The organism is Kitasatospora sp. NPDC004669 (genome assembly GCF_040609455.1).
Classification (GTDB): Bacteria; Actinomycetota; Actinomycetes; order Streptomycetales; family Streptomycetaceae; genus Kitasatospora.
This window is the reverse complement of the sequence record NZ_JBEXKB010000023.1, coordinates 1-55633: the sequence shown is the minus strand read 5'-3', so window position 1 is coordinate 55633 and position 55633 is coordinate 1. Positions and strand designations below refer to the sequence as shown.

Below are 55633 nucleotides of genomic sequence, written 5' to 3'. Positions count from 1 at the left end.
TCCTCCCCGCCGTCAGCGGCTTCGCCGCCGTCGCCGCCGTCCTCTGCGCCGCCCTCGCGGTGGCCGTCGCCCGCAAGCCCAAGCAGGCCTGACCGCACACCGAAACGGCCGCTGCCCGGGACTCCTTCGGAAGTCCCGGGCAGCGGCGTTTCACCCCGGCGCTATGCGTCCCAGGGCTTCCACTTCTCGGTGCCGATTCTCAACATCGAACGGCTTCGGAAGTCGGACCGTTTCGCCGAACTTCCACTCGCCCAGCACCTCGTACGTGCCCTCGACCTTGTTCGGACACTCGCGTTCGACACCTGCTCGCCAGCACTACGTGGGGGGCCGAGGTCTACAACCTCACGGCCACCTTCATGCAGCAGGGGCCGGTCATCGCCCTGGTACTGGAGGGCTACGACGCCATCGCCACCGTCCGGAAGAGCGTGGGCAGCACCTACCCGAACCAGGCTCCGGCCGGCACGATCCGCGGCGACCTCTCGCACATGAGCTCCGCAGGCAGCGTGGCAGTCGGAAAGGCCGTGGCCAACCTGGTCCACGCCTCCGGCAACAAGGAGGAGGCCGCGCAGGAAGTCGAGCTGTGGTTCGACAAGGACGAGCTGCACGAGTACCGCACGCTGGCCGAGATCTTCACCAACTGACGGCAGGTTGCGGCGTCACCACGAGGACGCCGCAGGCCGCACGGGGCAGGCCAAGGAACGTGGGCAACCTGCCGAAGCTACCGGCCTGATCTCCGACCCCCTGCTGATCGACAGGGCGCTGGTTGGCCTGCGTGAGCTGTAGCACCTGAGGCGAAAATGCTGCCCGCCGGAATTCGCCACTCGCGCGCTATCCGCTTTCCGGGTGAATGGCGCGCAACTTTGCGACGGCACAGCTCTACCCTTCCGGCAGGACCTGGACAGGGAGAACCATGCCTCGCAAGATTCACACCTCCCAGCCTGTACGAGACGCATTCAAAGGCGTGAATCTGCAGGCAATTTTGCGGCGCCTCTCAACGAAGCTGGAGAGTTGCCGGAGCTGCGGTGAGCCCATTGGTCGCAATAGCCCTGCCAATCTCGTCAGCATCCTCAATCACGAGAAGAGGATCAAGTGGCCAGCCCTGATCCATCCAAGGTGTGGCGACTCGGCCGTGTACGAGACCTCGACCGCCCCCGACCCCAACGAAATCTTCTTCGAGGTCGAGTGCGCCTTGCTGGCGGGCAAGCGAGGCCCCGTACCGGCACTGATCATTGACGCCTATGGCGGGCTCGCCACTACGGAGAGCGGAGAAGTCCATGACCGTCTGCTCGCCGGCTTCGCAACACTGGGATTCGAGTTTCCGGACTGGGTCTGCCACGAGGGCGACGGGGACGCGGACCCGGTGGACGAACAGAATTGCACCCCCGGCCTCACAGCCCTCCTTGAGGGCTGCGAGGTGAGACTGCTCCACGATGGACGCGAGCTGCACCAGCTCGGCGGGCTCCGATATTTCCCACGCTGGTATCGGGCCACGAACTGCGGCGCCCTGGTCGTGATGATCGGTCGAAATCTCCAGGGGATAACGTTCGACTCCCTCGAATACATTCAGCAGGCCGCGAGGAACAAAGAACTGGTTCAGGCAGTCGCGGCAGTCACTCGAATTCCAACCACGCCAGCAGATCGCTGCTATTGCATCAATGGGAAGGCCCGGAAATTTGGCTCGTGCTGCGGCAGCACCGACGGCCCAGAGGAATAGCCCGAAGACCCGGAGGCCAACGGCGCACATGCCGGTGGTCGACACCTCCGCGAAGACCGTCGCCGAGACACGCATGACCAGGATGTTCCACTCGGTGTCAACGAGCAGCCGCGCTGCCGCTCTTTCCGGTGATCACACCCTGATCGACATCACAAAGGCCGGCTGCATCGCAACACTCGTCGAGTGGCCGCTACAACAACCCAGACACTGGGCGAACCTGGCCCGCCCCAAGAAGACCGTCCTGGGCCAGCAGGAAAGACGGTCGCTGGCGCCTCCCGTATGCAGTTCTCACTCGCGCGCTGGAATCTCGCGCCTCGGACGACGCGGCAGGCCCGCCGCCTGACCGCCGACTTCGGGCCTGGGATAGATGCCCGCACCGCCTGGGTGATAGCCCGGCTGGCGCGGCACCCGGAGGAGCACGGCTACGCAATGGCGCACCTGGACGGCGAGGAGAAGACCGACTGAACCCGGACATCGCCGGAGAACCCTGACACTCCTCGGAGACCGTCGCTGGTCGGGGACAGCGCCATCGCCCTGTCGATCTCGCACTGACTGTCGCGAACGTCTCACACTACGTCAAGTGCCGTGATACGTTCCGTAATCCAATAGAAAACAGGCGACCCCGGCAGCGCGCCAACGCTCCGGGGTCCGGCAACAGGAGCCCTAACTCCCGATGCGAGTCCATCGTAGCGCCCACGTGCGCAACTTCACCGTGCTACCCAACGCCGTTCTGCAGTACCGGCGGCTAAGCTACACCGCCCGAGGCCTGCTCGCAGACCTGCTCTCCCGCCCTGACGGCTGGCGCGAGGACGGTCGGCACATGGCCGACACCAGCCCCCAAGGGCGCGGCGCCGTCCGCAAGGCGCTGAAGGAGCTGACCGAGGCCGGCTTCTACCGGGTCGAGAAGATCCGCCTTCCCGACGGCACGATCATCACCGAGACCCACGTCTACGACACCCCGCAGCTCGCGGCGCCGGGTACCACCCGTCCGGCGCCCGGTGAAGCGGCAACCGGCCGTGCTGGCAGCCCTGTTGTAAAGAACCAGCAGCAAGAACCCTCCCTCCCCGCGAGTCCGGCCGACGAAAGCGACCCAGAGGGAGGGGAGGTGCCACCCGAGACTGAACTGATCCGCGAAACGGTGGCCACCCTGTTCCGCGTGATCCGACCCGAGCCCCGCCTGCGCCTGGGCGAGGCCGAAGCGCAGGAGCTGGCGCCCCTGGTCGCCGAATGGCTGGGGCGCGGCAGCACCCCGGCCGATCTGGCCCAAGCTCTGCTACCGGGGCTGCCAGTCCCGGTGCACTCGGCGGCGGCAGTGCTCCGCTACCGGTTGCAGCACAAGATGCCGCCCTCCCGCCCCCGGGAACAGCCCCCGGCAGCCCGCTACTTCGAGTGCGCCAGGTGCCACGATCCGGTACCCCAACCGGGCATCTGCGGTGCCTGCGCAGGCCTCGGGAAGCGAACTGCGGCAGTCGGAAGCGAGGCTTCCGTGGCAGCCAGAGGTGCAGCGCGCGCACGCGCCGCCCTGCTGGCGGCGAGAGTGCCCCTTACTCCCGGAACGGCCATTGCCCGCTGAGGCGCGGAAACACCGCTGCCGCGCAAACCTCTCGGTTTGCGCGGCAGCAGGTTGACGATCGAAAGACCTCAGACGTTGAAGCCGAGCGTGCGGAGCTGCTCGCGGCTGTCGTCGGTGATCCTGTCCGGGCCCCACGGCGGCATCCAGACCCAGTTGATCCGCAGGTCCTGTACCAGGCCGTCGGTGGCGGTCTTGGCCTGGTCGTCGATGACGTCGGTCAGCGGGCAGGCCGCCGAGGTGAGCGTCATGTCGATAGTGGCCACGCCGGACTCGTCGATGTGGATGCCAAGGACGCGCGCGGCACCGAGTTGACGCCACTGCCCTCGCGGCCCGACTACCCCGCGCCGGCGACCAGCTGCCGCAACCGCGCCGGAGCCGGCAACCCCAGCTCCGCCCGCAGGCGCCGCTCGTAGCGTTCGACGTCCTGCAGGGCCTCGCCGGGGTTGCCCTCGGCGAGGTGGGCCCGGATCAGCGAGGCCTGACTGCTCTCGCGCAACGGGTCGGCGCGGACGGCGGCGCCGGCGGCGGCCACCGCCTCGGGGAAACGACGGGCGCCGACGAAGGCGCGGGCCAGGGCCTCAAGGGCGTGGACCCGCAGGCGCCGCCAGTTGTCGGCCTCCAGCAGCGTCCAGTCCTCGTACCAGCCCGGCAGCAGGTCCGCCGAGAGGTCCTCGACGGCCGCCAGCCCGAGCCCTGCCCGGGCGGGGCCCGCACCGGGCGCCAGGATCCGGTGGGCCAGCGTCCTCGCCTCGCGGATGTCCACGCCGACGCCGTCGGCCAGCCTCAGCTCGGTCGGGCCGACCTCCAGTGCCTCCCGGCCCGCCGCCGGGAGCCGGGACAGCGCCGAGCGCAGGCTCGCATACGCGCAGCGCTCCGCGGCGTCCGGCCAGAGAGTTCCGGCCACCAGCGCGCGCGGCACCTTCCCGTTGCAACACAGCGCCACGAAGGCGAGTAAGCGCTCCGCCCCCGCGGACAGGGCCACCGACGCGTCACCGACCGAGAGGTCGAAGCCACCGAGCAGAGCGAGCCGCACGCCTGGCCCGGGAGCCGGGGAGCGCCGATCGTCGCTGGCCATCGCATCGCCGTCTCTTCGTGTACAAGATCCGCCCCTTTTCCATGCTGCGCCGCCCGCTCTGCACTGTCGACCGCAAACGCCACGTGCTCGGCGGCCCGGTCCAGCCCGTTGATCCCCGTCGGCGGCGCGGGCGGCGTCACCCGTTCGTGAGCGTGGTGCTGATCGCCGGACCCACCGGGCCCGGACCTTCCGGGCACAGCGGCGTCACGGCTGCGTCACGCCCCCATCGGAAAGATCGCAGGTATGAGGGCGGACGGGCGGACGGATCCGCTGGGCGCACGACTCATCGCAGTGGAGCAGACGGTGCCGAGAGCGCCCGCACCCCCGCCACGGGTGGCGGCACGAGGGGCATGCCTGCGCCCTCCACAGTCCCGAGCAAGCCCGAGAAAGGGACCACGATGCATATCAACATCCGCACCGCGCGGCGCCTGTCAGCAGTCCTCGCCGTCCCCGTGCTGGTACTCACCGGGGGACCGGTCGCTGTGGCGGTTCCCGGCACGGCGACCGTCGCACCCGCCCTCGCCCCCACCCAGGGAGACACGGGCAGCATGCTGACCCTGGTCAACCAGGCACGGGCCACCGCGGGCTGTCCGGCCCTCACCGTGAACTCCCAGCTCGTCCAGGCGGCCCAGACCCACAGCAACGACATGGCGAAGACCGGGAAGCTGTCCCACACCGGCTCCGACGGATCCAGCGCCTCTGACCGCATCACCAAAGCCGGTTACAAGTGGAGCGCCTCGGCCGAGAACATAGCCCAGGGCTACGGCAGTGCGCAGGCCACCTTCGACGGCTGGATGAACAGCTCGGGCCACAAGGGCAACATCCTCAACTGCGGCTACAAGGACACCGGCATCGCCGACACGAGCGGCTACTGGACCCAGGTCTTCGGCACACCCCAGTGACCACTCGGAACCTCCCCCGCCGCCTCCGCCACGTCTCCTACGAAACGGAGAACGCCGCTGCCCGGAACGGAGAACCCGTCCCGGGCAGCGACGTTCGTACAGAACTCGGTACAGAAAAGACCTCAGACGTTGAAGCCGAGCGCGCGGAGCTGCTCGCGGCCGTCGTCGGTGATCTTGTCCGGGCCCCACGGCGGCATCCAGACCCAGTTGATGCGCAGGTCCTTCACCAGACCGTCGGTGGCGGTCTTGGCCTGGTCCTCGATGACGTCGGTCAGCGGGCAGGCCGCCGAGGTGAGCGTCATGTCGATGGTGGCCACGTCGGACTCGTCGATGTGGATGCCGTAGATCAGGCCCAGGTTGACGACGTCGATGCCCAGTTCGGGGTCGACGACGTCCATCAGGGCCTCGGTCAGGTCCTCGACCGACACGGTGCCGGCGGTGGTGCCGACGATGACGCCGTTCGGCTGCTCCTCCGCAGCGGAGGCCGTGGCTTCGGTGGTGGTTTCGTCACTCATGGTCTTGTCCTCCTTCGCGGGGTCAGTCGTTCACGGCGGGGTGCTGGGCGAGGGCCTGGGCGGTGGCGTCCTTCCAGGCCATCCAGCTGAGCAGGGCGCACTTGACCCGGGCCGGGTACTTGGAGACGCCGGCGAACGCGACCGCGTCCTCCAGCACCTCCTCGTCGCCCTCGCCCTGTCCCTTGCTCTGCATCAGCTCCAGGAAGGCCTCCTGGACCGCCTGTGCCTCGCCGACGGTCTTGCCGACCACCAGGTCGTTCAGCACCGAGGCGCTGGCCTGGCTGATCGAACAGCCCTGGGACTCGTACGAGACGTCGGCGACCGTCGCGCCGTCGAGCTTCACCCGCAGGGTGATCTCGTCGCCGCACGTCGGGTTGACGTGGTGCACTTCGGCGTCGCCGTCCCGCAGCCCCTTGCCGTGGGGATTGCGGTAGTGGTCCAGGATGATGTCCTGGTACATCGAGTCGAGCTTCATGTCCTGCGGGTCCCGTCAGCCGAAGAAGTTCCGGACGTGGTGCAGGCCGTCGATCAGCGCGTCGACCTCGCCCGGCGTCGAGTACAGGTAGAACGACGCCCGCGTGGTCGCCGGAATTCCGTACCGCAGGCAGACCGGCCGCGCGCAGTGGTGCCCGACGCGCACGGCGATGCCCTGCTCGTCCAGCACCTGACCCACGTCGTGCGGGTGGATGTCGCCGAGGGTGAAGGAGATCGCGGCGCCGCGGTCCACGGCCGTGCGCGGGCCGATGATCCGCAGCTCCGGCACCTCCAGCAGGCGCTCCACCGCGTACTCGGTGATCGCGTGCTCGTGCGCCGCGATCTTCTCCATGCCGATGCCCTGGAGGTAGTCGATCGCCGCGCCCAGCCCGACCGCCTGGGCGATCGGCGGGGTACCGGCCTCGAACTTGTGCGGCGCCGGGGCGTAGGTGGACGAGCCCATGGTGACGGTCTCGATCATCTCGCCGCCGCCGAGGAACGGCGGGAGGTCCTCCAGCAGCTCCTGGCGGCCCCACAGCACGCCGATGCCCGTCGGGGCCAGCATCTTGTGGCCGGTGAAGGCGACGAAGTCGGCCTCCAGCGCCTGCACGTCCAGCACCATGTGCGGCGCGGCCTGCGAGGCGTCGATGACGACCAGCGCGCCGACCGACTGGGCCTTGCGGACGATCGTCTCGACCGGGTTGACGGTGCCCAGCAGGTTGGAGACCAGGGTGAAGGAGACCACCTTGGTCTTCTCGGTGATCAGCTCGTCGATGTTCGACAGGTCGAGCCGGCCCTCGTCGGTCAGCCCGAACCACTTGAGCTTCGCACCGGTGCGCTGCGACAGCAGCTGCCACGGGACGATGTTGGAGTGGTGCTCCATCTCCGTGATCACGATCTCGGAGTCGGCGTCCACCCGGTACGGCTCATCGGCCCAACCGAGCATGTTGGCCACGAGGTTGAGCGACTCCGAGGCGTTCTTGGTGAAGATCACCTCGTTGCGGCTCGGCGCGTTGATGAACGCCGCGACCTTGTCGCGGGCGCCCTCGTACAGCGCCGTGGCCTCCTCGGCGAGCACGTGCACGCCGCGGTGGACGTTGGCGTTGTGCCGCTCGTAGTAGGCGGTCAGGGCCTCCAGCACCTGACGCGGCTTCTGCGAGGTGGCCGCGTTGTCCAGGTAGACCAGCGGCTTCCCGTCGTGCAGCACGCGCTGCAGGACCGGGAAGTCCTTGCGGATCGCGTCGGTGTCGAGCAGACCGGTAAACGGATGCGTCACTCGGATGCGCCGCCCTTCACATACGCCTCGTAGCCCTCGTTCTCCAGCTTGTCGGCCAGCTCGGCACCGCCGGACTCGACGATGCGGCCGCCCGCGAAGACGTGGACGTAGTCGGGCTTGATGTACCGCAGGATGCGGGTGTAGTGGGTCACCAGCAGGGTGCCGACCTCGCCGGTCGAGCGGACCCGGTTGATGCCCTCGGAGACGATCCGCAGCGCGTCGACGTCCAGGCCGGAGTCGGTCTCGTCGAGGATCGCGATCTTCGGCTTGAGCAGCTCCAGCTGGAGGATCTCGTGGCGCTTCTTCTCACCGCCGGAGAAGCCCTCGTTGACGTTGCGCTCGGCGAAGGCCGGGTCCATCTGGAGGGCGGCCATCGCCTCCTTGACCTCCTTCACCCACAGCCGCAGCTTCGGGGCCTCGCCGCGGACGGCGGTGGCGGCGGTGCGCAGGAAGTTGCTGACCGAGACACCCGGGACCTCGACCGGGTACTGCATGGCCAGGAACACACCGGCCTTGGCGCGCTCGTCGACGGACATCTCCAGGACGTCCTCGCCGTCCAGCAGCACCGAGCCGCCGGTGACGGTGTACTTGGGGTGGCCGGCCAGCGAGTAGGCCAGGGTGGACTTGCCGGAGCCGTTCGGACCCATGATGGCGTGGGTCTCGCCCTGCTTCACGGTCAGGTCGACGCCCTTCAGGATCTCGCGCGGGCCGCTCTCGGCCTCGACGGAGACGTGCAGGTCGCGGATTTCAAGGGTTGCCATGTGTACTCAGGACTCCTGGTTGACGGAGACGAGCACATCGTCCCCTTCGATCTTTACGGGGTAGACAGCGACCGGCTTGGTGGCGGGCAGGCCGGAGGGCTTGCCGGTGCGCAGGTCGAAGCTGGAGCCGTGCAGCCAGCACTCGATCATGCAGTCCTCGACCTCGCCCTCGGAGAGCGAGACGTTCGCGTGCGAGCAGATGTCGTTGATCGCGAACACCCCCTCGTCGGTGCGGACGACGGAGACCGGCACGCCGTTGAGGTCCACGCGCTTGGGCACGTCCTCCTGGAGGTCGCTCAGCGCGCAGGCACGGAGGAAGGTCATCGTGGTCAGACCGCCGCTTCCAGCTCGGCCTCGATCTTCTCCATGAGCTGCTCCTGCACCTCGGCCACGCCGATCTGCTGCAGCAGCTCGGCGAAGAAGCCGCGGACCACCAGGCGGCGGGCCTCGTCGGCCGGGATGCCGCGGGCCATCAGGTAGAACAGCTGCTCGTCGTCGAAGCGGCCGGTCGCGGAGGCGTGGCCGGCGCCGACGATCTCGCCGGTCTCGATCTCCAGGTTCGGGATCGAGTCGACCCGGGCGCCGTCGGTGAGCACCAGGTTGCGGTTGAGCTCGTAGGTGTCGGTGCCGAGCGCGGCGGCGCGGATCAGCACGTCGCCGACCCAGACCGCGTGGGCGTCCTGGCCCTGCAGCGCGCCCTTGTACGCCACGTTCGACCGGCAGTGCGGCGTGTCGTGGTCGATGATCAGGCGGTGCTCCAGGTGCTGGCCGGCGTCGGCGAAGTACAGGCCGAACAGCTCGGCCTCGCCGCCGGGGCCGGCGTAGTTGACCCGCGGGTGCAGGCGGACCAGGTCGCCGCCGAAGGTGACGACCACGGACTTGAACGAGGCGTCCCGGCCGACCAGCGCGTTGTGCTGCGCGGCGTGCACGGCGTCCCGGTCCCAGTCCTGGACGGAGACGAAGGTGAGCTTGGCGCCGTCGCCGACCAGCAGCTCGACGTTGGCGGCCCGGGTGCCGGTGCCCGCGTGGTTGAGCACCACGACGGCCTCGGCGAACGGCTTGACGTCGATCACCACGTGGGCGAAGCGGACCCCGCCCTCGGCGCGCACGTCGATCCTGACCGGCTCGGTCAGCACCGCGTCCTTGGGGACGGTGACCACGAGCGCCTGCTCGAAGGCGCTGAAGGCCTGCGCGGCGACCCGGTCGACCGGCTTGCCGGCCTTGCCCAGGCGGGCGTCGTCCCGGCCGACGGTCTCGGCGGTGACACCGTCCGGCAGCGTGAACTCGACCTTGTCCTCGCCCCGCTCGCCGGCGGCGGCGGTCCCGTCGTGCAGCCCGCCGAGGCGGTGCAGCGGGGTGAACCGCCAGTCCTCCTCGCGGCCGTGCGGCACCGGGAAGTCGTTCACGTCGTAGGAGGGCTTGACCGCGACGCGCGCGTCGATCGGCTGCTGGACCGCGGTCCGGCCGGTGCCGGGGCCGGCGAGCTGCGCGCCCGCGCCGGCGGTGCCGACCTCGATCGAACCGGCGGTGGTGGAGCCGGTGGTGTTCTGCTCAGCCATGGCTGTTCGTTGTGCTCTCTTCCTCAAAAGTCGGATGGGATCGCGGAGCGGCTGAGCGTCAGCCGACCGCGCCCTCCATCTGCAGCTCGATCAGCCGGTTGAGCTCCAGCGCGTACTCCATCGGCAGCTCACGCGCGATCGGCTCGACGAAGCCGCGGACGATCATCGCCATCGCCTCGGTCTCGGTCAGACCGCGGCTCATCAGGTAGAACAGCTGGTCCTCGCTGACCTTGGAGACGGTCGCCTCGTGGCCCATGGACACGTCGTCCTCGCGGACGTCCACGTACGGGTAGGTGTCCGAGCGGGAGATCGTGTCGACCAGCAGCGCGTCGCACAGCACGTTGGACTTGGCGCCGTGCGAGCCCTCGCCGATCTCGATCAGACCGCGGTAGGAGGTCCGGCCGCCGCCGCGCGCCACCGACTTGGAGACGATGTGCGAGGAGGTGTTCGGCGCCATGTGCACCATCTTGGCGCCGGCGTCCTGGTGCTGGCCCTCGCCCGCGAAGGCGATCGACAGGGTCTCGCCCTTGGCGTGCTCGCCCATCAGGTAGACGGCCGGGTACTTCATGGTGACCTTGGAGCCGATGTTGCCGTCGACCCACTCCATGGTCGCGCCCTCGTACGCCACGGCGCGCTTGGTGACCAGGTTGTAGACGTTGTTCGACCAGTTCTGGATGGTCGTGTAGCGGCAGCGGCCGCCCTTCTTGACGATGATCTCCACGACCGCCGAGTGCAGCGAGTCGGAGGAGTAGATCGGCGCGGTGCAGCCCTCGACGTAATGGACGTAGGCGTCCTCGTCGACGATGATCAGCGTCCGCTCGAACTGGCCCATGTTCTCGGTGTTGATCCGGAAGTAGGCCTGCAGCGGGATGTCGACGTGCACGCCCTTCGGCACGTAGATGAACGAGCCGCCGGACCACACGGCCGTGTTCAGCGCGGCGAACTTGTTGTCGCCGGCCGGGATGACGGTGCCGAAGTACTCCTTGAACAGCTCCGGGTGCTCGCGCAGCGCGGTGTCGGTGTCCAGGAAGATGACGCCCTGCTCCTCCAGGTCCTCGCGGATCTGGTGGTAGACGACCTCGGACTCGTACTGGGCGGCGACACCGGCGACCAGGCGCTGCTTCTCCGCCTCCGGGATGCCGAGCTTGTCGTAGGTGGCCTTGATGTCCGCCGGCAGGTCCTCCCAGGACTCGGCCTGCTTCTCGGTGGAGCGGACGAAGTACTTGATGTTGTCGAAGTCGATGCCGGAGAGGTCGGAACCCCAGGTCGGCATGGGCTTCTTGCCGAACAGCTTCAGGCCCTTGAGACGCAGGTTCAGCATCCACTCGGACTCGTTCTTCTTCGCGGAGATGTCGCGGACGACCTCCTCGCTGAGCCCGCGCTTGGCCTCGGCACCGGCGGTGTCCGGGTCGGCCCAGCCGTACTCGTAATTGCCCAGGCCCTCGAGCTCGGGGTGCGAAACGGTGTCAGTCATGCGAGCTTCCTAACGCGCGGACGCTGAATCTTCGGTGGACGTACCGGCAGTCGGCACTGCATCGGAGCCGCGGCCCGCCGGGGGCTGGGCAGGCGACGATGCGGCACCGGGTGCCGGCACATAGGTGGTGCAGACCCCGTCGCCGTGGGCGATGGTGGCCAGCCGTTGCACATGGGTGCCCAGGAGCTGGGAGAAGACCTCGGTCTCCGCCTCGCAGAGCTGCGGGAACTGCTCGGCGATGTGCGCGACCGGGCAGTGGTGCTGGCAGAGCTGGGCGCCCGCCGGGGCCTTGGCCGCGGCCGACGGGACACGCCGCACCGTGGCAGCGTACCCGTCCGCGCTCAGCGCCTGGGCCAGGGCCTCCGGGCGCTCCTGCGCCTCGGCCCGGGCCAGGGTCTCCTGGTACTTCTCGCCCTGCCTGCCGAACCGGGCGCGGGCGAAGGCGGCGACCGCCTCCTCGCCCGCCTTGCCGCCGCCCACCGCGTCCGAGATCCAGCGCAGCGCGTCGGCCGCGAGCTGGTCGTAGGCCTGGTAGAAGGCGTCCCGACCGCCGTCGGTGAGGGCGAAGACCTTGGCCGGACGGCCGCGACCCCGGCTGCCGTAGACCCGCTGCTCGCGGGACTCGACCAGGCCGGCGGCGGCCAGTCCGTCGAGGTGGCGGCGGACGGCGGCGGCGGTGAGGCCGAGCCGGTTCGCCAGGTCGGCGGCGGAGGAGGGGCCGTGGTCCAGGATCGAGCGGGCGACCCGGTCACGGGTGGCGCGGTGGCCCTCCAGGAGCACCTCGGCCGCCGTCACGGGCACGTCGCAGTCGGGGGCCGGCTCGGCCTCCCGCTGCGGGGTGTGCTCGCGCATGTTTTTCACAACACCAGTGTTGCGTAATTACTTCCGTCGGGACAAGCCGTGATCCAGGCCTCACTGGTGTCATCTGTCACGCAGGCAAGGCTTACCTGACCTGTGTAAACGATCATCCGGGCCGCCGTCCGGCGGGTCCGTTCAGTCCTCTTACACTCGCCGGTATGCACTCCGAACCCGCGGTCCAGATCGCCGGGCTGGTCAAGCGCTACGGCGACAAGTCGGCCGTGGACGGTCTCGACCTCACCATCGCGACCGGCGCGATCACCGCCGTCCTCGGCCCCAACGGCGCCGGCAAGACCACCACCATCGAGACCTGCGAGGGCTACCGCCGCCCCGACGGCGGCACCGTCCGCGTCCTCGGCCTCGACCCGGTCGCCCAGAGCGCGCAGCTGCGCCCCCGGATCGGCGTCATGCTGCAGTCCGGCGGCGTGTACGCGGGCGCGCGCGCCGTCGAGATGCTGCGCCACACCGCCAAGCTGCACGCCCACCCGCTCGACGTGGACGCCCTCGTCGAGCGCCTCGGCCTCGGCTCCTGCGGCCGCACCACCTACCGCCGACTCTCCGGCGGCCAGCAGCAGCGGCTCGCCCTGGCGATGGCCGTGGTCGGCCGCCCCGAGCTGGTCTTCCTGGACGAGCCCACCGCCGGCCTCGACCCGCAGGCCCGCCGTGCCACCTGGGAGCTGGTCCGCGACCTGCGCCGGGACGGCGTCACCGTGGTGGTCACCACCCACCACATGGACGAGGCCGAGCAGCTCGCCGACCGCGTCGCCGTCGTCGACCGCGGAAAGGTGATCGCCGACGGCACCACCGAGGAGCTGTGCCGCGGCGGCGCCGAGAACGCCCTGCGCTTCGACGGCCCACCCGGGCTCGACCTCGGCCCGCTGCTCAAGGAGCTGCCCGCGGGCGCCACCGCCGTCGAGACCACCCCCGGCAGCTACCGCGTCGAGGCGCCGGTCGACCCGCAGCTGGTGGCCACCGTCACCGGCTGGTGCGCGGCCTCCGGCATCCTGCCCGAGCGGCTGTCCGTGCAGCGCCGCAGCCTCGAAGACGTCTTCCTCGACCTGACCGGACGGGAGCTCCGATCGTGAGTACCACCGATTACGCCCCCAGGCCCGGCGCGGCCCCGGTCGGCCGGATGCTGCTGGCCCAGACCGCCTTCGAGACCAGGATGCTGCTGCGCAACGGTGAGCAGCTGCTGCTCACCGTGGTCATCCCGACCGTGCTGCTGGTGCTGTTCTCCGCCGTCGACATCGTCGCCGTGGAGGGCCCCGGCAAGCGGGTCGACTTCCTGGCCCCCGGCCTGCTCGCGCTGGCCGTGATGTCCACCGCCTTCACCGGGCAGGCCATCGCCACCGGCTTCGAGCGCCGCTACGGCGTGCTCAAGCGGCTCGGCGCCAGCCCGCTGCCGCGCTGGACGCTGCTGACCGCCAAGACCGGCTGCGTGCTGGTCACCGAGGCGCTGCAGGTCGCGCTGCTGTCGGTGATCGCGCTGGCGCTCGACTGGTCCCCGCAGGGGCTCGCTACACCGCAAGGGGCCCTGGCCGTCGCCGCACTGCTGGTCCTCGGCACCGCCGCCTTCTCCGGGCTCGGCCTGCTGATGGCCGGCACCCTGAAGGCCGAGGCCACACTGGCCGGCGCCAACCTGGTGTTCATCCTGCTGCTGCTCGCGGGCGGGGTGATCGTGCCGCTCAGCAAGTTCCCCCCGGCCGTGCAGTCGGTGCTGGAGCTGCTGCCGATCTCGGCGCTCTCGGACGGCCTGCGGTCGGTGCTCCAGCACGGCGCGGGTGTGCCCTGGTCGGACCTCGGCATCCTGGCCGGCTGGTCCGTGCTCGGTCTGGCCGCGGCCGCCCGCTTCTTCCGCTGGGAGTAGGCCCCGTACGAACAGCGCGACGCCCCCGGCCGGTTGAGGCCGGGGGCGTCGTTGCGTTCAGCCGACTGCGCGTCAGCCCTGGCTGCCGCCGCGGCGCTTGCGGGCGAGCAGCACGAGCGCGCCGCCGACCAGCAGCACGCCGCCGCCGACCGCCGCGATCATCGGGGTCGCGTCACTGCTACCGGTCTGGGCGAGCGCCGGGGCGCTGGTGGCGGGCGCCGGGGCGGCCGGGGTGGTGCTAGGGGTGGCCGTCGGCGACGGGGTCGGGGTGGCCGAAGGGGTGCCCGACGGGGTGGTGCTCGGCGTCGGGGTCGGGGTCGGCGTCTGGGTGGGCGTCGACGTGGGGGTGGGGGTGGGGGTCATGGTGGGGGTAGGGGTCGGAGTCGGCGTGTGGCACGGCTCGATGGTCTTGGTCTCGTTGATGTTCCAGCCCTTCTCGTTCGGGTTCTCCGAGGTGGTGACCACCAGGTTCGCCTTGACCGGGGCGTCGTGGTCCTTCACCGGGAAGGTGCCGTGGAACTCCGCGGGGAAGGCCTTGGCGTCCAGGACCTTCTCGCCGTCGATGGTGAGGCTGACGGTGTTCTTCACGTCAGGCTTGGGGCTGTAGTTGATCAGATCGATCACGACCTTGTCGCAGGTCACCGACCACGTCGGTACGTGCGCCGAGGCGTTGGTGGCCAGTGCCAGGGGCAGGAGAAAACCGGCCGCCGCCGTGCCGGCGAGTGCCGTCGCGCCGATCCGAGTGTGCCGCTGCTGTCGCGCCATTACGCTGTTCCCCTCCGAACGGTCTTGCGCAGCAGGCGTGTTGAAGTGGATCGCGGTGGCCCGCTACGGATGTCCGGCGGACTCTACCGGCACTCCCGCACCTCGCCACACCCCGCCGCACGACCGGATTTCGTCTGTCGGTCCGTTCCCGTACGTGCTTGACCAGCACATCACAGCCGCCACCTCGCAGAACGCGGATTCGGCAAACTTGAATGAACTTCGTCACGACGGCCGTTGACCGGCTCACCCGAACTATCCGGTTTGTGATCCCCGGGATGGGCAGGGCACGCGCCTGCGCGGCGCCCCCGCCCCGCCCCAAGATCGCCTGTAAGGCCGCCTACGATTGACCCCGTGCCTAACCCCTTTTCCCTGCTCGCCGAGCGCTGGCAGCCCTCCGCCGCGATGGTCCGGCGCGCCGCGTTCGCCGCGCTGGTGATGAGCGTGGTGATCGTCGTCACCGGCGGCGCCGTCCGGCTCACCGCCTCCGGCCTCGGCTGTACGACCTGGCCCCGCTGCACCGCCGAGAGCCTGACGCCGACGGCCGAGATGGGCTTCCACGGCGTCATCGAGTTCACCAACCGGATGCTCACCTACGTGCTGAGCGCCGCCGTCGGCTGGGCGATCCTGGCCGCCCGCTGCCACCGGCCCTGGCGCCGCAGCCTGACCAAGCTCGGCTGGGCGCAGTTCTGGCTGGTGATGAGCAACGCCGTGCTCGGCGGCATCACCGTACTGACCGGCCTCAACCCGTACACCGTGGCGCTGCACATGATCGCCGCGATGGCCCTGGTCTGGGTCGCACTGCTGATGTGGGAGCGCAGCAAGGAGGGCGACGGCCCGGCGAAGCTGTCCGTGGCTCGCCCGATCCACCAGCTCTCGTACGTCCTGGTCACCGTGATCGGCCTGCTGGTCGCGGCCGGCACCCTGGTGACCGGCGCCGGCCACCACCCGGGCACGCCGCAGGACAACAAGATTGTCCCGCGCATCCCGATCGACTACGACCGCCTCGCCCAGTTCCACGCCGACTTCGCCATGGTCTCGGTCGGCCTGGCGATCGCGGTGCTCTTCGTCTTCGCCGCCGTGAAGGCCCCGCAGCCGGCCAAGGCCCGGGCCAAGGAGCTGCTCGCCGTCCTGCTGCTGCAGGGTGTACTGGGCTACATCCAGTACTTCACGGACGCCCCCGAGCTGATGGTCGGCCTCCATATGTTCCTCGCCACGCTCACCTGGATCGCCGCCCTGCGCATCCCGCTCGCCCTGCGCACCCGCGAGGCCGAGGAGGCCGCCGAGCAGCTGCCCGACCGGACCCCGCAGACCGCCTCGGTCTGACCCCGCCAGGCACGCACGACGGCCCGACTCCCCTACGGGGAGCCGGGCCGTCGGCGTTCGATCGGGCGGGCTCAGCCGCCGAGCTGGATCCGTTACAACAGGTGTCGGCCGTCGTGGGTACGGATGCTCGGTGCCGCGTCGTCCCGAAGCGCGTCCAGGACACGTACGGCATAGACCTCGGCCATGCGGTCGGAGACCTCGGCCGGCGTGAGCCAGTCGACTTCAACCGACTCGTCCAAGAGCCGCTCTGCTCCGCTCTCCGGTCGGCAGCGGAAAACGAGGGCGACGATTCCTCGGCTCACGTTCTTGTAGACGCCGGTCAGCCGCTCCACGCCGACCTTGAGCCCGGTCTCCTCGTAGACCTCGCGACGCACGCCGTCCTCGACGGCCTCGTCCAGTTCCAGCACGCCACCCGGGGGTTCCCCAGTCCCGTTGTCGGCCCGGCGAATCGCCAGCACCCGGCCGTCCCCGCTCACCACCACCCCCGCGACGGACACCGAGTGGAGAGGCGTGGCCGCCCCGACACTGTCACTCATGCACGGAAAACCCGAGATAGACCTTCTGCCACTCCAGCGAGGTCATCGTGAGAGCCGCCTCGGCGAGTTCCCGGGCAGAGTCGGTCTTCAGGCTGCCGAGGCTGCTGTCGATCCAGGGCTGGACGTTCTGGTAGCCCTGCTCCCGGTACTCGACCGCTTGGAGCAGGCATTCGAGCTTGTCGGCGTCGTGCGCGACAACCACCTCCGGGCTCTCGCCGTTCTCATACTCCGCGACGATTGCGTTGACCCCGGCGACAACAGCAGGGTGGGCGGCGCTGACCTGGTCCGCAGTTACCCGCTCGTTGGAGGCGGCGGTGAGGTACCGCCGCCCGATGTGCGGGATGTCGCCAACGCGGGTCTCCTGCGTGTCGTGGAAGAGGGACAGCAGGGCGACCTTCGCTGGGTCGGCGCCCTCCATCATCGCGAGGACTGCACCGACGACACCGGTGCGGAAGGAGTGTTCAGCGATCGTCTCGGGGTCCTTCACCCCGGCGATCCACCAGCCCGACCGCTTCGCCCGCTTGAGCATCCCCGCTTCGAACAGGTACCCCGCAGTGCCCTTCGCCTGCCCGTTCTCTGCCATGCTCGTCCCCTCCTCATGCGGTGGCTCCATCACCATGCCTCTATCCCGTCTCGCAGATATCGTGTGCCACCGTCTGCGATTGCCCTGACAGCGGCGTTCAACCGGTTCCGCTGGCGGATCTGCAGTCGGTCGGCAACCTCCGGTACAGGGAGGAAGACAGCCTCGGACAGTTCGTCGTCGTGTGGGCAAACCCTCGCGACCCGAGCAGGTGAGAGGGTTCCCGCGTCGAAGATGAACGCGATCTGGTCGTCCCACGGGCCGTGCGGTGCAACCCAGTCCACAACCAGCAGGCGATGGATGGTGATCTCCAGGCCCAGTTCCTCACGCAGTTCCCGCACAGCAGCCGTGTCCGGTGACTCGTTCGCCTCCGCCATCCCGCCGGGAAGGTCCCAACCCTCCTTGTAGGTCGGGTTGACCGCCAGGACACGACCAGCCCGGTCGCGCAGGATCACGTCCGCCGAGACGCGCTTGCGGGCTTGCCTCGCATTGCCCTCGGCGAGGTAGGCGTTCCAGGCTTCGGTATCGGTAGGCACAGGCCTCACGTTGGACCTCCCCGAGGCAACGGGATGATGTCAGCGAGCAAGAGCTGTCGGGCTCTGCGCGCCTCATCCAATCGTGCCAGGTACTCACAGACCGGGCCGTAGTCGCGGTGCCTTCCGAGGAGTTCACGGAGGTCATCCATCTGATGAACGACCCGGACGGACCCGAGCGTCGGGCTGGTGCCGAGAAGCTCGGTTCCAACGCCGATTGCGGCATCCAAGTCGCCGCAATCGGCATGGATACGGGCAAGGGTGATGCGGCTGAAGGTGAGCGAACGTGCACGACCTTCCTCCCGCAGTGCGACAGCTTGCTCCCCGTAGCGAAGAGCCTCCTTCGGCCGGCCGAGGTCACTGAACGCCAGTGCCGACTCGCCGGCAAGGGTGGCGGCGTCGAACGGGCTCAACCACGGATGCTCGTCATCAGCTCCGCCCACTAGAGCGGCATGAGCGTGATCGAGCGCCTGCGCTGCCGGACCGTAATGCAGGGAGGCTGCCAGCGCTCGGGCCAGCATGGTGTTCAGCCGAGCCATGAGGCCTGGCAAGTGCGGGCCCCGGCCGACCAATTCAATACCGACATTGGCCCAGTGCACGGCCTTCGCCGGATCGCCAGTCTGGAGGGACAGATGGCTGGTGCTGGCTGCCACGTGCGCCGTCAACGGCAGATCACCGGAGGCACGCGCGAGAGGAAGCGCACGAGCGAAATGCCGAGCGGCAAGGTCGTCACGGCCGGAGTCGTGGGCCATCCAACCTGCCATCTCGGTGAGCGCAGCAGCGGCAGCGAAGACGTGTGGGCTGCTCGCGACATCAACCAGACGCGGCGCCACCTGGCCCGAGAGATGGTGAACCACAGCCGAGTACAGTCGTCCACCTCCCGCCTGCCGATCTGCACGACGAAAGGCCTCCACAGTGGCCAGGTCGCCGCCGCCGTCAGTCTCCGGGGGAGCCAGTGCAGGCGGTGGGGACTCGGAAGCCAGATCTGGTTCCCAGGGTCTGCGGGCAAGACCAAGTAACTCTCCGGGGATGTGGAAGGCATCGGCAATCTGCTCGAACAGCGCCAACTTCTCGACCCTGGTCTTGCCATTCATGTAGTCGTACAGCCGCCCTTGGCTGATCTCCACGGCCGCGGCAATGCGCCGGGTACTGACACCGCGCGCGTTGAGGAGCCGGAACACGGCGCCCATGTCGCGGGCCTCACATGCTCTCAGTAGACGCTGGTCCTGGAGCAGACCTGCAACCACCTCATGCAGGCCCGACTGAACACCCATCGCGCATCTCCCTTCACAATGCGTATCGATCGTAGGCTCATGGAGCCTGTCCTGACTCCGTTTTGGAGTCACCTGCTCGGAGTCTCCTGGGACATCGACGCGGCCTTGAATGAGGATCAGCCGCCCTGATCCATCTACGGGAGCCAGTCCGATGCCTCAACCCACTGCAGTGCCAACTCGCGTGATCGACAACACCGGGGAAGCATCAGTGCCTGCTGCCGGTCGACTCACCACGCCGGCAACCGCATGCCTGCCCTACCATCCCGAATCGGTGACTGCGGCGCGCCGGCTCGTCGTGGCGAAGCTGCGGGAGTGGGGGCTGGACGACTTGGTGGACGACGCCGCCGTGATCGTCAGCGAGCTGGCCACCAACTCCGTCAAGACCGGCTGCCAGACGCGCATGGTCGTTGCCGTCCGCCGTCCGACCGACCGGATCGTCCGCATCCTCGTCGGTGACGGTTCCCGATCGATGCCCGTGATGATCCAGGCCGGGCTCGACGCCACGTCCGGCCGGGGTCTGGCGATGGTCCACCGGCTCACTCACGGCCGCTGGGGCGTCACGCCGCTCCCGTTCGGGAAGGTCGTCCACGCCGACCTCGCGACGCCCGCGCCGATCTCCCGGTGAACTGGCAACCGCCGGAGGACGGTTACGACTCCGACGATGCGCCGCAGCCATCCATCCCCGATCCCGCGCGGGTCTGGGCTGCCTACGGGGTGTCCGCCGCTGCCGGGCTGCACGTCGTCGTCGCGGCCCTGGTGCTGATCAACCGCTCCCACTGAACTCCCGCCCGCGCCGCCGGGCCGGCGGCGCGGGCGGGATCACCCCGCAACTCGGCCAGCCTGCCGGGTTGTTGATCCTCTCCTCAACCACCATGCCCAAGGAGGAACAGTCCAGATGACCACCGCACCGTGGGGCACCACTCGCATGGGGCCGTACCCCGAGTCCTGTCCGATCCCCGCCCTCACGCCTGTGATCGACCCCGAAACGCAGATCGCCGTGTTCGTGGACGAGCACGGCCGCACGGTCGAGATGGGCGCGCACGGCACCAGTACCGAGACCAGTACGCCCACGAACACGGGCGGCGGCGACGGCCAGAGCGGGCAGCAGAATGCGCCCACCGACATGGACAGCATGCCCGCGAACGACCAGGACCAGGGCACGGGCTGACATGACACCGGATCGACACCGAGCCGCCGTCCTGGTCCTGACCAACACCTACGACGTAACAGCCGACGTGGTTCTGCGCATCCTGTCTGACCGCCGAGTCCCGGTCGTCCGGGTCGACCTCGGTGTCGATCTGCTCGAAGGTGCCTCGCTGACCGCCTACTACCGCACGGGCGAGCAGCGGGGCGCCCTCCGCACGTCGAGCCGGGAACTCGACCTCACCCGCGTGCGATCGGTCTGGGTCCGCCGGCCCTCGGCCTACGAGGCGCCCCCGGGGCTGAACGAGCACACGGCGAAGTTCGCCAGCGCGCAGGCATTCTGGGGCTCCGGCGGCGTCATCGCATCGCTTCCCAGGGCCCACTACGTCAATCACCCGTGGCACATCCGCAATGCGGAGTACAAGCCCGCACAGCTCACCGTGGCGAGCCGGACCGGGTTCCTGGTCCCGAACACGGTCATCACCACCGACCCCGGCGAAGCACGTCGATTCTGCACCGACCAACCCGGCAGAGCCGTCTACAAACCGCTGTGGGACAGCCGCTACCGCACCGAAGACGGCGCCGCACAAACGGTGTGGGTACGGGAAGTCGACCCGGCCGAGATCATCGACGCCGTGTCCGTCTGCCCGCACATGTTCCAAGCCAAGGTGGGCAAGGCCTTCGACGTACGGGTCACCGCCGTTGGCGACAGACTGTTCGGGGTCCGGATCGACAGCCCCGATCTCGACTGGCGCCACCGGCAGGACCTGATGACGTGTGCACCGATCGAGGTACCCGATTCGGTCGCACGCGCGATCACCGCCTACCTCGCCGAACTCCGTCTGACCTTCGGTGCGTTCGACTTCGCCGTGACTGCCAGCGGTGACTGGTACTTCCTTGAGTGCAACCCCAAAGGCCAGTGGGCGTGGCAGCCCGCCGAAACCACTGCCGCGATCGCCCATGCCATTGCCGACCAGTTGGAGAGAGGTCCCGACTCATGAGCACATCGGCTCAGCTCCGCGCAGCCCTGGTGGACAGCCTCACCGGGGATGACAAGATCACCGACCCGGCATGGGAGGACGCTGCCAGGGCGGTCCCCCGGGAACTGTTCGTCGGGTCCTTCTTCGTGCCGGTTCCGGGAAGCAACCCGACCGCCTACCGGCCCGCCCACAAGGACGAGCCCGGATGGCTGGAGCGCGTCTACGCGAACGAAACACTGATCACTCAGCTCGACGGGCGGACCCGCCCCGAGGACGTGACCGGCAGCAGCACCGCGACCGGGACCCCGTCTTCATCGTCCACCCTGCCGTCCCTGGTCCTGCGCATGTGGCACCAGCTCGGCACCGAGGCCGGGCACCGGGTCCTGGAGATCGGAACCGGAACCGGCTACTCGACCGCCCTCGGCGCGCACCGACTCGGCGACTCCAACCTCACCAGCATCGAATACGACCCGCAGGTGGGCGAGGCTGCCGCCGCCGCCATCAAGGCGGCCGGGTACTCCCCGCGACTGATCATCGGAGACGGGCTGCTCGGTGACCCGGACGGGGGCCAGTACGACCGGCTCATCGCCACCTGTTCGGTCCGCTACGTCCCGCTTCCGTGGCTGCACCAGGTGAGGCCAGGAGGCCGGATCCTGGTCACGCTGTCCGGCTGGTCCTACGGCTTCGGTCTCGCGCTGCTGGTCGTGACCGGCCCCGGAGAGGCCACCGGCCGGTTCCTGCCCGGCTACACCAGTTTCATGATCGCCCGCCCGCACGACCGGCCGCCCCGCCAAAGCCTGTCGCTGCTGCCCGGAGACGAACGCCCGACCCGGATCGACCCCGAGATCATCGGCACCTGGACCGGCAACTGGGTCGCGCAACTCGCAGCGCCCTCGGCCGAGCGGATGGGAGCGGGCGGGCAGCAGATCCTCTGGGATGTGGCCACGGGATCACAGGCCCGGACCCTGCCCAACCCGGCAGGCGGGTGGACCGTGCTCCAGCGCGGCCCGCTCCGACTCTGGGACCAGGTGGAAAGTGCCGTCGAAGCCTGGCAGGAGGCAGGCCAGCCGCACCAGGAGGGCTTTGGGATTACCGTCTCGGGCTCGGGACAACGCGTGTGGATCGGACACGAGGACGGGCCAGGCTGGAACCTGCCCATCTGAAGACAACGGCCCGGCTCCCCCGAACGGAGGAGCCGGGCCGTCGGCGTTCTACCGGGAGCGGTCAGCCGCCGAGCTGGATCCCGGCCATCCGCTTCCACTCGTACGCGCCGGTCTTGACCTTGAGGCCCAGCTCGCCCTCGAAGTCGTCGTGCAGGGTCAGCCCGGCCAGCTCAGCGGCCCGGCGGCCGACGGCGTAGCTGGGGGCCACCTGGTCGCCCCAGGCGCCGTCCGCGCCGACCACCACGATCCGGGTGGCCGCGGCGCCGACGTACTCGACGACCGCGTCGGCGCTGCCGCCGTGCTGCTGGGCGAAGCTGGTCAGGTGCTTGGCGATGCGCTTGGCGCGGCGCTCGGTACGGGCGTCCGGCGCGGCGGCGGTGGCGGTCTCTGCGCTCATGCTCGCATGCTACCCACCGGTAGACGCCCTGGCGACGGGAGTGGCCTGTGCACCGGGCCACATACTGGAGGCGTGACCTTCTCTGGCTGGCCGGCCGAGGCGCTCGACTTCTACGAGCACCTGGAGGCCGACAATTCCAAGACCTTCTGGCAGGCCCACAAGGAGCAGTACGACGACGCCGTACGGGCCCCGATGGAGCTGTTGCTCGCCGATCTGGAGCCGGAGTTCGGTCCGGCGAAGATCTTCCGCCCGAACCGCGACATCCGCTTCAGCGCCGACAAGTCCCCGTACAAGACGCACATCGGCGCGCACCTGGAGACCGGCGGCTACATCCAGTTCTCCGCCGACGGACTCGCCTGCGGCAACGGCATGTACCGGCTCGCCACGGACCAGCTGGAGCGCTACCGCGCCGCCGTCGCCGAGGACGTCAGCGGCGCCGAGCTGGAGCGGGTGATCGCCGCGGTGGAGAAGGACGGGCCCCAAATATTCGGCCGGGACTCCCTCAAGTCCGCCCCGCGCGGCTTCCCCAAGGACCACCCGAGGATCGAGCTGCTGCGCCACAAGGGCCTGGTGGCCTGGCAGGAGTGGGCGCCCGCGAAGTGGCTGGGCAGCCGCAGCGCCTACACCCGGATCACCGCCTTCCTGCGCGCCTCCCAGCCGCTCAAGGACTGGCTGGACGGCCACGTCGGCCCCTCGGAGCTGCCCGCCCGCTGAGACGGTTCAAGAACTCGAAAGTGCCCCCGGACGCGAGAGAGCCCCCGGTCCCGGACCGGGGGCTCTCTCGCGCTTCAGCCTTACTTCACGAACGGGTCGATCGCGCAGACCACGAACAGCAGCGACAGGTAGGTGATCGACCAGTGGAACAGCCGCATCTCCTTGAGCTTGGCGCCCACGATCCCGGCCTTGGCCCGCCCGTACAGCGCGTGCGCCTCGCGCAGCCACGCCGCGCCGAGCACCACCGCGGCGACCGGGTACAGCCAGCTCATGTGCCCCAGCGGCCACACCGCCAGCGAGGTCGCCACCATCACCCAGGAGTAGGCGACGACCTGCTTGCCCACCGCGACGTTGCCCTTGACCACCGGCAGCATCGGCACGCCCGCGCGCAGGTAGTCGTCGCGCACCTTCATCGACAGCACCCAGGTGTGCGGCGGGGTCCAGAAGAACACCACCAGGAACAGCGCGACCGCGGCCCAGGACACCGAGTCGGTGACCGAGGACCAGCCGATCAGCACCGGCATGCAGCCGGCGATGCCGCCCCAGACGATGTTCTGCGAGGTGCGCCGCTTGAGCCCCAGCGTGTAGACGAACACGTAGAACAGCAGGGCGCCCAGCGCCAGCCCGGCGGAGAGCCAGTTGACACCGAAGCCCAGCAGCAGGGTGGAGACGACCGCGAGCGCGACGCCGAACACCAGCGCCTCGCGCGGCGACACCATCCCGGTGACGATCGGCCGCCGCTCGGTACGGGACATCAGCGCGTCGATGTCCCGGTCGATGTACATGTTGAGGGCGTTGGCGCCGCCCGCCGAGAGGTAGCCGCCGACCACGACCTTCAGCACCAGCAGCATGTTCGGCACACCCTGCTGGGCCAGGAACATCACCGGCACGGTGCTCATCAGCAGCAGCTCGATGATCCGAGGCTTGGTCAGTGCGACGAAGGCGCCGACACGGGCTCCGATCGGCCGGTGATGCGCAGGCGTCGCCCCGGTGACCCCGGCGGGACGGGTTTCGACGGCGGTCACTAACACCCCAACTGAAGATGAATCCTCGCAGGCGTCCACAGGAACGAAGGGTCCCGAATCGTCCGCTCTGCGCGTACCACGCCACCATAGACGCTCCATATATCCCATCCGGCTCCGGGGTCCCCCGGCGAGGCGGATGGCACACCCGTGAGTGAACCGACTGGGTGATGCCACGAAACGACTCCGGCGCGCCCTCGCGACCCGTCTCGACCACCGGGATGGCATCGGGCGGCGAATCGGGAGAGCCTGGGACAAAATCAGTCAGAACGCCCTAGTGGGAATCGCCATGCGGAAATCCCGGTTGTCTCGGCACGGAGGGTGAGCCCCGGGCCGGACGGTAGGCTCCCACGCAGAAGCGGGATCTACCCTCCGTGACCGGCACCACCCACAGTCGGGACCACAGCGCCGTGGCCGACCCGGTCCCCATTCACGGGGTCACTCTTCACAATGGAAGGAGCCCTGAGACAGGGTGAGCACTGCGCCGACGAACGCATTCGAGTGGACGGAACTGGACGAGCGCACGGTTGACACGGCGCGCGTCCTGGCCATGGACGCTGTCCAGAAGGTCGGCAACGGACACCCCGGGACGGCCATGTCGCTGGCCCCCGCGGCGTACCTGATCTTCCAGCGCTTCCTGCGCCACGACCCGACCGACCCGGCCTGGGCCGGCCGCGACCGCTTCGTCCTCTCCCCCGGGCACACCAGCCTGACCCTCTACACCCAGCTGTACCTCTCGGGTTACGGCCTGGAGCTGGACGACCTCAAGGCCTTCCGCGTGGGCGGCAGCCGCACCCCCGGCCACCCCGAGCACGGCCACACCGCCGGCGTCGAGACCACCACCGGCCCGCTCGGCCAGGGCATCGCCAACGCGGTCGGCATGGCGATGGCCACCCGCTACGAGCGCGGCCTGTTCGACCCGGAGGCCCCGGCCGGCGAGTCCCCCTTCGACCACACCATCTGGGCCATCGTCTCCGACGGCGACCTGGAGGAGGGCATCTCCGCCGAGGCCTCCTCGCTGGCCGGCCACCAGAAGCTGGGCAACCTGGTCGCCCTGTACGACGACAACCACATCTCGATCGAGGGCGACACCGAGACCGCCTTCTCCGAGGACGTCCTCAAGCGCTACGAGGCCTACGGCTGGCACGTCCAGCGGGTGACCCCGAAGGCCAACGGCGACATCGACGTCGAGGCCCTCGCCGGGGCGCTGGCCGCCGCCAAGGCCGAGACCTCCCGCCCGTCGATCATCGCGATGCGCACCATCATCGCCTGGCCGGCCCCGAACGCCCAGGACACCGCCAAGGCGCACGGCTCCGCGCTCGGCGCCGAGGAGATCGCCGCCACCAAGAAGGTCCTGGGCTTCGACCCGGAGAAGACCTTCGAGGTCAGCGACCAGGTCATCGAGCACGCCCGCCTCGTCATCAAGCGCGGCAAGGCCGCCCGCGACCAGTGGCAGCAGTCCTTCGACGCCTGGCGCGCCGCCAACCCGCAGCGCGGCGCCGAGTTCGACCGCATCCAGGCCGGCGAGCTGCCCGAGGGCTGGAAGAAGGCCGTCCCCTCCTTCCCGGCCGGCAAGGACGTCGCCACCCGCAAGGCCTCCGGCGAGACCCTCAAGGCGCTCGGCGCGGTGATCCCGGAGCTGTGGGGCGGCTCGGCCGACCTCGCGGAGTCCAACCTCACCACCATCGACGAGGACAGCTCCTTCCTCCCCGAGGGCAACCCGCTGAAGTCCGCCGGCCCGTACGGCCGGACGATCCACTTCGGCATCCGCGAGCACGCCATGGGCTCGACCATGAACGGCATCGCGCTGCACGGCAAGACCCGCGTCTACGGCGGCACCTTCCTGGTCTTCGCCGACTACATGCGCCCGGCCGTCCGCCTGGCCGCACTGATGAAGCTGCCGGTCACCTACGTCTGGACGCACGACTCGATCGGCCTCGGCGAGGACGGCCCGACCCACCAGCCGGTCGAGCACATGGCCTCGCTGCGCGCCATCCCGGGCCTGGCCATGGTCCGCCCGGCCGACGCCAACGAGACCGCCGTCGCCTGGCGCACCGTCATCGAGCGCCAGACCACCCACCCCGGCCCGGTCGGCCTGGCGCTCACCCGCCAGAACGTCCCGACCTTCGACCGCGAGGTCTACGCCTCCGCCGAAGGCACCGCGAAGGGCGGCTACATCCTGGCCGAGGCCTCCAACGGCGACCCGCAGGTGATCCTGCTGGGCACCGGCTCCGAGGTCCAGCTGGCCGTCCAGGCCCGCGAGGCCCTGGAGGCCGAGGGCATCGCCACCCGCGTGGTCTCGGTCCCGTCCTTCGAGTGGTTCCAGGAGCAGGACCAGGCCTACCGCGACAGCGTGCTGCCGCCGTCCGTCAAGGCCCGCGTCTCGGTCGAGGCCGGCATCGCCCAGGGCTGGCGCGAGCTGGTCGGCGACCACGGCCGGATCGTCTCGCTGGAGCACTTCGGTGCCTCCGCCGACTACAAGGTGCTGTTCGAGGAGTTCGGCCTGACCGCCGAGCGCGTGGTGGCCGAGGCCCACAACGCCCTGCGCTCCCTCGAAGCCGTCAACCGCTAGCTGTTCCCGCGGCCGGGCCCGAGACCCGCACGTCGACGGCCCGGCCCCTCTGACTACCCCACGAAGCAGAAGAAGACGAAGGACTGAAGCACCATGACTGACGCACTGAAGCGCCTCAGCGACGAAGGCGTTGCGATCTGGCTGGACGACCTCAGCCGCACGCGGCTGAACTCCGGCAACCTGGCCGAGCTGGTGCAGAACAAGCACGTGGTGGGCGTCACCACCAACCCGACCATCTTCCAGAAGGCCATCGCCGGCAGCGGCGACACCTCCTACGACGGCCAGCTGCGCGACCTCGCGGTCCGCAAGGTCACCACCGACGAGGCGATCCGCATGATCACCACCTCGGACGTGCGCGACGCCGCCGACGTGCTGCGCCCGGTCTACGACGCCTCCAACGGCCGCGACGGCCGGGTCTCCATCGAGGTCGACCCGCGCCTGGCGCACGAGACCGCCCCCACCGTGGCCGAGGCCAAGCAGCTGTGGTGGCTGGTCGACCGCCCGAACGTCTTCATCAAGATCCCCGCCACCAAGGCCGGCCTGCCCGCCATCAGCGAGGTCATCGGTCTGGGCATCAGCGTCAACGTCACGCTGATCTTCTCCCTGGACCGCTACAAGGCCGTCATGGACGCCTACCTGACCGGTCTGGAGGCCGCCAAGGCCAAGGGCCTGGACCTCTCCCAGATCGAGTCGGTCGCCTCCTTCTTCGTGTCCCGCGTGGACACCGAGATCGACAAGCGCCTGGACAAGATCGGCGGCGACGCCAAGGACCTGCGCTCCAAGGCCGCCCTGGCCAACGCCCGCCTCGCCTACCAGGCGTACGAGGAGGTCTTCGGCTCGGTCGACGGCAAGACCGACGGCAGCGCCCGCTGGAAGGCCTTGGAGGCCGCCGGCGCCAAGCCGCAGCGCCCGCTCTGGGCCTCCACCGGCGTCAAGGACCCGGCCCTGCCGGACACCCTGTACGTCACCGAGCTGGTCGCCCCCGGCACGGTGAACACGATGCCCGAGGCCACCCTGGACGCCACCGGCGACCACGGCGTCGTCACCGGCAACACCATCGTCCCGAACTACGCCGACGCCAAGGCCGTCCTGGACGCCATCGCGGCCGCCGGCGTGGACTACGACGACGTGGTCCAGGTCCTGGAGGACGAGGGCGTGGAGAAGTTCGAGCAGTCCTGGAAGGAACTGCTCGACACCGTCACCGCCTCGCTCGCGTCCTTCGCCGACCAGAAGTAACCCCTGCTCACAGCCAACGCACGAAAGCGGAGCCCATCAAGTGAGCACTGATTTCCCTGAGTTGACTCCGGAATCGGACGCGGACGACCTCCCGCGCGCCCCCGTCAACCCGCTTCGTGACCCCTCCGACCGGCGGCTCCCGCGCATCGCGGGGCCGTCCGGCCTGGTCATCTTCGGGGTCACCGGCGACCTGTCCCGCAAGAAGCTGATGCCGGCGATCTACGACCTGGCCAACCGCGGCCTGCTGCCGCCAGGCTTCTCCCTGGTCGGCTTCGCCCGCCGCGACTGGGAGGACGAGGACTTCGCCCAGATCGTGCACGACGCGGTCAAGGAGCACGCCCGGACGCCGTTCCGGGAGGAGGTCTGGCAGCAGCTCGCCAAGGGCATGCGCTTCGTCCAGGGCACCTTCGACGACGACGAGGCCTTCGACAAGCTCCGCGCCACCATCGAGGAGCTCGACAAGGCCCAGGGCACCGGCGGCAACTTCGCCTTCTACCTGTCCGTCCCGCCGAAGTTCTTCCCCACCGTCGTCCAGCAGCTCAAGAAGCACGGCCTGGCCGACCCGCCGCAGGGCTCCTGGCGCCGCGCCGTCATCGAGAAGCCCTTCGGCCACGACCTGGAGAGCGCGCAGGAGCTCAACAAGGTCGTCCACGAGGTCTTCCCCCGGGACGAGGTCTTCCGGATCGACCACTACCTGGGCAAGGAGACGGTCCAGAACATCCTGGCGCTGCGCTTCGCCAACCAGATGTTCGAGCCGATCTGGAACCGGTCGTACGTCGACCACGTGCAGATCACCATGGCCGAGGACATCGGCATCGGCGGCCGGGCCGGCTACTACGACGGCATCGGCTCCGCCCGTGACGTCATCCAGAACCACCTGCTGCAGCTGATGGCGCTCACCGCCATCGAGGAGCCGGCGTCCTTCCACCCGAAGGCGCTGGTGGCCGAGAAGCTCAAGGTGCTCAACGCCGTCAAGCTCCCGGCCGACCTCGGTCAGCACACCGTGCGCGGCCAGTACGCGGCCGGCTGGCAGGGCGGCGAGGAGGTCGTCGGCTACCTGGACGAGGACGGCATCAACCCCGACTCCAAGACCGACACCTACGCGGCCATCAAGCTGGAGATCAACAACCGCCGCTGGGCGGGCGTCCCGTTCTACCTGCGCACCGGCAAGCGGCTGGGCCGCCGGGTCACCGAGATCGCGGTGGTCTTCCAGCGCGCCCCGTACCTGCCGTTCGACTCCTACGCGACCGAGGAGCTGGGGCAGAACGCCCTGGTCATCCGGGTCCAGCCGGACGAGGGCGTGACGGTGCGGTTCGGCTCCAAGGTGCCGGGCACCTCCTTCGAGGTCCGGGACGTCACGATGGACTTCGCCTACGGCGAGTCCTTCACCGAGTCCAGCCCGGAGGCGTACGAGCGGCTCATCCTCGACGTGCTGCTCGGCGACGCCAACCTGTTCCCGCGCCACCAGGAGGTCGAGCTCTCCTGGCAGATCCTCGACCCGATCGAGAGGTACTGGGACTCCCACGGCAAGCCGGCCCAGTACGCGGCGGGCACCTGGGGCCCCGCCGAGGCGGACGAGATGCTCGCACGAGACGGCAGGAGCTGGCGCCGGCCATGAAGATCGACCTCACCAACACGACGTCCAGCAAGATCAACGCCGCGCTGATGGAGGCGCGCCGGACCAGCGGCTCCACCGCCGCCGGCATGGTGCTCACCCTGGTGATCGTGACCGACGAGGGCAGCGCCTACGACGCCCTCAAGGCCGCCAACGACGCCTCCCGCGAGCACCCGATGCGCACCCTCGCGGTGATCAAGCGCGCCGGGCGCTCGCCCCGGGCCCGCGCCGAGACCCGCCTGGACGCCGAGATCCTGGTCGGCTCGGACGCCGGCTCAGGCGAGACGGTCATCCTGCGCATGCACGGCGAACTCGTCGCGCACGCCCAGTCGGTGGTCCTGCCGCTGCTGCTGCCGGACGCCCCGACCGTCGTCTGGTGGCCGGACAACGCGCCGCTGCACCCGGCGCAGGACCCGCTGGGCTCGCTCGCCCAGCGCCGGATCACCGACGCGGTCACCGCCGAGTCCCCGGTCGGCCAGCTCGCCCAGCGGGCCGAGAGCTACACCCCGGGCGACACCGACCTGGCCTGGACCCGGATCACCGGCTGGCGCTCGATGCTGGCCGCCGCACTGGACCAGCGGCCGTCCCGGATCACCTCCGCGGCGGTCGAGGGCGAGTCCTACAACCCCAGCGTCGAGCTGCTCGGCCTCTGGCTGACCAACCGGCTGCACGTGCCGGTCGAGCGGGTCGTCACCGGCGGCCCGGGCATCACCGCGGTGCACCTGCGCACCAAGGACGGGGACATCACCCTGGACCGCCCGGACGGCCTCATGGGCACGCTCTCCATGCCCGGCTCGCCGGACCGCCAGGTGGCGCTCAAGCGGCGCGAGACCTCGGAGCTGATCGCCGAGGAGCTGCGCCGGCTGGACCCGGACGACATCTACGCGACGGCCGTGCGCACGCCCGTCGAGCGGCTGCGCGAGCCGGCGGGCGCCGAGCCGACGGCGGCCGAGCAGGCCGCCCAGGCCGTCACCGACGCCGCGGTGGCCAACCCCTCCCCGGTGACCGCCGACGGTGCGGAGAAGGCCGCGAAGAAGGCCCCGGGCAAGCGCGCCGCCAAGGGGAGCGCATGACCGCCACGCCCCCGCAGCTGGTCGTCCACCGGGACAAGGAGCTGATGGCCCAGGCGGCCGCAGCCCGGCTGATCACCCGGATCGTGGACGCCCAGGCCGCCCGCGGCACCGCCTCGGTGGTGCTCACCGGCGGGCGCAACGGCAACGCCCTGCTGGCCGCGATCGCCGCCTCCCCGGCGCGCGACGCGGTCGACTGGGGCCGGCTGGACCTGTGGTGGGGCGACGAGCGCTTCGTGCCCGCCGCCGACCCGGACCGCAACGCCGTCCAGGCCCGCGCCGAGCTGCTGGACGCCGTCCCGCTCGACCCGGCGCGGGTGCACGAGATGCCCGCCTCGGACGAGGTGGACGGCTCGGACGTGGAGTCAGCCGCCGCCCGCTACGCGGAGGAGCTGGCGAAGGCCGCCGGGCCGGGCGACCGGCTCGGCGTCCCGGCCTTCGACGTGCTGCTGCTCGGCGTCGGCCCGGACACCCACGTCGCCTCGCTCTTCCCGGAGCACCCGGGTGTGCGGGAGACCGAGCTGACCGTGGTCGGCGTGCGCGGGGCCCCCAAGCCCCCGCCGACCCGGATCTCGCTCACCCTCCCGGCGATCCGGGCGGCCCGCGAGGTCTGGCTGTTGGCCGCCGGCGAGGACAAGGCGAGGGCGGTCGCGCTGGCCCTGTCCGGCCCCGGCGAGCTCCAGGCGCCCGCCTCCGGAGCGCGCGGCCGCAGCCGCACCCTGTGGCTGCTGGACCGCGCCGCCGCGGAGCGGATCCCGCCGCAGCTGTACCCGCCGGCCTCGGCGTAGCAGCCGCGAACGCCGAAGGGCGCCACCGTCACTCGACGGTGGCGCCCCTTTTTGGCGCTCGGCTCGCCTCCGGGGCGCTTCCGACCCGATGCCGACGGTCGGCGCTCCGGCGCTCGTACCTCGCTAGTCGCTTCTCCCTTTCGGCACCGGCGCGCCCCTTCGGCTCGCTCGCGCTGTCAGATCTCGCCGCGCAGCTTGGCCAGCGCCTCGGCGAGGATCGCCTCGCCGTCGGCGTCGGTGCGCCGCTCACGGACGTAGGCGAGGTGGGTCTTGTACGGCTCGTTGCGCGAGGGCGCCGGCGGGTTGTGCTCGTCCTGCCCGGCCGGGAAGCCGCAGCGCGGGCAGTCCCAGGTGTCCGGGATGACGGCCTCGGCGGCGAAGCTGGGCCGGGTCTCGTGCTTGTTGGCGCACCAGAAGGAGATCCGGCTGCGCGGGGCGGACTCGCCGCGCTCCGCCTCCCCCATCGGGCCGGCCCCGACCCTGCTGCCACGGATGGCGTTGCCACTTGCCACGGTCTGACTCCCTGCGTGCTGGTGCGCCGACCCGCCGCGGTCCGCGTCGGTGGCGAAAGTCGTCCTAGTGTAAGCAGGACTTAAGCCTCCGCCACCATCGCCTCCGCCCCCGACCGTCCCAGGATAGGCGCTCGGGCGACGGGGCGTCAGGGTTGTGTCAGGCCTGGTTCTTGAACTTGAGGACCAAGCCCAGCACGATGATGCAGACGAACCAGCCGAGGCCGACCACGATGGTGATGCGGTCCAGGTTGCGCTCGGCCACCGCCGACCCGCCGCCGGTCGACATCGCGCCACCGCCGAACATGTCCGACAGGCCGCCGCCCTTCCCCTTGTGCAGCAGCACCAGCAGGACCATCAACAGACTGAAGATGATCAGGGCAATCGAGAACCCGAGAACCACGACGGGACCAACTCTCTCGTATCTTCGGCGAAGGGGCCGGGCCGCGTACGGCGGTCCGGCCCCAAAGCCTACGTTGCTGCGGCGGCGTTAGCCTACTGCCTGCTGACGGTAGCGCACGATCTTGACGAACTCGTCGGCGTCCAGCGAGGCACCGCCGATCAGGCCGCCGTCGATGTCGGGCTTGGCCATCAGACCGGCCGCGCTCGACGACTTCACCGAACCGCCGTACAGCACGCGGACCTTGTCGGCCAGCTCGGCGTCGTACAGCTCGGCGATCCGCTTGCGGATGGCGGCGCAGACCTCCTGCGCGTCCTCCGGGGTGGCCACCTCGCCGGTGCCGATCGCCCAGACCGGCTCGTACGCGACCACGATGGACTCGGCCTGGTGGGCCGGGATGCCCTCCAGCGCGCCGTCCAACTGGGCCAGGGTGTACTCGACGTGGGTGCCGGCCTTGCGGATGTCCAGCGGCTCGCCGATGCACAGGATCGGGGTGACCCCGGCCCGGTAGGCGGCCTTCACCTTGGCGTTGACGATCTCCTCGTTCTCGCCGTGGTACTGGCGGCGCTCCGAGTGGCCGATCACCGCGTAGGTGCACTGGAGCTTGGCCAGCATCGGGCCGGAGACCTCGCCCGTGTAGGCGCCGCCGTCGTGCTGCGAGATGTCCTGCGAGCCGTACTTGATCTTCAGCTTGTCGCCGAAGACCAGGGTCTGCACCGAACGCAGGTCGGTGAACGGCACCAGGACGGCGACCTCGACGGCCTCGTAGTCCTTGTCGGCCAGCGCGAACGCCAGCTTCTGGGTGTGCTGGATGGCCTCAAGGTGGTTGAGGTTCATCTTCCAGTTGCCCGCCATCAGCGGGAGACGGTCGGTCATGTGGTTTCAGTCCTCCAGAGCGGCGAGACCGGGGAGGGTCTTGCCCTCCAGGTACTCAAGGCTCGCGCCGCCGCCGGTCGAGATGTGTCCGAACGCGTTCTCGTCGAAGCCCAGGGTGCGGACGGCCGCGGCGGAGTCGCCGCCGCCGACCACGGTGAACGCGCTGCTGTCGATCAGGGCCTGCGCGACGGCCTTGGTGCCGTTCGCGTAGTCCGGGTGCTCGAAGACGCCCATCGGGCCGTTCCAGAACACGGTGCCGGCGTCGGCCAGCTTCGCCGCGTACAGCTCGCGGGTCTTCGGGCCGATGTCCAGGCCCTCCTTGTCGGCCGGGATCGCGTCCGCGGCGACGGTGTCCGGGTTGGCCGGGGTCTTGCCCTTGAGGTCCGGGAACTCGGCGGAGACCAGGACGTCCATGGGCAGGACGAACTCGACGCCCCGCTTCTCGGCCTCGGCCAGGTACTCCAGGCACTTCGGCTTCTGGTCCGCCTGCAGCAGCGAGATGCCGACCTCGTGGCCCTTGGCCGCGAGGAAGGTGTACGCCATGCCGCCGCCGATCAGGATCCGGTCGGCCTTCTTCAGCAGGTTGTCGATCACACCGAGCTTGTCCGAGACCTTGGCCCCGCCGAGCACGACCACGTAGGGGCGCGCGACGTCCTCGGTGAGCTTCTTCAGCACACCGACCTCGGTGGCGATCAGGTCGCCGGCCGCGTGCGGCAGGAGCTCGGGCAGGTCGTAGACCGAGGCGTGCTTGCGGTGCACGGCGCCGAAGCCGTCGCCCACGTACAGGTCGGCCAGGACGGCCAGCTGCTCGGCGAAGGCCTTGCGCTCGGCGTCGTCCTTGCTGGTCTCGCCGGCGTTGAAGCGCAGGTTCTCCAGCAGCGCGACCTCGCCGTCGGCCAGCGCGGCCACGGCGGCCGCGGCGCTCTCGCCCACGGTGTCGGTGGCGAATGCGACGCTCTTGCCGAGGATCTCGCCGAGACGCTCGGCCGCCGGGGCGAGCGAGAACTTCGGGTCCGGCTCGCCCTTGGGGCGGCCGAGGTGGGAGGCGACGACGACCTTGGCGCCGCGCTCAAGGAGCTTGGCGATGGTCGGCGCGACGGCGCGGATCCGGCCGTCGTCGGTGATCGTCTCGCCGTCCAGCGGGACGTTCAGGTCGGCGCGCACGAAGACGCGCTTGCCGGCGACGTCCAGGTCTTCGATGGTCTTCACTGGTTCTTCGGTCTCCCGGGGAGATGGTTGATGCGCAGAGGCGGCACGGCGCAGGGGCCGCCTGAGAAGTCCTTGTACGCAGAGCGAGGGCCCGGTCGGCTCAGTTTCGCCGTCCGGGCCCTCGCCCCTACATCACGTCAGCTCCCACTGCGTCAGAGCTGTCCACCGACGAGGGCGACCAGGTCGACGACGCGGTTCGAGTAACCCCACTCGTTGTCGTACCAGCCGAGCACCTTGACCTGGTTGCCCTGGACCATGGTCAGGCTGGAGTCGAAGATGCAGGAGGCCGGGTCGTTGACGATGTCCGACGAGACGATCGGGTCCTCGGTGTAGGCCAGGATGCCCTTGAGCGGGCCCTCCTGCGAGGCCTTCTGGAAGGCCGCGTTGACCTCGTCCTTGGTGACCTCACGCTCCAGGGTGACGACCAGGTCCGTGATGGAGCCGGTCGGGACCGGGACGCGCAGCGAGGTGCCGTCCAGCTTGCCCTTCAGCTCCGGCAGGACCAGGGCGGTCGCCTTGGCGGCACCGGTCGAGGTCGGGATGATGTTCTGCGACGCGGCGCGGGCGCGGCGCAGGTCCTTGTGCGGGAAGTCCAGGGTCACCTGGTCGTTGGTGAACGCGTGGACGGTGGTCATCAGACCCTTGACGATGCCGAAGCTCTCGTTCAGCACCTTGGCCATCGGCGCCACGCAGTTGGTGGTGCAGGAGGCGTTGGAGATGATGTCGTGCTTGGCGGCGTCGTACTTGTCGTCGTTCACACCCAGGACGATGGTGACGTCCTCGTCGGTGGCGGGCGCCGAGATGATGACCTTCTTCGCGCCGGCGGCGAGGTGCTTCTTCGCGGCCTCGGCCTTGGTGAAGATGCCGGTGGACTCGACGACGATGTCGGCGCCCAGCTCGGCCCACGGCAGGTTGGCGGGGTCACGCTCGGCAGTCACCTTGAAGGTGTGGCCGTCGACGGTGATGCTGTCCTCGGTGTGCGAGACCTCGCCCGGGAAGGTGCCCAGGGTGGTGTCGTACTTGAGCAGGTGAGCCAGGGTCTTCGTGTCGGTGAGGTCGTTGACACCGACGATCTCGATGTCAGCGCCCTGGGCCTTGACCGCCCGGAAGAAGTTGCGGCCGATGCGGCCGAAGCCGTTGATGCCTACCCGGATCGTCACGAACCGATCTCCTCGTTAGGTACGCCGGCGCGAAGCCGACGGGGGTGAGATTTGGGAAGTCCCCGACCGCCTATGACCCTACCCCTCCGGGCGCGGGGAGGGCACATCGCGCCACCTCGTGAGACTGGGCGTGGCGCACGGTAAACCCGATTTCAGGCCGTCCGGCCTTGGCCCGGCGGGCAGTTGGTCCCGGGCCATTGGTCTCTACCAATTCGGGAGTTCCGGGCCGGCCCGAAAACGACCGCGGCCGGTGTCCGTCATCCGGACACCGGCCACTGTTACTCGCCCACTCGTCTCCAGCGCGCTCGGGGCGGCGCTCACGGAGCGTGACCGTCAGTTGAGCGCCATCTCGTCGGTCAGATTGGCCTCGGTGCTCGGCAGGCCGAGCTCGGCGGCGCGCTTGTCGGCCATCGCCAGCAGTCGGCGGATCCGGCCGGCCACCGCGTCCTTGGTCAGGGGCGGGTCGGCGAGCGCGCCCAGCTCCTCCAGCGAGGCCTGCTTGTGCTGCATCCGCAGCTGGCCGGCCGCGGCCAGATGCTCGGGCACCTCCTCGCCGAGGATCTCCAGCGCGCGCTGCACCCGGGCGCCGGCCGCGACCGCGGCGCGGGCCGAGCGGCGCAGGTTGGCGTCGTCGAAGTTGGCCAGGCGGTTGGCGGTGGCCCGGACCTCGCGCCGCATCCGGCGCTCCTCCCAGGCGAGCACCGACTCGTGCGCACCGAGGCGGGTCAGCAGCGCGCCGATCGCGTCGCCGTCACGGATCACCACCCGGTCCACGCCGCGCACCTCGCGGGCCTTGGCCGGGATGCCGAGCCTGCGGGCCGCGCCGACCAGGGCGAGGGCGGCCTCGGAGCCGGGGCAGGTGATCTCCAGCGAGGAGGAGCGGCCCGGCTCGGTGAGCGAGCCGTGCGCCAGGAAGGCCCCGCGCCAGGCCGCCTCGGCATCGCAGGTGGCGCCGGAGACGACCGCCGGGGGCAGACCTCGGATCGGGCGCCCGCGCCCGTCCACGAGGCCGGTCTGGCGCGCGAGCAGCTCGCCGTCCTTGACCACCCGGACGACGAAGCGGCTGCCGCGTCGCAGTCCGCCCGGGGCCATCACCACGAGGTCGGAGGAGTGCCCGAAGATCTCCAGGAGGTCCTTGCGCAGCCGGCGCGCCGCCGCCCCGGTGTCGAGCTCCGCCTCGATCACGATGCGGCCGCTCACGATGTGCAGTCCGCCCGCGAACCGCAGGATCGCCGACACCTCCGCCTTGCGACAGCAGGCCCGGGTGACCGGGAGCCGGCTGATCTCGTCCTTCACCGCTGGAGTCATCGCCATGGCCCGATCCTTCCATGTGTCCGGAAAATCCGGTCGTACGCGGCCGCCAACAGCTCCGGGTCGTGTCGCGGGGTGCCGTCGGTACGGGCCACCGTGCCGAGCACCAGAGCGGCACCCATCCGTTCGGCGGCCTTCTCCAGACCGGCCAGGTCCGCCTGGCCGAAGGCACCGCCCGTGACGGCGCGCTCGTCCACCAGGATCGCATCCACGGCGAGCTGCGGAGCGTGGTCGGCGATGACCTCCAGGTGACGCTGCGGGGTGAAGCCCTCGGTCTCCCCGGGCTGCGGGGCCAGGTTGAGGGTGAGCAGACGGCGGGCGCGGGTCTCGGTCAGTGCCTTGGCCAGCTCGGGCACCAGCAGGTGCGGCAGCACGCTGGTGAACCAGGAGCCGGGCCCGAGCACCACCCAGTCCGCCTCCCGGACCGCCGTGACCGCCTCCGGGACGGCCGGCGGCTCGTCCGGCAGCAGCCGGATCGACTGCACGGTGCCGGGGGTGACCGCCACGCTGGCCTGGCCGCGCACGGCCGTGACCTCGGCCGGGCGGGCCGGGTCGTGGCCGCGCACGCTCGCCTCGATGTCCAGCGGCACCGCCGACATCGGCAGCACCCGGCCCTGGACGTTCAGCAGCCGGCCGACCCAGTCCAGCGCCGCCACCGGGTCGCCGAGCTTCTCCCAGAGCGCGACGATCAGGAGGTTGCCGACCGCGTGCCCGCCCAGCTCACCGTTGCCGGTGAAACGCTGCTGGATCACCTCGGACCAGGTGCGGCCCCAGTCGTCGTCCCCGCACAGCGCGGCCAGCGCCTTGCGCAGGTCCCCCGGCGGCAGCACGCCCAGCTCCTCGCGCAGCCGACCGCTGGAGCCGCCGTCGTCGGCGACGGTGACCACGGCGGTGAGGTCGCTGGTGAGCCGGCGCAACGCGGACAGCGAGGCGGACAGGCCCTGGCCGCCGCCGAGCGCGGTGATCCGGGGAGCCGGATTGGCCCGGGCGGGACTACTGCGCGGACGGCCCGGCGTCGGGCTGCCCGCCCGTTCGCCGGCCCTGCTCTGCGGCTGTCGCCCGGGCACGTATCCCGCCACACTCACCTCGCGTTCCTCGGCCCCGCCACCGGCTCCGCCGGGGGCCCGGCAGGGAAAGCGGCGGTTACTCCCGTCCCATGTCACGGTGGACGAGCACCGTCTCGACTCCGTCGGCGATGAGACGCTTGGTCAGACGCTCGGACATGGCGACGCTGCGGTGCTTGCCACCGGTGCAGCCTACGGCAAGCGTCATGTAGCGCTTCCCCTCCCGCCGGTAGCCCTCGGTAACGATCCGGAGCAGCTCGGCATAACCGTTCAGGAACTCGTTGGCACCGGGCTGCTGGAACACGTAGTCGGCGACGTCCGCGTCGGTGCCGGTACGGGCCCGAAGCTCGGGCACCCAGTGCGGGTTGGGCAGGAAGCGGCAGTCCACCACGAGGTCGGCGTCGACCGGCAGGCCGTACTTGAAGCCGAAGGACATCACGGTGGCGCGCAGCTCGGGCTCGTCGTGGTCGGCGAACTGGGCGTCCAGCTTGGCGCGCAGCTGGTGCACGTTGAGGTTGGAGGTGTCGATCACCAGGTCGGCCTCGCCGCGCAGGTCGCGCAGCAGGTCGCGCTCCTGGGCGATGCCGTCCACGATCCGGCCGTCGGCCTGCAGCGGGTGCGGGCGGCGCACGCTCTCGAAGCGGCGCACCAGGGCCTCGTCGGAGGAGTCGAGGAAGACCACCCGGAGGCGGACGCCGCGCTTCTCCAGCTCGTCCAGCGAGGTGAGCAGGTCGTCGAAGAACTGGCGGCCGCGGACGTCCACGACCACGCCGATCCGGGCGACGTTGCCCTGGGAACGGGCGCCCAGGTCGACCATGGTGGGGATCAGGGCCGGCGGCAGGTTGTCCACCACGAACCAGCCGAGGTCCTCCAGGCACTTCGCGGCGGTGGAGCGGCCGGCTCCGGACATGCCGGAGATGATCACCAGCTCCGGCGCGTTCTCGGCCACGTCTGACACGGTCACTTCGGTTCCCCGCTCTCGGTCTTTCTGCTGGGGAGAACGCGCACGGCACGACCGCCCTTCCCCGTCCCGGACAGGCGGGCGGGGTCGGGGCGCGCCGACAGACGGGCGGCGTCGGCCGTCATGGCGTCTCCTGGGATGGTGCGGTCTGGGGTGCTGCGGCCACCGGCCCGGCGGCCTGGTCGGCCCCGTCCTCGATGATCTCGCCGGTCGCGGTGTTGACCGCGGGAGCGGCGGGTGTACGGGACGACAACGCTGCCGCAACGGTCTCCGCGGTGCGGCGTCCGATACCGGGTACCGCGCAGAGTTCGTCGACGGTGGCGGCCCGGAGCTTCTTCAGCGAGCCGAAGTGCTTGAGCAGCGCCTGGCGGCGAGTCTCGCCGAGGCCCGGGACGGAGTCCAGTTCCCCGGCGGTGAGTCGCTTGGAACGCTTGTTGCGCTGATAGCCGATCGCGAAGCGGTGGGCCTCGTCGCGGACCCGCTGGAGCAGGTAGAGGCCCTCGCTGGAGCGCGGCAGCACGACCGGGTCGTCCTCGCCGGGCAGCCAGACCTCCTCCAGGCGCTTGGCCAGGCCGCACAGCGCGACGTCGTCGATGCCGAGCTCGTCCAGGGCCCGCTTGGCCGCGGCGACCTGCGGCTGGCCGCCGTCGACCACCAGCAGCTGCGGCGGGTAGGCGAAGCGCTTGGGGCGGCCCTCCTCGTCCCGGGCAACGGTGCCACTGCCGAGCTCGGGGGTGGCGGGCCGGTCCTCCTCGGGGACGGCCCACTCGCCGGTCTGCTCGCGCTCCTGGAGGTAGCGGCGGAAGCGACGGCTGATCACCTCGTGCATCGAGCGGACGTCGTCCTGGCCCTCGAAACCCTTGATCTGGAAGCGCCGGTACTCGCTCTTGCGGGCCAGGCCGTCCTCGAAGACGACCATCGAGGCGACCACGTCCTCGCCCTGGAGGTGGGAGATGTCGTAGCACTCGATGCGCAGCGGGACGGAGTCCAGCTCCAGCGCGTCGGCGATCTCCTGCAGGGCGCGGCTGCGGGTGGTCAGGTCGGAGGCACGCTTGGTCTTGTGCAGCGCCAGCGCCTGCTGGGCGTTGCGCTGCACGGTGGCCATCAGGTCCTTCTTGTCGCCGCGCTGCGGGATGCGCAGGTCGACCTGGCTGCCGCGCAGCTCGCTCAGCCACTCCTTTATCGGGGCGGCCGGTTCGGGCAGGGCGGGGACCAGCACCTCGCGCGGGACCGATTCACTGCGTTCATCCGCGGTGGCGCCGCCGTAGAGCTGCTGGAGGGCGTGCTCGACCAGGCCGGCGGTGTCGACGTCCTCGACCTTGTCGGTGACCCAGCCGCGCTGGCCGCGCACCCGACCGCCGCGGACGTGGAAGATCTGCACGGCGGCCTCGAGTTCGTCCTCGGCGAGGGCCAGCAGGTCGGCGTCGGTGGCGTCGGCGAGCACGATGGCGTTCTTCTCCATCGCGCGCTTGAGGGCGCCGATGTCGTCCCGCAGCCGGGCCGCCTTCTCGTACTCCATCTCGGCGGCCGCCTCCTGCATCTGCTCTTCCAGCCGGCGCAGGTAGTTGCCGGTGCGTCCGGCCATGAAGTCGCAGAAGTCCTCGGCCAGCGCCCGGTGTTCGTCCGCCGAGACCTTGCCGACGCAGGGCGCGGCGCACTTGCCGATGTAGCCCAGCAGGCAGGGGCGGCCGACCTGTCGGGCGCGCTTGAACACGCCGTTGGAGCAGGTGCGGACGGGGAAGACGCGCAGCAGCAGGTCGACCGTCTCGCGGATCGCCCAGGCGTGCCCGTACGGGCCGAAGTAGCGCACGCCCTTCTTGTGCGCCCCACGCATCACCTGGACCCGCGGGTACTCCTCGTTGAGGGTGACGGCGAGTTCCGGATAGCTCTTGTCGTCGCGGTACTTGACGTTGAACCGCGGGTCGAACTCCTTGATCCAGGAGTACTCCAGCTGGAGCGCCTCGACCTCGGTGTCGACCACGGTCCACTCCACCGAGGCGGCGGTGGTGACCATGGTCGCGGTGCGCGGGTGCAGGCCGGCCAAGTCCTGGAAGTAGGACGACAGGCGCGGCCGCAGGCTCTTGGCCTTGCCGACGTAGATGACCCGGCCGTGGGCGTCGCGGAACTTGTAGACGCCCGGGGAGGTCGGGATCGCGCCCGGCGCCGGGCGGTAGGTGCTCGGGTCAGCCATGAGTCCACCGTACCGAGTGCGGTCGGGGCCGTGGGGACAAGATCAATCGAGAGGAGCTCAACTGCTTCAGCTCGGGGTGACCTTGAGGTTCCCACCCTCGACCGTGACGGTGTAGGCGGGCAGCGGGCTGGGCGCCGGTCCGTCCTGCACCGCGCCGTCGGCGATGCCGAACCGGCTGCCGTGGCAGGGGCACTGGATCTGCTCCTTCTTGACCTGGTCCACGATGCAGCCGGCGTGGGTGCACTTGGCGCTGAAGGCCTTGTACTGGCCGGCGGTCGGTTGGGTGACCACGATCTTCTGCTCGCGGAAGACCTTGCCGCCGCCCTCCGGGATCGCCGAGGCCGGGCCGAGGTCCACCGGGCCCTTGGGGGCGCTGCTGGAGTCGGAGGAGCCGGAGGAGCCGGAGGAGGAGCTGCAGCCGGTGAGCGCCACGGTGCCGCCGACCGCCAGTGCGGCCGCGGCCCCGCAGAGCAGGGAGCGGCGGGAGGTGGCGGGGCTGGTCTCGGGGGCCTCGGACATCGGTGCGCTCCTGGCGGGTTCGGCTACGGGACGGGCCACGGCTGGGTGGGCCCGTGGAAGTCTATGCGGCACGCGCCCCGCCGCTCCCGGATGGGAACGGCGGGGCGCGATCCGTCCTACTTCTTGGCGGCGGCCCGCTTGCGCGGCGCCCTCTTGGCGGGTGCCGCGACCGGGGCGTCCGCGAAGTCGCCCGGCAGGATGTCCCGCAGGAACTTGCCGGTGTGGCTCTCCGGGACGGCCGCGATCTGCTCCGGGGTGCCTTCGGCGACCACCGTGCCGCCGCCGGAGCCGCCCTCGGGGCCCATGTCGACGACCCAGTCGGCGGTCTTGATCACATCGAGGTTGTGCTCGATGACGATCACCGTGTTGCCCTTGTCGACCAGCCCGCTGAGCACCTTGATCAACTTGCTGATGTCCTCGAAGTGCAGACCGGTGGTGGGCTCGTCCAGCACGTAGACCGTCCGCCCGGTGGAGCGCTTCTGCAGCTCCGACGCGAGCTTGACGCGCTGCGCCTCGCCGCCGGAGAGCGTCGGCGCGGACTGGCCGAGCCGGACGTATCCGAGGCCGACGTCGTTGAGCGTCCTGAGGTGGCGGGCGATCGCCGGGACGGCCTCGAAGAAGCCCAGCGCCTCCTCGATCGGCATGTCCAGCACCTCGGCGATGGACTTGCCCTTGTAGTGGACCTCCAGCGTCTCCCGGTTGTACCGGGCACCGTGACAGACCTCGCACGGCACGTAGACGTCCGGCAGGAAGTTCATCTCGATCTTGATGGTGCCGTCGCCGGTGCAGTTCTCGCAGCGGCCGCCCTTGACGTTGAAGGAGAAGCGGCCGGGCAGGTAGCCGCGGACCTTGGCCTCCTGGGTCTCCGCGAAGAGCCGGCGGACGTGGTCGAACACTCCGGTGTAGGTGGCCGGGTTGGACCGCGGGGTGCGGCCGATCGGCGACTGGTCGACGTGGACCACCTTGTCCACCAGGTCGGTGCCGGTGATCCGGGTGTGCCGGCCGGGCACGCTGCGGGCGCCGTTCAGCTCCCGGGCGAGGTGGGTGTAGAGGATGTCGTTGACCAGCGTCGACTTGCCGGAGCCGGAGACGCCGGTGATCGCGGTCAGGGTGCCGAGCGGGAAGCCGACCGTGACGTCCTTGAGGTTGTGCTCGCGGGCGCCGTGGACGGTCAGCTGGCGCTTCTTGTCCCGGTCGCGGCGGGCGGCCGGGATCGGGATGGACCTCTTGCCGGAGAGGTACTGGCCGGTCAGCGACTCCTTGTTGCCGAGCAGCTGCTTCAGCGAACCGGAGTGCACCACCTTGCCGCCGTGCTCGCCGGCGCCCGGGCCGATGTCCACCACCCAGTCCGCGGTCTTGATGGTGTCCTCGTCGTGCTCGACCACGATCAGGGTGTTGCCGATGTCGCGCAGCCGCACCAGCGTCTCGATCAGCCGGTGGTTGTCCCGCTGGTGCAGGCCGATGGACGGCTCGTCCAGCACGTACAGCACGCCGACCAGGCCGGAACCGATCTGGGTGGCCAGCCGGATGCGCTGGGCCTCGCCGCCGGACAGGGTGCCGGCCGCGCGGTCCAGGGAGAGGTAGTCCAGGCCGACGTCGACCAGGAAGCGCAGCCGCTCGTTGACCTCCTTGAGGACCCGCTCGGCGATCTGCTTGTCCCGGTCGTTGAGCTTCATCGCGCCCAGGAACTCGGCGCAGTCGCTGATCGACATCGACGAGACGTCGGCGATCGACTTCTCCTCGACGGTGACCGCGAGCACCACCGGCTTGAGCCGAGTGCCCTCACAGGTCGGGCAGGGCACCTCGCGCATGTAGCCCTCGAAGCGCTCGCGGCTGCTGTCGCTCTCCGCCTCGGTGTGCCGGCGCTGGATGAACGGGACGGCGCCCTCGAAGCCGGTGCTGTACGAGCGCTCGCGGCCGAAGCGGTTGCGGTAACGGACCTGCACCTGGTGCTTGTGCCCGTACAGCAGCGCCTTCTTGGCGCGGGCGGGCAGCCCGGCCCAGGGGATGTCGGTGCGGAAGCCGAGCTCCTCGGCCAGCGCGTCGATCAGGCGCTGGAAGTACTCCTTGGCGTGCCCGGCCGACCACGGGTGGATCGCGCCCTCGTCCAGCGAGCGCTCCGGGTCCGGCACGACCAGCTCCGGGTCGACCTCCATCCGGTTGCCCAGGCCCGAGCAGTCCGGGCAGGCGCCGAACGGCGAGTTGAAGGAGAACGAGCGCGGCTCCAGCTCCTCGAACGACACGTCGTCGTACGGGCAGTAGAGGTGCTCGGAGTACATCCGCTCGCGCTCCGGGTCGTCCTCCGGGAGGTCGACGAAGTCCAGCACGACCATGCCGCCGGACAGCCGCAGGGCCGTCTCCACCGAGTCGGTGAGCCGCCGCTTGGCGCTCTCCTTGACGGTCAGGCGGTCGACCACCACCTCGACGGTGTGCTTCTCCTGCTTCTTCAGCTTCGGCGGCTCGGCGAGCTGGATCGTCTCGCCGTCCACCCGGGCGCGGGAGTAGCCCTTGGACTGGAGGTCGGCGAAGAGGTCGACGAACTCGCCCTTGCGCTCGCGCACCACCGGGCTGAGCACCTGGAACCGGGTGCCCTCGGCGAGCTCCAGCACCTTGTCCACGATCGCCTGCGGCGACTGCTTGGCGATCGGGCGGCCGCAGTGCGGACAGTGCGGCTTGCCGATCCGGGCGAACAGCAGGCGCAGGTAGTCGTAGACCTCGGTGATGGTGCCGACGGTCGAACGGGGGTTGCGGTTGGTGGACTTCTGGTCGATCGAGACGGCCGGGGAGAGGCCCTCGATGAAGTCCACGTCGGGCTTGTCCATCTGCCCGAGGAACTGGCGGGCGTACGAGGACAGCGACTCGACGTAGCGGCGCTGGCCCTCGGCGAAGATCGTGTCGAAGGCGAGCGAGGACTTGCCGGAGCCGGAGAGGCCCGTGAAGACGATGAGGGAGTCGCGGGGCAGGTCGAGCGAGACGTTCTTGAGGTTGTGCTCGCGAGCACCGCGGACGATGAGGCGGTCGGCCACTGCTTCTGGCGCCTTTCTCCGGGGCGAGATGGCTTGCGGTGAGATTCGGTCTTCTTCCAGGATGCGGCAGCCAGCCTATAGCTCAGACGTTCGAATCTCGACTCTGTCCAGTGGAGACCACCCGAACGAGTGAGGGCCACCCCGGGGCCGTCCGCACCCGGACCGAAAAAAGCCCTGCTCAGAGACCGGATTCGGCGATAGCGTCGCCTGGTCAACGAGCGAAGCCCTCCTCGGGCAACGCGCCGTCTCGCACAGAAGGCAGATTCGATGTCCGACTCGCACTCCGCCGCCGCTCTAGCCACCGAGCGACTGAACCTGGTCGAGGCAAGCACCCGGCGCATGCTGGAGACCGTCTCCGCGCTGTTGCCGGAGGCCGTCACCGAGCCCTCCGCGCTCCCCGGCTGGACCCGCGGCCACGTGCTGGCCCACATCGCCCGCAACGCCGACTCCCTGGTCAACCTGCTGACCGGCGCCCGCACCGGCACCGACATCCCGCAGTACGCCAGCGAGCAGGCCCGCGACCAGGGCATCGAGGACGGCGCCGGCCGCCCGCTGGACACCCAGCTCACCGACCTTCGCGAGTCGCACGAGGGCTTCGCCGCGGCCGCCGCGCTGATGACCGACGAGGACTGGGCCGCCGAGGTGCGCCACCGCTCCGGCGCCGTCTTCCCGGCCTGCGACCTCGTCTGGAAGCGTCTCGCCGAGGTCGAGTACCACCTGGTCGACCTGGACGGCGGCTACTCCTCCGACGAGTGGCCGGAGCTGTTCACCGTCACCGAGTTCCACAAGCTCGCCGCCAAGCTGCGCGGCGCCGACCTGCCCGCCGTCGAGCTGGTCGCCGAGGACACCGGGGACCGCGGCCTGATCGGCTCGGGCCCCGTTTCGCTGACCGTCCAGGGCCCGGTCCGAGCCCTGCTCGCCTGGCTCTCCGGCCGCTCCGACGGCGCAGGCCTGCGCCGCACCCCCGACACCGCGCTGCCCCAGCTTCCCCCGCTGGGCTGACGGGGCCAGGATGATCCTGAACCCTGTTGTAGCCGGACCCGGACGAGGAGCGGACTGATGACGTACCACGGAGCGGTCAAGGTCGGCGGGCCGCCGGACGTGCGCGAGCTGGCGCACCTGATCATCACCAAGGTGGCCGTCGGCCCGTACGACAACAACGCCTACCTGCTGCGCTGCCGGGCCACCGACGAGCAGCTGCTGATCGACGCGGCCGCCGACGCACCGGTGCTGCTGGAGACCGTCGGGGACGACCTCGAAACGGTGGTCACCACCCACCGGCACCACGACCACTGGGGCGCGCTCGCCGAGGTCGTCGCCACCACCGGCGCCCGTACCGCCGCCGGACAGCACGACGCCGAGGGCATCGACGTGCCGACCGAGCTGCTGCTCACCGACGGCGACAAACTGCGGGTCGGCGACGTCGAGCTCACCGTCCGGCACCTGGTCGGCCACACCCCGGGCGCGATCGTGCTGATCTACGACGACCCCCAGGGCCACCCGCACGTCTTCACCGGCGACTGCCTCTTCCCGGGCGGCGTCGGCAACACCTGGGGCGACCCGGAGGCCTTCAGGAGCCTCTTCCGGGACGTCAACGAGAAGATCTTCGACGTCCTCCCGGACGAGGCCTGGGTCTACCCCGGCCACGGCAACGACACCACCGTCGGCGCCGAGCGCCCACACCTGGAGGAGTGGCGCGAGCGCGGCTGGTGACGAATTCGGGCCGGTCGGCTCCACCCGGAGCCGACCGGCCCGAATCACGGCTCGCCTCCTGAGAGATGCCGAGCACACGCACACGACGGCTCCATGCAGAGACACACCAGGGCGACGGCCCCGGACACCTCCCGGATACCACCGGGACAGGCCCCGTGCGCATCGAGCTGACACTCGGCGCTGACGTAGCGCCCGGCCTTGCCCACGTCGAGGCGGATCACAAGGCCGGTCGGCGAGTCCGACCAGCGGGCGGTAGCGGTCACGACCAGGCCCCCATGTCGATCATGTTGAAGTCCTCCAGCTCGACCCAGACGACGACCTCGCCGGTGGCGTCGGTGGAGCCCCACTCGCAGCCCGACCGGAGAATGTCGAGCACCTCGGTCCATTGCGTGGACGAGGTGTCGGCCGGCGCGGTCGTCGAGAGTCGCACGCGACCCGCTTTTCCCTTGGTAATTCGCACGGGAGCCCCAGCAGCCTGGCCGAGAGAGGCCTTGAACAGACTTGTGCGCATGCTGATCTGCACCGACGTTCCCCTTATCGGTACGGTGAAATCGTATCGATGGAGTAGCGGCGCGAGCGTTACGGTGTCAGCCGCAACGCACCATTCGGAGCGAGGAAGGCCGAGGCGTGAGCGACACACCCTCTTACCTGCACGTCGCGGACGCCCTGCGCGGCCACATCACCTCCCGGCGGCTTCAGCCGGGCGATCGGATGCCGTCCATCAGTGCGCTCCAGCGCGAGCACAACGTGTCGACCGGCGTGATCCAGCGGGCCTACGCCGTGTTGATCGATGAAGGACTCGTGCTCGCCCGCCCGGGTGCCGGGTACTACGTCAAGTCCCAGGAGCCACCGGCCGTCCTGGTGCGGCGCCAGCGCGTTGCGCCCGGCGACGGATCGCCGACGGAGGCCGCCCTCGCACGGCAAGGCGTGGTCGGCACTTGGCGGCACGAGTCGCAGCCTCGTGCCGCCGACGCCCGGATCGCAGCTCGACTGGAGATCCAGCCCGGCGATCCGGTGATGCACACCAGCTACGTCTACCTGGCCGACGGCGATCCGGCGCAGCTGGCCGAGAGCTGGGAGCCCATGGCGGCCACCGGAGGAAGCCTGATCGTCCTACCGGAGGCCGGTCCACACGCAGGCATCGGCGTCGCCGACCGGATGGCCCTCATCGGCATCGAGGTCGGCACCCCGGTCGAGCGGGTCACCGCCCGCCAGGCCAGCCGCTCCGAGGCCCAGGCCCTTGGCGTCGCGCCCGCTGTGCCCGTGATGGCGATCGAGCGCACCTACTACGACCAGGCCACCGGCCAGCCAGTCGAGACCGCCGATGTCGTGCTGCTCGGCTCGCGCTGGATCGCCGAGTACGGCCGACGCCCGCAGAACTGAGCCCCGCCGCCGGATCGCTATCCGGCAGCGGGGCTCCAGCTCATTCAATTTCGATCAGGCGGCGAGCTTCTCGGGCTCCTTCTCGGTCCGCTCCTGCTTCTTGGAGGCCATCAGGCTGGTCACCGTGGTGACGGCCAGTACGACGACGATGAAACCGAGCGAGAACGGGATGCCGATCTCCGGGACGTTCGCGCCGGCCTCGTGGGCGGCGTGCAGCACCAGTTTCACGCCGATGAAGCCGAGGATCACCGACAGGCCGTAGCTCAGGTGGACCAGCTTCTTCAGCAGGCCGCCGATCAGGAAGTACAGCTGGCGCAGGCCCATCAGGGCGAAGGCGTTGGCGGTGAAGACGATGTACGGGTCCTGGGTGAGGCCGAAGATGGCCGGGATCGAGTCCAGGGCGAACAGCACGTCGGTCGTACCGATCGCGAGCATGACGATCAGCATCGGGGTGATCAGCCGGCGGCCGTTCTCCCGGATGAAGAGCTTGGTGCCGTGGTACTTGTCGGTCGACGGGAAACTTCGTTCGATCGACTTGAGCAGGCGGCTCTCCTCGTACTCCTCGTCCTCCTCGTCGGCCCGGGCCTCCTTGATCAGCTTCCACGCCGTCCAGATCAGGAAGGCGCCGAAGATGAAGAACACCCAGGAGAGCTGCGCCACCAGCGCCGCGCCGCCCGCGATGAACACCGCGCGGAGCACCAGGGCGATGATCACGCCGAACATCAGCACGCGCTGCTGGTAGACCCTGGGCACCGCGAACTTGCCCATGATCAGGATGAACACGAAGAGGTTGTCGACGCTGAGCGACTTCTCGGTGATGTAGCCGGCGAAGAACTCGCCCGCCGACTGCCCTCCGGAGTGCCACCAGAGGAACCCGCCGAAGAGCACCGCCAGCGCGACCCAGACGGCCGTCCAGATCCCGGCCTCCTTGATCGAGACCTCGTGCGGCTTGCGGCCCCCGATGAAGAAGTCGGCCACGACCAGTGCGATCAGCACACCGATCGTGGTGACCCACATGGTTACGGAAACGTCCATGACTGCTCCTCCGGCAGCTAGGCGAGACAGGTCGTCACTGCCGGAGGTCTCTTCCGCCCATCGGGCCAGCGCCCCGGGGTGCCGCGACGGGCACCCGTGATGACGGGGTCGGCTGTCGAGGAATACTCCCCTCCGCTGCCATCGAGAGTAACAGGAGAGGCAAGAGAAGGTAAAGAAGGTAAAGGACCGTCAGGGGTCAGAGGAACGGCTCGATCGCCGGCAGCAGGTCCTGGAAGGTCCGCCCCTTGGCCGGGGCGCCGATCGCCTGCATCTCCCAGCCGCCGTTACCGTCCCGGACCACCTTGGCCATGATCTGCCCGGTGTGCGGCCCGCCGCCCGCCAGCTCGTACCGGGCCAGCTCCACCCCGGTGGTCTCGTCCAGCAGTCGGCAGTGCGCCCGGCTCACCTCGGCGAAGGTCTGCCCGGTGTACGAGCTGACCGTGAACACCACCTGGGTGATGTGCGCCGGCACGTGCAGCAGGTCGACCAGGATCGCCTCGTCGTCCTCGGCGCCGGTGCCGCCCACCAGGTTGTCCCCGGTGTGCCGCACCGAGCCGTCGGTGGACTCCAGGTGCTGGAAGAACACCACGTCGGACGGGGTCTTCTCGGCGTACAGCAGCGCCGAGGCGTCCAGGTCGATCTTCCTGGTCCGGCTGCCGAACAGGCCCCGCTTGGGGGCGGCCTGCCAGCCGAGCCCCATCCGGACCACGGTCAGGGTGCCGCCCGCCCCCTTCTGGAGGCTGACCCGCTGCCCCTTGGCAAGGTTCACCGACACGACGTTGTCCTCTCTGCCGGCCACGCGGTCACACCCGCACGGCTCCCGGTGGAACACCCCGTCGCCGTCCCCCGGCTGAGGCCCCCTCTGCAATACGGCCCGCAACCCCGTCCGGGGGCGCGATGCCGCAGGCCAGCCTAGGGCCTGCGGCACCCCCGACTCCTCCGGGTCACCCGGTTTGTGGCAAGGCTGAGACACCACCGGGCTTGACCGGTGCAGGAACCGGCCAAGCCCGACGCACCGGTGGACGGGTCAGGCCACACCGGCCTCGCGCATCTGCCGCAGTTCCTTCTTCAGCTCCTTCACCTCGTCGCGCAGCCGTGCCGCGACCTCGAACTGGAGATCGGCGGCCGCCGTGTGCATCCGGTCGGTCATCTCCTGGATCAGGTCCGCCAGCTCGGCGGCCGGCATCGACTTGGCGGGCTTGCGCTCCGAGCCCAGCATCGGCACCGGGGCCTTGCCGGCCTTCTGGCCCGCGCCGCGGTAGCCGGTGGAGAGCAGCTCGTCGGTGTCCACGTCCTCGCGGGCGAGGGTGTCCAGGATGTCGCCGATCTTCTTCCGCAGCGGCTGCGGGTCGATCCCGTGCTCCTTGTTGTAGGCCTGCTGGACGACCCGGCGGCGGTTGGTCTCCTCGATCGCCTTCTCCATCGAGGGGGTGATCCGGTCCGCGTACATGTGGACCTGGCCGGAGACGTTGCGGGCGGCGCGGCCGATGGTCTGGATGAGTGACGTGCCGGAGCGCAGGAAGCCCTCCTTGTCGGCGTCCAGGATCGCCACCAGCGACACCTCGGGCAGGTCCAGGCCCTCGCGCAGCAGGTTGATGCCGACCAGCACGTCGAACCGGCCCGCGCGCAGCTCGCGCAGCAGCTCGACCCGGCGCAGGGTGTCCACGTCGCTGTGCAGGTACCGGACCCGGATGTCCAGGCCGAGCATGTAGTCGGTGAGGTCCTCGGCCATCTTCTTGGTCAGCGTGGTGACCAGGACGCGCTCGTCCCGCTCCACCCGCTTGCGGACCTCGTGCACCAGGTCGTCGATCTGGCCCTCGGTCGGCTTGACGATCACCTCGGGGTCGATCAGGCCGGTCGGGCGGATGATCTGCTCGACCTGACCGTCACCGCGGGACAGCTCGTACGGGCCGGGCGTCGCCGACAGGTACACCGTCTGACCGATCCGCCCGAGGAACTCCTCCCACTTCAGCGGGCGGTTGTCCATCGCGGACGGCAGCCGGAAGCCGTGCTCGACCAGGGTGCGCTTGCGCGAGGCGTCGCCCTCGTACATCGCGCCGATCTGCGGGACGGTGACGTGCGACTCGTCGATGACCAGGAGGAAGTCCTCCGGGAAGTAGTCCAGCAGGGTGTTCGGCGGGGAGCCGGGCTCGCGGCCGTCGAAGTGCATCGAGTAGTTCTCGACGCCCGAACAGGTGCCGATCTGGCGCAGCATCTCGATGTCGTAGGTGGTGCGCATGCGCAGCCGCTGGGCCTCCAGCAGCTTGCCCTGCTTCTCCAGCTTGGCGAGCGTCTGCTCCAGTTCCTGCTCGATGCCGGTGACCGCCCGCTCCATGCGCTCGGGGCCGGCCACGTAGTGCGAGGCGGGGAAGACGTAGATCTGCTCGTCCTGGCTGATGATCTCGCCGGTGAGCGGGTGCAGGGTGTAGAGCGCCTCGATCTCGTCGCCGAACATCTCGATCCGGACGGCGAGCTCCTCGTAGACCGGGAAGATCTCGATGGTGTCGCCGCGGACCCGGAAGGTGCCCCGGGTGAAGGCCACGTCGTTGCGCGCGTACTGGATGTCGACGAAGCGGCGCAGCAGCACGTCGCGGTCGATCTCCTGGCCGACCTTGAGCGGCACCATCCGGTCCACGTACTCCTGCGGGGTGCCCAGGCCGTAGATGCAGGAGACCGAGGCGACCACGATCACGTCGCGGCGGGTGAGCAGCGAGTTGGTGGCCGAGTGCCGCAGCCGCTCGACCTCCTCGTTGATCGAGGAGTCCTTCTCGATGTAGGTGTCCGTCTGCGGGACGTACGCCTCGGGCTGGTAGTAGTCGTAGTACGAGACGAAGTACTCGACCGCGTTGTTCGGCAGCAGCTCGCGGAACTCGTTCGCCAGCTGCGCGGCCAGCGTCTTGTTCGGCGCCATCACCAGGGTGGGGCGCTGCAGCTTCTCGATCATCCAGGCCGTCGTGGCCGACTTGCCGGTACCGGTGGCACCGAGCAGCACGACGTCCTTCTCCCCTCCCCTGATCCGTCGCTCCAGCTCGGCGATCGCCGCCGGCTGGTCGCCGTTCGGCTGGAAGGGACTGACGACCTCGAAGGGCGCCACGGACCGCTCAATACTCGTGATGGGACGCACGACTCCACCGTACGACCCACCACCGACAGGCGGTGCCGGTTCGCTCAGGCCGCGTGGGCCTCGAAGCTCATGGCCGGCTCTCGGGCGGGGTCGATCCGCACGACGGAGTCGAAGGCGGCGGCCAGCCGCTCGATCAGCGGCAGCGTGGGGTCGACGCCGCTCTCCTCGATGCTCTCGACCGTCTCCTCATCCAGCCCGGCCCGCTCGGCGAGCTGGGCCGGGCTCCAGCCGAGCGCGGAGCGGCGGGCGTACACGGCCTCGGCCAGCGCCATCCGCCGCCCGGCCGCGCGGTACTCCTCGCTCTCGCGGTGCTCCGCCGGCACGACCCAGCTGGTGTGGTAGCCGCTGCTCATCGCTGCTCCTCCCGGTCGTAGATCTCGTGATCGGCGGCGGGCAAGTGCTCCGCCTCGCAGACCTTCTGAGCGCGGCGCGCCCGTTCGACCTGATCGGTCTCGCGGTTCCCAGTCTTGCGGAAGACCGTCAGGAGCACAGCCCTCCGCCCCGGTGCGAGCCAGTACGTGATGCGTACGGGCCCGATCCGCAGCTCCCTCAGCGGCCCGCCCAGGTGGCTCGCCAGGGGGAACGGCAGCGTCTCACCGTCCTCGGCGAGCCGGTCGGCGGCGCGCTCGGCCGCACGGTACTCCGCGAGCGGGCAGTTCTGGAGCCAGACCCGCACCTCGGGCTCGATCTCGATCTCGTAGCCCGTCCGGGACTCGTCACCGGTCACGCCTCTCCCCCTTGCTCGGCAGTCGGAACAACTGCCGAGCAAGGGGGAAGGTCACGGCTCAGGCCTTCGCGCTGTCCCGGGCCAGGGCGACCAGGCGGGAGATGGCCCGCAGGTACTTCTTGCGGTAGCCGCCGCGCAGCATGTCCTCCGGGAAGACCTGGTCGAAGGGCAGGCCGGAGGCGGTGATGGGCAGCTCGCGGTCGTACATCCGGTCGGCCAGCACGACCAGGCGCAGCGCGGTGGACTGGTCGTCGACCTGCCGCACGCCGCGCAGGCAGACCGCGGTGACGTCGTCCAGCAGCGCACCGTAGCGGCTGGGGTGGACGGCGGAGAGGTGGGCGAGCAGGGCGTCGAAGTCGTCCAGCGAGGCGCCGGGGGTGCGGTCGGCGACGGCCTCGACGGTCTCGTCGGTGTACGGCGGCGGGGCGTCGGGCAGGCCGCGGTGGCGGTAGTCCTGGCCGTCGATCCGCATCGGGCGGAAGTGCGCGGACAGACCCTGGATCTCGCGCAGGAAGTCGGCGGCGGCGAAGCGGCCCTCGCCGAGCTTCTCCGGCAAGGTGTTCGAGGTGGCGCAGAGCTTGACGCCGTTCTCGACCAGGCGGCCGAGCAGGGTGGAGACCAGGACGGTGTCGCCCGGGTCGTCCAGCTCGAACTCGTCGATGCAGAGCAGCGTGTGCCCCGAGAGGGTCTGGACGGCCTGCTGGAAGCCGAGCGCACCGACCAGGTTGGTCAGCTCCACGAAGGTGCCGAAGGCCTTGGGGCCGGGAGCGGCGTGCCAGAGCGAGGCGAGCAGGTGGGTCTTGCCGACGCCGTAACCGCCGTCGAGGTAGACCCCGGCCGGGCCGGTGGGCACGGGGGCGGAGCGGCGGAACCAGCTGCGCTTGGGCGCGGAACCGTTTCCTCCGCCGAGGGTGCCCGCGAACTGCTCCAGGACCTGGACGGCCTCGTGCTGGCTGGGCTGGGTCGGGTCCGGGATGTACGTCCCGAAGCTCACGTCGGCGAACCGGGGCGGCGGGACCATCTCGGCGACCAGCCGCTCGGCGGGCACGACGGGGCGGCGGTCGGTGAGCGCGATCGGGTTGCCGGCCGGGCTCGCGGCGGCTATGGACTCGGTCGCGGTGGCGGGGCGGGAGGCTGCGGGCACATCTGTAGAGGGTACGCCTGGTCCCCGCGGCCCCCGAACCGGCTCCGAACCGGCTCCGAACCGCCCCCGGACCGGCCCCGGACGGGCCCCCAACCACCTCCGGACGGCCCCGGACGGCCCAGCGGTGGAACACTGAGGGCATGCAACAGTTGATCAGCCCGCTGGGCGAGCCGGTCGCCGATCCGGCCGCGCTGGAGTCGCTCGCCGCCGTCTACGCGTACCCCGACCAGGTGAATCGGGGGCGTCCCTGGTTGCGCGCCAACATGGTGGCGGGCCTGGACGGCGGGGCGAAGCTCGACGGTCTGTCCGAGGGCCTGTCCGGCGACGCGGACAAGCGGATCTTCGGTGTGCTGCGCGCCCTGTCGGACGTGGTGCTGGTGGGCGCCGAGACGGTCCGCGCGGAGGGCTACCGGCCGGCCCGGGCCCGGAAGGAGTTCGCCGCGGCGCGGGCCGCGGCGGGGCAGGCCCCGGCCCCGGCGATCGCGATCGTGAGCCGCTCGCTGGACCTCGACCTGGGCGCGCCGCTGTTCACGGAACCGCTGGTCAGGACGGTGGTGATCACCGTCGAGGACGCTCCGGAGGAGCGCCGCCGGGCGGTCGCCGAGGTAGCCGACCTGGTGCTCGCCGGGCGGGGTTCGGTGGACCTGCGGGCGGGGGTGGCGGCCCTGGCGGAGCGGGGCTGGACCCGCTTGCTGAGCGAGGGCGGCCCGCGGCTGCTGGGACAGCTGGCGGCCGCGGGTCTGCTGGACGAGCTGTGCCTGTCGCTGGCCCCGTTGATCACGGGCGGCGGCGCGCCGCGCATCATCCACGATGCGGAAATGCCTGACGTGCAACGGATGCGGCTGGTCTCATTGATCGAGCAGAAAGGATTCCTCTTCACCCGCTACTTGCGTCACCTGGGTTCGATGACCCCGTGACCCCCCGATCGTGATCCCGTTATGCGATGCCGGGGCCCGGGGGTCGGCCACTGGAAGGGACTCACGTGTTCAAGACGGTACTGATGATCGAAAAGGCTCTCTCCGACGCGGACGTGGAGCTCGTCACGACGCTCCACAGCGACGAGAAGGTGTCCTTCGTCGTCCTGATGCAGCCGCGCGGCAAGCAGGACGAACTGCTGCGGGCGCTGGACGACGTCGCCCTCGGCCACCTCGACAAGGTGGTGCACGAGCACGACGAGTCCGGGAGCAGCCCGACCGTGGCCGGCGAATCGCTGGAGCACAGCCTGCGCCACCTGCGCCAGGCCGGCGCCGAGGCGGTCGGCGAACTGGTCGAGGACAAGCCGCTGGACCGGCTGCGCGAGGTGGTCGGGCAGCAGGAGGCGGACGAGGTGGTGGTGCTCACCTCACCGCACTTCGTGGAGGAGTTCTTCCATCGCGACTGGGCCTCCCAGGCCCGGCACAAGGTGGGGGTCCCGGTGCTGAGGCTGTTCGCCAGCGACTCGTAGGGTTCGTCGTCGGACTCCCGCAGGCGGGAGTCCCCGAGGAAGGCGTCGAAGAGGTTGGACAGGGTGGACTTGCCGGAA

58 protein-coding genes and 2 pseudogenes (1 of these 60 cut by a window edge) are annotated in these 55633 nt (G+C 70.1%); 25 read left to right on the top strand and 35 right to left on the bottom strand.

The features are described from left to right. The 5 genes and pseudogenes from ABZW30_RS20675 to ABZW30_RS20655 form a co-directional block, all read left to right on the top strand. Positions 1-92: the final stretch of an MFS transporter gene (locus tag ABZW30_RS20675; protein ID WP_355672579.1), read on the top strand. Its footprint begins 1240 nt before the window's first position; 92 of the gene's 1332 nt are visible here — the last part of the coding sequence; its start codon lies beyond the left edge, outside the window; its stop codon occupies positions 90-92. A gap of 231 nt (positions 93-323) precedes the next feature. Continuing rightward, positions 324-641, top strand: a pseudogene (locus tag ABZW30_RS20670) (nucleoside-diphosphate kinase); the annotation flags it as partial. Positions 642-910: 269 nt separating this feature from the next. Then, a complete protein-coding gene (locus ABZW30_RS20665; RefSeq protein WP_355672578.1) occupies positions 911-1714 on the top strand; it encodes a hypothetical protein in 804 nt (267 codons plus the stop codon). 279 nt (positions 1715-1993) lie between these two features. Then, positions 1994-2179, top strand: a complete 186-nt coding sequence (locus ABZW30_RS20660; RefSeq protein ID WP_355672577.1) for a hypothetical protein — start codon at positions 1994-1996, stop codon at positions 2177-2179. Positions 2180-2411: 232 nt separating this feature from the next. Then, complete coding sequence (locus ABZW30_RS20655; protein ID WP_355672576.1) at positions 2412-3287, top strand: hypothetical protein; 876 nt, start codon at positions 2412-2414, stop codon at positions 3285-3287. A gap of 68 nt (positions 3288-3355) precedes the next feature. Here the strand turns inward: ABZW30_RS20655 and ABZW30_RS20650 are convergent. Then, positions 3356-3574 (bottom strand): annotated as a pseudogene (locus ABZW30_RS20650) (iron-sulfur cluster assembly protein); the annotation flags it as partial. 47 nt (positions 3575-3621) lie between these two features. Continuing rightward, the gene (locus ABZW30_RS20645; protein WP_355672575.1) at positions 3622-4362 is read right to left on the bottom strand and encodes a BTAD domain-containing putative transcriptional regulator; all 741 of its coding nucleotides are present in this window, start codon (positions 4360-4362) and stop codon (positions 3622-3624) included. Positions 4363-4760: 398 nt separating this feature from the next. Between ABZW30_RS20645 and ABZW30_RS20640 the strand changes: the two genes are divergently transcribed. Beyond that, positions 4761-5264, top strand: a complete 504-nt coding sequence (locus tag ABZW30_RS20640) for a CAP domain-containing protein (RefSeq protein WP_355672574.1) — start codon at positions 4761-4763, stop codon at positions 5262-5264. Positions 5265-5386: 122 nt separating this feature from the next. On the opposite strand, the gene ABZW30_RS20635 is transcribed toward ABZW30_RS20640, so the two are convergent. From ABZW30_RS20635 to ABZW30_RS20600, 8 genes are read right to left on the bottom strand one after another with little or no spacing between them, the layout of a single operon-like run. Then, positions 5387-5779 carry a metal-sulfur cluster assembly factor gene (locus tag ABZW30_RS20635; RefSeq protein ID WP_355672573.1) on the bottom strand — a complete coding sequence of 131 codons (393 nt, stop codon included), beginning with the start codon at positions 5777-5779 and terminating at the stop codon, positions 5387-5389. Between the two features lie 22 nt (positions 5780-5801). Continuing rightward, complete coding sequence (gene sufU, locus ABZW30_RS20630) at positions 5802-6254, bottom strand: Fe-S cluster assembly sulfur transfer protein SufU (protein WP_350633139.1); 453 nt, start codon at positions 6252-6254, stop codon at positions 5802-5804. Between the two features lie 15 nt (positions 6255-6269). Continuing rightward, complete coding sequence (locus ABZW30_RS20625; RefSeq protein ID WP_355672650.1) at positions 6270-7535, bottom strand: cysteine desulfurase; 1266 nt, start codon at positions 7533-7535, stop codon at positions 6270-6272. Beyond that, positions 7526-8290 (bottom strand): Fe-S cluster assembly ATPase SufC, encoded by a 765-nt coding sequence (sufC, locus tag ABZW30_RS20620; RefSeq protein WP_033354871.1) that lies wholly within the window; start codon positions 8288-8290, stop codon positions 7526-7528. The genes ABZW30_RS20625 and sufC overlap by 10 nt, the downstream gene beginning before the upstream one ends. Positions 8291-8296: 6 nt before the next feature. After that, positions 8297-8614 carry a bifunctional 3-phenylpropionate/cinnamic acid dioxygenase ferredoxin subunit gene (locus tag ABZW30_RS20615; protein ID WP_153463212.1) on the bottom strand — a complete coding sequence of 106 codons (318 nt, stop codon included), beginning with the start codon at positions 8612-8614 and terminating at the stop codon, positions 8297-8299. A gap of 5 nt (positions 8615-8619) precedes the next feature. Then, on the bottom strand, positions 8620-9849 hold the full coding sequence (gene sufD / locus ABZW30_RS20610; protein ID WP_355672572.1) for a Fe-S cluster assembly protein SufD: 1230 nt from the start codon (positions 9847-9849) through the stop codon (positions 8620-8622). A gap of 58 nt (positions 9850-9907) precedes the next feature. Continuing rightward, on the bottom strand, positions 9908-11323 hold the full coding sequence (gene sufB / locus ABZW30_RS20605) for a Fe-S cluster assembly protein SufB (protein ID WP_355672571.1): 1416 nt from the start codon (positions 11321-11323) through the stop codon (positions 9908-9910). A 9-nt stretch (positions 11324-11332) separates the two neighbouring features. Further along, the gene (locus ABZW30_RS20600) at positions 11333-12175 is read right to left on the bottom strand and encodes a helix-turn-helix domain-containing protein (RefSeq protein ID WP_355672570.1); all 843 of its coding nucleotides are present in this window, start codon (positions 12173-12175) and stop codon (positions 11333-11335) included. Positions 12176-12339: 164 nt separating this feature from the next. Between ABZW30_RS20600 and ABZW30_RS20595 the strand changes: the two genes are divergently transcribed. Further along, positions 12340-13266, top strand: coding sequence for an ABC transporter ATP-binding protein (locus ABZW30_RS20595; protein ID WP_355672569.1), 927 nt, complete (start codon positions 12340-12342; stop codon positions 13264-13266). A gap of 47 nt (positions 13267-13313) precedes the next feature. Beyond that, positions 13314-14048, top strand: coding sequence for an ABC transporter permease (locus ABZW30_RS20590; protein ID WP_355672649.1), 735 nt, complete (start codon positions 13314-13316; stop codon positions 14046-14048). A gap of 72 nt (positions 14049-14120) precedes the next feature. Here the strand turns inward: ABZW30_RS20590 and ABZW30_RS20585 are convergent, their stop codons facing one another. After that, entirely contained in the window at positions 14121-14813 is a 693-nt protein-coding gene (locus ABZW30_RS20585) for an LAETG motif-containing sortase-dependent surface protein (protein WP_355672568.1), read from the bottom strand. A gap of 402 nt (positions 14814-15215) precedes the next feature. Between ABZW30_RS20585 and ABZW30_RS20580 the strand changes: the two genes are divergently transcribed. Further along, positions 15216-16136, top strand: coding sequence for a COX15/CtaA family protein (locus ABZW30_RS20580; RefSeq protein ID WP_355672648.1), 921 nt, complete (start codon positions 15216-15218; stop codon positions 16134-16136). A gap of 92 nt (positions 16137-16228) precedes the next feature. On the opposite strand, the gene ABZW30_RS20575 is transcribed toward ABZW30_RS20580, so the two are convergent. Genes ABZW30_RS20575 through ABZW30_RS20560 form a run of 4 tightly spaced genes read right to left on the bottom strand, consistent with a single transcriptional unit; the run spans position 16229 to position 19059 of the window. Then, positions 16229-16672 (bottom strand): NUDIX hydrolase, encoded by a 444-nt coding sequence (locus ABZW30_RS20575; RefSeq protein ID WP_355672567.1) that lies wholly within the window; start codon positions 16670-16672, stop codon positions 16229-16231. Next, the gene (locus ABZW30_RS20570) at positions 16665-17255 is read right to left on the bottom strand and encodes an HD domain-containing protein (RefSeq protein WP_355672566.1); all 591 of its coding nucleotides are present in this window, start codon (positions 17253-17255) and stop codon (positions 16665-16667) included. Before ABZW30_RS20570 ends, ABZW30_RS20575 begins: the two co-directional genes overlap by 8 nt. A 29-nt stretch (positions 17256-17284) precedes the next feature. After that, positions 17285-17797: an NUDIX hydrolase gene (locus tag ABZW30_RS20565; RefSeq protein WP_355672565.1), complete on the bottom strand. Its 513-nt coding sequence runs from the start codon at positions 17795-17797 to the stop codon at positions 17285-17287. Next, positions 17794-19059, bottom strand: a complete 1266-nt coding sequence (locus ABZW30_RS20560) for a helix-turn-helix transcriptional regulator (RefSeq protein WP_355672564.1) — start codon at positions 19057-19059, stop codon at positions 17794-17796. Before ABZW30_RS20560 ends, ABZW30_RS20565 begins: the two co-directional genes overlap by 4 nt. Before the next feature lie 181 nt (positions 19060-19240). Here ABZW30_RS20560 and ABZW30_RS20555 point away from each other — a divergent pair, with 181 nt between their 5' ends. The 5 genes from ABZW30_RS20555 to tgmC all read left to right on the top strand — a co-directional run bounded on the left by ABZW30_RS20555 (position 19241) and on the right by tgmC (position 22345). Next, a complete protein-coding gene (locus tag ABZW30_RS20555; protein ID WP_355672563.1) occupies positions 19241-19684 on the top strand; it encodes an ATP-binding protein in 444 nt (147 codons plus the stop codon). After that, positions 19681-19839, top strand: coding sequence for a hypothetical protein (locus ABZW30_RS20550; protein WP_355672562.1), 159 nt, complete (start codon positions 19681-19683; stop codon positions 19837-19839). Before ABZW30_RS20555 ends, ABZW30_RS20550 begins: the two co-directional genes overlap by 4 nt. Positions 19840-19954: 115 nt before the next feature. Continuing rightward, entirely contained in the window at positions 19955-20227 is a 273-nt protein-coding gene (tgmA, locus tag ABZW30_RS20545; protein WP_355672561.1) for a putative ATP-grasp-modified RiPP, read from the top strand. Continuing rightward, entirely contained in the window at positions 20169-21203 is a 1035-nt protein-coding gene (gene tgmB / locus ABZW30_RS20540; protein ID WP_355672560.1) for an ATP-grasp ribosomal peptide maturase, read from the top strand. Before tgmA ends, tgmB begins: the two co-directional genes overlap by 59 nt. Next, positions 21200-22345, top strand: a complete 1146-nt coding sequence (tgmC, locus tag ABZW30_RS20535) for an ATP-grasp peptide maturase system methyltransferase (RefSeq protein WP_355672559.1) — start codon at positions 21200-21202, stop codon at positions 22343-22345. The genes tgmB and tgmC overlap by 4 nt, the downstream gene beginning before the upstream one ends. A gap of 61 nt (positions 22346-22406) precedes the next feature. Here tgmC and ABZW30_RS20530 read toward each other — a convergent pair whose 3' ends face one another. After that, positions 22407-22742 carry a hypothetical protein gene (locus ABZW30_RS20530; protein WP_355672558.1) on the bottom strand — a complete coding sequence of 112 codons (336 nt, stop codon included), beginning with the start codon at positions 22740-22742 and terminating at the stop codon, positions 22407-22409. Between the two features lie 72 nt (positions 22743-22814). Here ABZW30_RS20530 and ABZW30_RS20525 point away from each other — a divergent pair, with 72 nt between their 5' ends. Next, entirely contained in the window at positions 22815-23456 is a 642-nt protein-coding gene (locus tag ABZW30_RS20525) for a DUF2461 domain-containing protein (RefSeq protein ID WP_355672557.1), read from the top strand. A gap of 80 nt (positions 23457-23536) precedes the next feature. On the opposite strand, the gene ABZW30_RS20520 is transcribed toward ABZW30_RS20525, so the two are convergent. Continuing rightward, positions 23537-24487, bottom strand: a complete 951-nt coding sequence (locus tag ABZW30_RS20520; RefSeq protein WP_355672556.1) for a heme o synthase — start codon at positions 24485-24487, stop codon at positions 23537-23539. 463 nt (positions 24488-24950) lie between these two features. Here ABZW30_RS20520 and tkt point away from each other — a divergent pair, with 463 nt between their 5' ends. The 5 genes from tkt (at position 24951) to pgl (ending at position 31759) form a co-directional block, all read left to right on the top strand. Further along, on the top strand, positions 24951-27050 hold the full coding sequence (gene tkt / locus ABZW30_RS20515) for a transketolase (RefSeq protein ID WP_355672555.1): 2100 nt from the start codon (positions 24951-24953) through the stop codon (positions 27048-27050). A 93-nt stretch (positions 27051-27143) separates the two neighbouring features. Then, positions 27144-28286: a transaldolase gene (tal, locus tag ABZW30_RS20510; RefSeq protein ID WP_355672554.1), complete on the top strand. Its 1143-nt coding sequence runs from the start codon at positions 27144-27146 to the stop codon at positions 28284-28286. A gap of 61 nt (positions 28287-28347) precedes the next feature. After that, complete coding sequence (gene zwf, locus ABZW30_RS20505; protein WP_355672647.1) at positions 28348-29904, top strand: glucose-6-phosphate dehydrogenase; 1557 nt, start codon at positions 28348-28350, stop codon at positions 29902-29904. Beyond that, positions 29901-30974: a glucose-6-phosphate dehydrogenase assembly protein OpcA gene (opcA, locus tag ABZW30_RS20500; protein ID WP_355672553.1), complete on the top strand. Its 1074-nt coding sequence runs from the start codon at positions 29901-29903 to the stop codon at positions 30972-30974. The genes zwf and opcA overlap by 4 nt, the downstream gene beginning before the upstream one ends. Further along, positions 30971-31759 (top strand): 6-phosphogluconolactonase, encoded by a 789-nt coding sequence (pgl, locus tag ABZW30_RS20495; protein ID WP_355672552.1) that lies wholly within the window; start codon positions 30971-30973, stop codon positions 31757-31759. The genes opcA and pgl overlap by 4 nt, the downstream gene beginning before the upstream one ends. A 176-nt stretch (positions 31760-31935) precedes the next feature. On the opposite strand, the gene ABZW30_RS20490 is transcribed toward pgl, so the two are convergent. The 11 genes from ABZW30_RS20490 to uvrA all read right to left on the bottom strand — a co-directional run bounded on the left by ABZW30_RS20490 (position 31936) and on the right by uvrA (position 44985). Then, positions 31936-32271 (bottom strand): RNA polymerase-binding protein RbpA, encoded by a 336-nt coding sequence (locus tag ABZW30_RS20490; RefSeq protein WP_033353465.1) that lies wholly within the window; start codon positions 32269-32271, stop codon positions 31936-31938. Positions 32272-32428: 157 nt separating this feature from the next. Beyond that, positions 32429-32671, bottom strand: a complete 243-nt coding sequence (secG, locus tag ABZW30_RS20485) for a preprotein translocase subunit SecG (RefSeq protein ID WP_355672551.1) — start codon at positions 32669-32671, stop codon at positions 32429-32431. 87 nt (positions 32672-32758) lie between these two features. Further along, complete coding sequence (tpiA, locus tag ABZW30_RS20480; RefSeq protein ID WP_355672550.1) at positions 32759-33544, bottom strand: triose-phosphate isomerase; 786 nt, start codon at positions 33542-33544, stop codon at positions 32759-32761. Between the two features lie 6 nt (positions 33545-33550). Beyond that, positions 33551-34753 carry a phosphoglycerate kinase gene (locus ABZW30_RS20475; protein ID WP_355672549.1) on the bottom strand — a complete coding sequence of 401 codons (1203 nt, stop codon included), beginning with the start codon at positions 34751-34753 and terminating at the stop codon, positions 33551-33553. Positions 34754-34905: 152 nt separating this feature from the next. Then, the gene (gene gap, locus ABZW30_RS20470) at positions 34906-35913 is read right to left on the bottom strand and encodes a type I glyceraldehyde-3-phosphate dehydrogenase (RefSeq protein WP_355672548.1); all 1008 of its coding nucleotides are present in this window, start codon (positions 35911-35913) and stop codon (positions 34906-34908) included. A gap of 333 nt (positions 35914-36246) precedes the next feature. Continuing rightward, the gene (whiA, locus tag ABZW30_RS20465) at positions 36247-37227 is read right to left on the bottom strand and encodes a DNA-binding protein WhiA (RefSeq protein ID WP_188308910.1); all 981 of its coding nucleotides are present in this window, start codon (positions 37225-37227) and stop codon (positions 36247-36249) included. Continuing rightward, positions 37218-38189 carry a uridine diphosphate-N-acetylglucosamine-binding protein YvcK gene (gene yvcK / locus ABZW30_RS20460; protein ID WP_355672646.1) on the bottom strand — a complete coding sequence of 324 codons (972 nt, stop codon included), beginning with the start codon at positions 38187-38189 and terminating at the stop codon, positions 37218-37220. Before yvcK ends, whiA begins: the two co-directional genes overlap by 10 nt. Positions 38190-38367: 178 nt before the next feature. After that, positions 38368-39252 (bottom strand): RNase adapter RapZ, encoded by an 885-nt coding sequence (gene rapZ, locus ABZW30_RS20455; protein ID WP_270143324.1) that lies wholly within the window; start codon positions 39250-39252, stop codon positions 38368-38370. A 118-nt stretch (positions 39253-39370) separates the two neighbouring features. Then, the gene (gene uvrC / locus ABZW30_RS20450) at positions 39371-41440 is read right to left on the bottom strand and encodes an excinuclease ABC subunit UvrC (RefSeq protein ID WP_355672547.1); all 2070 of its coding nucleotides are present in this window, start codon (positions 41438-41440) and stop codon (positions 39371-39373) included. 66 nt (positions 41441-41506) lie between these two features. Beyond that, positions 41507-41959 carry a Rieske (2Fe-2S) protein gene (locus ABZW30_RS20445; RefSeq protein ID WP_355672546.1) on the bottom strand — a complete coding sequence of 151 codons (453 nt, stop codon included), beginning with the start codon at positions 41957-41959 and terminating at the stop codon, positions 41507-41509. Between the two features lie 116 nt (positions 41960-42075). Next, on the bottom strand, positions 42076-44985 hold the full coding sequence (gene uvrA, locus ABZW30_RS20440) for an excinuclease ABC subunit UvrA (RefSeq protein ID WP_355672545.1): 2910 nt from the start codon (positions 44983-44985) through the stop codon (positions 42076-42078). 267 nt (positions 44986-45252) lie between these two features. Between uvrA and ABZW30_RS20435 the strand changes: the two genes are divergently transcribed. Then, positions 45253-45987 (top strand): maleylpyruvate isomerase family mycothiol-dependent enzyme, encoded by a 735-nt coding sequence (locus tag ABZW30_RS20435; RefSeq protein ID WP_355672544.1) that lies wholly within the window; start codon positions 45253-45255, stop codon positions 45985-45987. A 57-nt stretch (positions 45988-46044) separates the two neighbouring features. Then, positions 46045-46698 (top strand): MBL fold metallo-hydrolase, encoded by a 654-nt coding sequence (locus tag ABZW30_RS20430; RefSeq protein WP_355672543.1) that lies wholly within the window; start codon positions 46045-46047, stop codon positions 46696-46698. Positions 46699-46957: 259 nt separating this feature from the next. On the opposite strand, the gene ABZW30_RS20425 is transcribed toward ABZW30_RS20430, so the two are convergent. Then, on the bottom strand, positions 46958-47221 hold the full coding sequence (locus ABZW30_RS20425) for a hypothetical protein (RefSeq protein WP_355672542.1): 264 nt from the start codon (positions 47219-47221) through the stop codon (positions 46958-46960). Positions 47222-47325: 104 nt separating this feature from the next. On the opposite strand from ABZW30_RS20425, the gene ABZW30_RS20420 reads away from it, so the two are divergent. Beyond that, positions 47326-48081 carry a GntR family transcriptional regulator gene (locus tag ABZW30_RS20420; protein ID WP_355672541.1) on the top strand — a complete coding sequence of 252 codons (756 nt, stop codon included), beginning with the start codon at positions 47326-47328 and terminating at the stop codon, positions 48079-48081. A gap of 54 nt (positions 48082-48135) precedes the next feature. On the opposite strand, the gene ABZW30_RS20415 is transcribed toward ABZW30_RS20420, so the two are convergent. The 6 genes from ABZW30_RS20415 to zapE form a co-directional block, all read right to left on the bottom strand. Next, entirely contained in the window at positions 48136-49116 is a 981-nt protein-coding gene (locus tag ABZW30_RS20415) for a TerC family protein (protein ID WP_355672540.1), read from the bottom strand. A gap of 196 nt (positions 49117-49312) precedes the next feature. Next, positions 49313-49891, bottom strand: a complete 579-nt coding sequence (locus ABZW30_RS20410) for a TerD family protein (protein WP_355672539.1) — start codon at positions 49889-49891, stop codon at positions 49313-49315. Between the two features lie 252 nt (positions 49892-50143). Further along, positions 50144-52240, bottom strand: coding sequence for an excinuclease ABC subunit UvrB (uvrB, locus tag ABZW30_RS20405; protein WP_355672538.1), 2097 nt, complete (start codon positions 52238-52240; stop codon positions 50144-50146). A 44-nt stretch (positions 52241-52284) separates the two neighbouring features. Further along, the gene (locus tag ABZW30_RS20400) at positions 52285-52593 is read right to left on the bottom strand and encodes a helix-turn-helix transcriptional regulator (protein WP_355672537.1); all 309 of its coding nucleotides are present in this window, start codon (positions 52591-52593) and stop codon (positions 52285-52287) included. Next, positions 52590-52967, bottom strand: coding sequence for a type II toxin-antitoxin system RelE/ParE family toxin (locus ABZW30_RS20395; protein ID WP_355672536.1), 378 nt, complete (start codon positions 52965-52967; stop codon positions 52590-52592). The genes ABZW30_RS20400 and ABZW30_RS20395 overlap by 4 nt, the downstream gene beginning before the upstream one ends. Positions 52968-53025: 58 nt before the next feature. Further along, entirely contained in the window at positions 53026-54072 is a 1047-nt protein-coding gene (gene zapE / locus ABZW30_RS20390; protein ID WP_355672645.1) for a cell division protein ZapE, read from the bottom strand. Between the two features lie 179 nt (positions 54073-54251). On the opposite strand from zapE, the gene ABZW30_RS20385 reads away from it, so the two are divergent. Together ABZW30_RS20385 and ABZW30_RS20380 are read left to right on the top strand one after the other, a co-directional pair. Then, entirely contained in the window at positions 54252-55028 is a 777-nt protein-coding gene (locus ABZW30_RS20385; RefSeq protein WP_355672535.1) for a pyrimidine reductase family protein, read from the top strand. A 65-nt stretch (positions 55029-55093) separates the two neighbouring features. Then, positions 55094-55555, top strand: coding sequence for an indole-3-glycerol phosphate synthase (locus tag ABZW30_RS20380; RefSeq protein ID WP_355672534.1), 462 nt, complete (start codon positions 55094-55096; stop codon positions 55553-55555). The last annotated feature ends 78 nt before the right edge of the window (positions 55556-55633 follow it).

Excerpts from the sequence above, each read along its gene's own strand:
- ABZW30_RS20665 (WP_355672578.1), top strand. The coding sequence starts at position 911 with ATGCCTCGCAAGATTCACACCTCCCAGCCTGTACGAGACGCATTCAAA.
- ABZW30_RS20660 (WP_355672577.1), top strand. The coding sequence starts at position 1,994 with ATGCAGTTCTCACTCGCGCGCTGGAATCTCGCGCCTCGGACGACGCGG.
- ABZW30_RS20645 (WP_355672575.1), bottom strand. The coding sequence starts at position 4,362 with ATGGCCAGCGACGATCGGCGCTCCCCGGCTCCCGGGCCAGGCGTGCGG.
- ABZW30_RS20640 (WP_355672574.1), top strand. The coding sequence starts at position 4,761 with ATGCATATCAACATCCGCACCGCGCGGCGCCTGTCAGCAGTCCTCGCC.
- ABZW30_RS20635 (WP_355672573.1), bottom strand. The coding sequence starts at position 5,779 with ATGAGTGACGAAACCACCACCGAAGCCACGGCCTCCGCTGCGGAGGAG.
- sufU (WP_350633139.1), bottom strand. The coding sequence starts at position 6,254 with ATGAAGCTCGACTCGATGTACCAGGACATCATCCTGGACCACTACCGC.
- sufC (WP_033354871.1), bottom strand. The coding sequence starts at position 8,290 with ATGGCAACCCTTGAAATCCGCGACCTGCACGTCTCCGTCGAGGCCGAG.
- ABZW30_RS20615 (WP_153463212.1), bottom strand. The coding sequence starts at position 8,614 with ATGACCTTCCTCCGTGCCTGCGCGCTGAGCGACCTCCAGGAGGACGTG.
- sufD (WP_355672572.1), bottom strand. The coding sequence starts at position 9,849 with ATGGCTGAGCAGAACACCACCGGCTCCACCACCGCCGGTTCGATCGAG.
- sufB (WP_355672571.1), bottom strand. The coding sequence starts at position 11,323 with ATGACTGACACCGTTTCGCACCCCGAGCTCGAGGGCCTGGGCAATTAC.
- ABZW30_RS20600 (WP_355672570.1), bottom strand. The coding sequence starts at position 12,175 with ATGCGCGAGCACACCCCGCAGCGGGAGGCCGAGCCGGCCCCCGACTGC.
- ABZW30_RS20595 (WP_355672569.1), top strand. The coding sequence starts at position 12,340 with ATGCACTCCGAACCCGCGGTCCAGATCGCCGGGCTGGTCAAGCGCTAC.
- ABZW30_RS20590 (WP_355672649.1), top strand. The coding sequence starts at position 13,314 with ATGCTGCTGGCCCAGACCGCCTTCGAGACCAGGATGCTGCTGCGCAAC.
- ABZW30_RS20585 (WP_355672568.1), bottom strand. The coding sequence starts at position 14,813 with ATGGCGCGACAGCAGCGGCACACTCGGATCGGCGCGACGGCACTCGCC.
- ABZW30_RS20580 (WP_355672648.1), top strand. The coding sequence starts at position 15,216 with ATGGTCCGGCGCGCCGCGTTCGCCGCGCTGGTGATGAGCGTGGTGATC.
- ABZW30_RS20575 (WP_355672567.1), bottom strand. The coding sequence starts at position 16,672 with ATGAGTGACAGTGTCGGGGCGGCCACGCCTCTCCACTCGGTGTCCGTC.
- ABZW30_RS20570 (WP_355672566.1), bottom strand. The coding sequence starts at position 17,255 with ATGGCAGAGAACGGGCAGGCGAAGGGCACTGCGGGGTACCTGTTCGAA.
- ABZW30_RS20560 (WP_355672564.1), bottom strand. The coding sequence starts at position 19,059 with ATGGGTGTTCAGTCGGGCCTGCATGAGGTGGTTGCAGGTCTGCTCCAG.
- tgmA (WP_355672561.1), top strand. The coding sequence starts at position 19,955 with ATGACCACCGCACCGTGGGGCACCACTCGCATGGGGCCGTACCCCGAG.
- tgmB (WP_355672560.1), top strand. The coding sequence starts at position 20,169 with ATGCGCCCACCGACATGGACAGCATGCCCGCGAACGACCAGGACCAGG.
- tgmC (WP_355672559.1), top strand. The coding sequence starts at position 21,200 with ATGAGCACATCGGCTCAGCTCCGCGCAGCCCTGGTGGACAGCCTCACC.
- ABZW30_RS20530 (WP_355672558.1), bottom strand. The coding sequence starts at position 22,742 with ATGAGCGCAGAGACCGCCACCGCCGCCGCGCCGGACGCCCGTACCGAG.
- tal (WP_355672554.1), top strand. The coding sequence starts at position 27,144 with ATGACTGACGCACTGAAGCGCCTCAGCGACGAAGGCGTTGCGATCTGG.
- opcA (WP_355672553.1), top strand. The coding sequence starts at position 29,901 with ATGAAGATCGACCTCACCAACACGACGTCCAGCAAGATCAACGCCGCG.
- pgl (WP_355672552.1), top strand. The coding sequence starts at position 30,971 with ATGACCGCCACGCCCCCGCAGCTGGTCGTCCACCGGGACAAGGAGCTG.
- tpiA (WP_355672550.1), bottom strand. The coding sequence starts at position 33,544 with ATGACCGACCGTCTCCCGCTGATGGCGGGCAACTGGAAGATGAACCTC.
- whiA (WP_188308910.1), bottom strand. The coding sequence starts at position 37,227 with ATGGCGATGACTCCAGCGGTGAAGGACGAGATCAGCCGGCTCCCGGTC.
- uvrC (WP_355672547.1), bottom strand. The coding sequence starts at position 41,440 with ATGGCTGACCCGAGCACCTACCGCCCGGCGCCGGGCGCGATCCCGACC.
- ABZW30_RS20445 (WP_355672546.1), bottom strand. The coding sequence starts at position 41,959 with ATGTCCGAGGCCCCCGAGACCAGCCCCGCCACCTCCCGCCGCTCCCTG.
- ABZW30_RS20435 (WP_355672544.1), top strand. The coding sequence starts at position 45,253 with ATGTCCGACTCGCACTCCGCCGCCGCTCTAGCCACCGAGCGACTGAAC.
- ABZW30_RS20430 (WP_355672543.1), top strand. The coding sequence starts at position 46,045 with ATGACGTACCACGGAGCGGTCAAGGTCGGCGGGCCGCCGGACGTGCGC.
- ABZW30_RS20415 (WP_355672540.1), bottom strand. The coding sequence starts at position 49,116 with ATGGACGTTTCCGTAACCATGTGGGTCACCACGATCGGTGTGCTGATC.
- ABZW30_RS20400 (WP_355672537.1), bottom strand. The coding sequence starts at position 52,593 with ATGAGCAGCGGCTACCACACCAGCTGGGTCGTGCCGGCGGAGCACCGC.
- ABZW30_RS20385 (WP_355672535.1), top strand. The coding sequence starts at position 54,252 with ATGCAACAGTTGATCAGCCCGCTGGGCGAGCCGGTCGCCGATCCGGCC.